Origin of the sequence: Melioribacter sp. Ez-97 (assembly GCF_051488665.1) — a bacterium.
In the GTDB taxonomy this organism is placed as follows: Bacteria; Bacteroidota; Ignavibacteria; order Ignavibacteriales; family Melioribacteraceae; genus Melioribacter.
Genome location: NZ_JBPSEG010000010.1, coordinates 57,672 through 115,342, shown reverse-complemented (window position 1 = coordinate 115,342; position 57,671 = coordinate 57,672). Strand labels below are relative to the sequence as shown.

Below are 57,671 nucleotides of genomic sequence, written 5' to 3'. Positions count from 1 at the left end.
TTGCGCAGGCGTGCGTCGACAACAATTTGATTTTTATCGGTCCCTCGCCGCAGGCAATTCGAACTATGGGAAATAAATTAAACGCGAGAAAATTAGCCGGGCGCTTAAACGTGCCGGTTCTTAAAGGAATTACAGGCGACGTTAATACTATCTTAAAAGGCGCGGATAATCTTGAATTCCCATTGATTATTAAAGCTGTGGCAGGCGGAGGCGGCAAAGGAATGCGAATTATTAATTCCAAAAACGAACTGCCCGGCGCGCTCGAAGCCGCAGGAAGGGAAGCCAAAAGCTATTTCGGTGACGGAACCGTTTACGTCGAAAAATATATAGCCAAACCGAAACATATCGAATTTCAAATCCTGGGAGATAAATTCGGCAAACTTATACACTTGAACGAACGGGAATGCACAATTCAACGCAGATATCAAAAAATTATCGAAGAATCGCCTTCGCCTTCTGTTAGTGAGGATTTAAGAGTTAAAATGGGAAACGACGCTCTTAAATTAGCCCGCGAGATAAATTATTATAACGCGGGGACTGTCGAATTTCTGTTGGATGAAAAAGGACGTTATTATTTTCTTGAAATGAATACCCGCATTCAGGTGGAGCATCCGGTTACCGAATTTGTTACTGGTATCGATTTGGTTAAGCATCAAATACTGATTGCTTCCGGCGAACGACTCGATCTCGATACAATAGACCCGAGAGGGCATGCGATTGAATGCCGGATATACGCCGAAAATCCGTTGACTAATTTCAGTCCCTCGCCGGGATTTATCAATTTCATTAAGCTTCCGTACGGCGCGGGCGTAAGGAACGATACCGGAATAATCGAGCCCTCAGTAATTCAACCGCATTACGATCCGATGATTTCAAAGTTAATTACTTACGGAGAGAGCAGAGAAGACGCTGTCGATAAAATGATTTATTCGCTTAAAAATTACATTGTACACGGTATCGACACCAACATCGAATACCTTCTGGCAATTCTGGAAAACAATAAATTCAGAAACAATCAATTCTACACCGACTTTTGCAAAACGGAGGAAGCAAATTTAAAAGAACATCTGAATAAAAAGAGAAATGCGTTAGAAGTCGAAATACCGACTGCAATTTATGCGGCAAAAAAATTAAGCGCCAAAGACGAAATAAAAAACGGAGAAGCTATTGATAACGAATTTAATGTGTGGAAGATTATCGGCAGTCTTTAAATAAGGGAGAATGAATGCAAGAAAATTTAAACATAGACGGAAAAGAACTCGCCGTTTCCGCGCGGAAATTATCCGGTAATAAAATTTTTATTAAAGCGGGACAGAAAGAAATAGAAGCGGAAATTTTATATGCCGGCGAAAACGAATTGATTTTGCTTGTCGACGGCAAAAAATATCGCTGTTTTATATCCGCATATCGAGATAAAGTATTTATCACGCTGGACGGAATAAATTATCAACTGCATAGGAATGAATCCGACGACTATTACGGTTCGGTCGACGCTAAGGGCGGAGAAGAAGAAATCAAATCTCCGATCCCCGGTAAGGTCGTAAAAGTTTGCGTCGAAAAAGGAGCGAAACTGAAAGCGTGCGATTTGTTGATAATTGTAGAGGCTATGAAAATGGAAAATAATATCTACGCTCCGTTTGATTTATACGTTGAAAATATATTTGTTCAAGAGGGCGAAAACGTCGATACGGAGAAAACATTAATTAAAACAAAACCAATTACGGCGGGGCAAGATTATGAAAAATAAACTTCGCATTGCAAATGCGGGAGGATTCTGGGGCGACGATCTAAAAGCATTCAACAGACAGATAACGCATGGCGAAATAGATTATCTGACGATGGACTTTCTTGCGGAAATTACGATGAGCATTCTTAAAAAACAGATGATGAAAAATCCCGGACTCGGCTATGTAACCGATTTTATTGATCAGATAAAAGAAAACGCCGGATTGATAGCAGAGAAGGGGATTGTCGTTATTACGAATGCCGGCGGCATCAATCCCGTTGCATGCGGCAAAAAAATTACCGAAGTTTTGAAAGATTTGAATATCGACCTGAAAGTGGCTGTTGTCTACGGCGACGATATTGTCGACAAGATTAACGAATATTATCCCGAAAAAGCTTCGTTCCGGAATATCGAAACGGGAGAAAATTTCGAATCGGTAAAAGATAAATTACAGACTGCGAATGTATATCTGGGAGCAAAACCGATTGTGGAAGCGTTGAAAAAAGGAGCGCAAATTATAATTACCGGCAGGGTTACGGATACATCGATTACTATGGCTCCGATGATTTATGAATTCGGGTGGAGTTATGACGACTGGGACAAGCTCGCTTCGGGAATTGTAGCCGGTCACATTATCGAATGCGGCGCTCAGGCTTCGGGCGGAAATTTTTCAGACTGGCATAAGATAGACAAATGGGACAATTTCGGATATCCGATTGTCGAAGTTTATCCCGACGGCGAATTCGTAGTGACAAAACACGATAATACGGGCGGCAGCGTAACAATAAATACGGTTAAAGAACAATTGCTTTACGAAATGGGAAATCCTTCCGAATATATTTCGCCCGATGTAATTGCGGATTTCAAATCGATAGAACTTGTTCAGGAAGATATCGACAGAGTGCGCGTCAAAAATATTAAAGGCAAGCCTTCTACCCCTTTTTATAAAGTGTCGATGGCATACGAAGACGGATATAAAATAGAAGGCTCGGTAATTGTAAGCGGACCCGGCGTTCTACGCAAAGCGGAGAAAATCAAAGAGATTTTCTGGAGCAGACTGGAAATCGATTTTGAAAGAACCAATACCGAATTTGTAGGGTTTAACGCGTGCCACGGTTCGCTTGCAGAGTACGATGATGCAAACGAAATATTGTTGCGCTTCAGCGCTTACGATTACGATTTGAATAAATTGAATGAATTCTCGAAACAAATAGCTCCTTTGATTCTTAGCTCGCCTCCCGGAATTGCAGTCACTGGCGGGCGTCCCAGACCTCGAAGCGTAATTACGTACTGGCCGGCTCTTATACCTAAATCCGTAGTTAAAGCTTATCTTCTTTTCTTCCCGGAGGATAAATTTGAAATCGAGACGGTTACCGGCTTTGAAAAAGAAATTGAGAACGGCGGCAGCGAGGCGCAAATTTCAGCCGGAGTTGAATCGTTTGTGCCCGGATTGCCGGAGGATGCGGATACGCCGGTAAGATTTTACGACCTTTGCCTGGCAAGGTCGGGCGATAAAGGCGATACGGCAAATATCGGAGTAATTGCAAGGAACGAAAAAATTTATCGTTTCCTTAAAGATTATCTTACCGCCGATTATATGAAATATCTTTTCAGGGATTTGTGTAAAGGCAAAGTTGTAAGGTACGAATTGCCAAACCTTAATGCGTTTAATTTTTTGCTGGAAAAATCGCTCGACGGCGGAGGCACCCGTTCTTTGAAAATCGACGCTCAGGGTAAAACTTATGCCCAGGCGTTTCTTAATCAAAAAATTTCCGTACCGGGCCGTCTTCTCAAAGATTAACAAAATAGGGAGGTTCCATGAATTTCGAATTGGGCAGCGATTATGAAATGTTGAGGAATTCGGTAAGAGATTTTGCGGAAAATGAGATTCGTCCGGTTGCAAAACAACTCGACGAAAAAGAGGAGTTCTCGCTTGAGATTACAAAAAAGATGGGGGAGATGGGATTTCTGGGCATAACGGTATCGCCCGAATTCGGCGGACAGGGACTCGATTATTTATCGTATATAATTATTGTCGAAGAGCTTGCCAGAGTAGACGCCTCGCAGGCGGCTACTGTTGCCGCTCATAATTCGCTCGGAACCGGCCCGATTTTCAGATACGGCTCTAAAGAACAGAAACTTAAATATCTTCCCAAATTAACAAGCGGAAATGCGCTTTGGGCTTTCGGTTTGACCGAACCGGATGCGGGTTCGGATTCAAACGGAACAAATACATCCGCCGGCAAAACTAAGAACGGCTGGATTTTGAACGGGCAGAAGACATTCATTACAAACGGCGACACTCCTTTGACAATCGGCGCCACAATTAAAGCTCGAACCGGAATTAAAGAGAAAGATCATAAAGAATTCAGCTGCTTTCTTCTTGAAACAGGAACGCCCGGTTTTACAACTTCCTCCTTAAAGGGCAAAATGATGTGGCGCGCCTCGAACACAGCCGAATTGTTTATGAGCGACTGCTTCGTGCCCGAAGAAAATTTATTGGGAAAAATCGGCGAGGGTTCCAAAATTATGCTTTCGACGCTCGATTCCGGAAGACTTGCAATAGCCGCTATGGGATTGGGCTGCGCTCAGGGAGCTTTCGAACTGGCTCTTAAATATTCGAAGACCAGAAAACAGTTCGGACAATTTATTGGCAATTTCGAAGTAAACTCGTTTAAGCTGGCGGATATGGCGATGAAAATCGAATTGGCAAGAACTTTCCTGTATAAAGCTTGCTGGCTGAAAGACAATAAAAAACCTTTTACCACCGAAGCGGCAATGGCAAAGTTATATTGCTCGGAAATTGCGCGCGAAATTGCCGACGAAGCTCTTCAGATTCACGGCGGCTACGGTCTGATGAAAGAATATGAAATAGAGCGTTTTTACAGAGACCAGCGGCTATTGCAGATAGGCGAAGGCACTTCGGAAATTCAAAGGATTGTAATAGCGCGCCATCTGGGGCTGAATCCGATATTTTAGCGTTCCAGCATTTTATAATCCTGAGCGCGGAACAGTTCGCCTGCCGTCGAATAGTCGTCCAGCAATGCCGGCACGAGCGCGCCCGGCAATACGGTTTCCACTTCGAACCAGGCATCTTTACCGCCCATATCCGTTTTCAGCCAGCCGGGATCGAGTAAATTTGCAAGAACGTTATCCTTTTTTAATTCTCCTGCAATGTCTTTGGTATATTTATCGATTGCAGCTTTCGATATCGAATAGGGCGCAAGCTGAGGTTGATTCTCAATTCCTGAAGTAACGTTAATTATTCTGCCCCATTTATTCTTTCTCATCATCGGCGCAAATGCCGAACATAATCTGATTACAGTCCAAACGTTTACTTCAAATATTTTTTTATACTCGTCGATGTCGATTCTGAAAAAATCTTCATTGTATTTGCTCATTATTGCCGCATTATTGTAAAGAATTTCTACCGTTCCGATTTTTTCTTTTATCTCGGATATCATTCCGTCGACTTGTTTTTCGTCGGATAGCTCGGCTTCGACCGATATAAAATTTACGCCGTATTTTTTTATCAGATTTTCCGTCGCGGTTAGATTCGATTTACTTCGGGCATGAAGAATCAAGTTACACTTTCTTTCCGCCAGTCCGATTGCAATTTGTCTTCCAACTCCCCGGCTGGCTCCGGTTACCAGAGCCCATTTGTTTTCTAAGGTTTTCATAATAAATTTCTTTTTTTAATACAAAGATAATAAAACAGGATATTTTTGTTGCATTTAGAAGAAGTTATTTTTAGTTTGACGTATCATTCAATTGAGGGAAGAGTGAAAAAGACATATCCGTTGTTAATGGGATTTATTTTGATGGTAAGCATTAAAGCTCAATCGGTATCGATTGAAGGAAAATCTGCGCTCGGTTTTACATTGGGTACGTATCTGAACTCGGAAAAAAACAGTGTTTCTGCCGCTTATAACGTTACCGCTTCTGCTACGGGATTTATGGGGAGTTTGTTTTACAGTAATTGGCTGCAGGAAAACTTATCGATACGTTTCAGCCTCGGATTTTTAAACGGTTCCGCCGATGTTAAAGTGGACGGCTGGAACACAGGGCAGAGCGCCAGCAGCGTAGTGCCGTTATTGATGGGAGTCAATTATTATTTCATTGACGAAAATCCCGGCAAAATAAGACCTTTTGCGGGATTGGCTGCGGGCGTTTATATCGGAAGCGAAGCAAAAAATTCTATTGTTCAGACGTCCGCACGGTCGGAATCGGTATTCGGAGTGAAACCTCTGGCCGGAATCGATTTTATTCTGGGTAAGCATTTCATCATGGGAGCGGAAGCAGGTTACAATCTGATGACGGATTTCAAAGATTCGGTAGGCGGAAGAAAAAATTACAGCGGCGGGGATATTGCATTCAGATTCATCTATCTGTTTTGATTCCTCAGAAGATCGTTGATTTTTTCCGAAATTTCTTCGAGTCCTTTAGTTAATTCTTTAATGCGAGCTTCGAGTTTTTGAATCCTGTAAGATTCGTTTGATTCTCTGCCTCCGAGAAGCCAGTTTAAATCGCACCCGAGCTTCAGAAATTTCATAAGTATTCTGGAGCCGGGTTCTCTTTTTCCGCTTATGTATTGTTGCAATTGCTGCGGCGAAATTTCCATCGCGTCTGCGAGCTTCTTCAAAGTGCCGAATTTCCTTCTGGCAAAAAGACGTATCCGCTCGCCCATGAACTGATGCTGTTCGTCTTCGTCGAATAAATCGAGCGTCTCTTCCTCTTGTTCGTTGAATAACCTTAATTCATACTGATAATTATCCAGAACGTCTTTAATTTGAGTATAAAGCTCGTCGTCGAGAGCCGATGAGTCGTGAAGCAGATAATTGAGCGTATGCGTTTTAAGTCCTAATTGTCCTGCCAGGTGATTAATGCTAATCCCCAGTGTTTTGATCAGGGTCAATATTTCCTGTCTTCTGTCCATTCAGACGGATTGTTTTGTACGCAAAATAGTAAAATTTTCCACAAATAGTTAATATTAAATTAATTGCATTGGAAACATAAATTATTTTTGATGTAATTCTTAATTCGATATTTTAGAAACCATGAAATTATTTTCTTTTACAGAAGATCATAAATATATACTCAAGATAGCTCTTCCGGCTATTGCGGGACTTTCCACACAGATGGTGGTTTCGATGGTCGACACCGCTATGGTAGGTCGACTTCCCGACGCGAAATACTATCTGGCAGCTATGGGAATCGGGGTTTTTGCAACGTGGGCTGTGGTGAGTTTTTTTTCGAGTCTCGCTACCGGCACTCACGTTGTAATTGCCAGACGATACGGTGAAAAAAATTACGAAGGCTGCGGCAAAGTATTGAATACGTCGCTTGCGCTTGCCACGATGATCGGACTTCTAATCAGTTCTCTCGTTATAGTTTTTGCCGATACGATAGCAAATTTTCTGGCGGTCGACGACAAAGTCGCTTTTTACGCCGGCGAATATCTCCATTACAGGTTCCTCGGCATTCCGTTTTTCCTGATGACCGTATCGTACAGAGGCTTTTATTTCGGTATCGGTAAAACTAAAATCTTTATGTTTTCGGGAATCATCGCCAATTTCTTAAATATTATCTTTAACTATATTTTCATATACGGCATGTTCGGGATTGAAGGGATGGGACTTGCAGGCGCAGGTTTGGGTTCTACATTGGCGACCGTATGCGACGCGCTTTTCTATTTCGGAGTGTCTGTTCTGCCTTCTTACAGAAGAACGTACAAATATTTCAGGAATCTCCGGTTTGTGCCCGAAATAGCTAAATCGATTATAAAAATTTCGCTGCCAGTTTCGATCCAGAATGTTTTTATTCTGGTTGGTTTTCTTAGCTTTATTTCGATTACAGGATTGATCGGCACTCTGGAACAGGCTGCAAGCAACGTAGTGTTTACTGCTCTCTTGATTTCTCTGATGCCGTGTTTCGGATTCGGGATAGCCGTTCAAACTCTGGTGGGAAATAATCTCGGAAGAGGCGATACCGAACGCGCCCGGCATTACGGATTCGAAACCAGCAAATTGGCGGCTTTATATACTTTGCTGGTCGGCATTATTTTCCTTGCGGCGCCGAGAATTGTTTTGATTCTTACGACGAACGACGCCAATGTAATCGATACCGCCGCGCCAGCATTGAGGATTGCCGGGTTCGGACAAATTTTCTATTCTTTCGGAGTAGTGCTTGCAAACGGTCTTCAAGCCGCGGGCAAAACGTTTTTTGTGATGGTGGCCGAGGTAATTTCGAACTGGCTTGTTTTTGTGCCCATCGCATATCTGCTCGGAGTAGTCTTTAAACTCGGTTTGATCGGCGCCTGGCTGGCTCTGCCTTTCTATGTCATTCTTTATGCGGGAATCATTTACATTAAATTCAAATACGGCAACTGGCAGACTTACAAAAAAGTATAGCAAATAAATACTTGACAATCTTAATATCTTCCGATATATTTGACAAGGAAATATGAAAACAAAACTGACCATATTGACTTTATTGATTTCCGCAACTCTTCTTTATGCGCCTACAACCATTCTCGAGTTCAAAGCGGAAAGTCAGGATAACAACGTTCTAATTACCTGGAAAACTTCGAGCGAAGTTAATCTTAGTCATTTCGAAATCGAACGCAGAACGGTTACAGGTCAGTTTATGTTTCTCGCCAGAGTAGAACCTGAACCAGACAAAAGCTACGAATACGTCGATCAAACGGCATTCAAATCGACCGACGCGGTTTATGCGTATCGTCTTAAAATCGTAGACAAAGACGGACAGACAGCTTACAGCGCTCCGTATAACGTTGTGCACAGAGTATCGAGCGTTAAACGCACGTGGGGCAGTATCAAAGCTTTGTTCCGCTGATTTTCTTTATGATCGACAAAACAATCCCAATTTATCTTGCTTCGAAATCTCCCCGCAGACGAAAACTGCTTAAATTGATGAACCTAAATTTCAAAGCGTTTTCCGTCGACGTTAATGAAGATATTCAAGACGGCGAGCATCCGGCTAAAACCGTCAAGCGTCTGGCGCTGGATAAATTCAACGCCGCTTCTAAAAAAGTGAAAGAGGGAATTCTAATCACCGCCGACACTATCGTAGTTTTTAAAAAAGAAATACTGGGAAAACCCCGGTCAAAAAAAGAAGCCTTTGAAATGCTATCGAAACTGAGCGGGAATACTCACACGGTTTATACCGGATTTGTGGTTGCAAATTTATCGAACGGCAAAAAAATAGTTGATTACGAAAAAACAAAAGTTACTTTCAGAAAATTAGAGCGCAAGGAAATTCTGAATTATATCGCAAGCGGCAGTCCGATGGATAAAGCCGGCTCTTACGGAATTCAGGACGACTATGGCGCGCTCTTCATTTCAAAAATTGACGGCTGCTATTATAACGTTGTAGGTTTGCCAATTGCAAAAGTATATAAAGCCATTCTGGATATTACGCGATAATTTTTTCAAATCCTGGCAATAGTATAGTTATTTTGTCGATTATTCACTCCGATTTTCGTTCAAACCTTGATTTTAGAAAAGGCGGTTATTATTTTACAACACTTAAAAACAGACAAAGGAGGATTCTATGCATAACGATGAAACAAGAGGAGTAGGAAAAGGTATTTTGATCGGTTTTTTTGCCGGCGCAGCTATCGGTTCGCTGCTCGGAATGTTATTTGCACCCAAAAGCGGTAAAGAATTGAGAGAAGACATCCGCATTAAATCTAAAGACGTGATGGACGACGCCGAATCGTATCTGGCTGTGGCAAAAGACAAAGCTAATCAATTGATAAATGAAGGCAAGAAGAAATCCGAAAAGCTCGTAGCCGAAACTAAAGAAAAAGTCGACGCGCTTTTGGACGAAGCGGAAAAAGTATTGGCAGACGCTAAAGTCAAAGCTTCGGACGCGGTTAAAACAGGCAAAGAAAAAGTTGAAAAAGAAAGCGACAAGTTGAAAGCCGCAGTTAAAGCCGGCGTCGACGCTTATCGTTCTGAAAAAGAATCTTAATTATTTATTATGACTTTAATCGATATCTTACTGGTTGTATTAATTTTAGCGGCAATATCTTTGTGCGTTTTTTTAATTGTCTACCTGAAAAAAATTACGGACGATATTCAAGCCCTTCGTAAAGATATTGATATGCTAATCGACAAGACAATCCCGGCTGTCGACAATCTGAATGAAACCGTCGACAAAGCCAGGAGGATTGTTTCCGACATCGAAGATTACTGGACGGAAATCGATTCGTCCATTAAAAGATTTAAAGAAAAAGTGAATTCTTTCAAAAAGGGAAAAATATTGAAGGAGGAAGAAAAAGCCGCTAATTTCATATCGAATTTACGAGCCGTCGCCAAAGGTCTGCGGGCTTTTTGGTCTACAATGGCGCGAAAATAAATTTTCTCGATCGATAAATATTATAAGGAGACTACATCTTGAAAGAGTATAATCCAGACGCAATCCGAAATATTACATTAATTGGACACGGCGGAAGCGGTAAAACTTCCATCTCCGAATTACTCCTTTTTACATCCGGCGCTATTAACAGAATCGGTAAAATTGAAGAAGGAAATACTGTATCCGACTTTAACCAGAATGAAATTGAAAAACAAATCTCTATCTATGCCACTCCTCTTCATTTGGAGTGGAACAATAAAAAAATTAACTTGCTCGACACTCCCGGTTTTCCCGATTTTATCGGACAGGTAATTTCGAGCCTCTATGTATCCGACGTAGCGGTTTCGGTTATCAAAAGCGCCGAAGGGATTGAAGTCGGCACCGAACTGACGTGGGAATATGCAAGAAAATACAATATCCCTTCAGCGGTAATTGTTAATAAAGTCGATAACGAACACTCCAAATTCTTTGATACTATTGAAGTTGCAAAAAACAGACTTTCGCCCGATGTAAGCGTGGTCGCTTTCCCTGCGAGCGAAGGTCTCAATTTCAACGGCGTTGTGGATTTGATTAAAATGAAACTTGTTACTTACGGCGACGCAGGTTCGAAAAAGGTTACGGTTGAAGATATACCGGCTAATCTCAAAGAACAGGCTGATAAACTGCGCGAGGAATTGATCGAAAAAGTAGCCGAGTCCGACGAAGATTTGATGAATAAATTTTTTGAAGAAGGCACTCTATCCGAAGACGATCTGGTAAAAGGAATAAAAAAAGCTATTGTCGACGGTGCGCTTGTACCTGCGTTCCCGATGGCAGCCACAAAAGGCGTAGGCGCAAACACATTCCTCGATTTCGTCGAAAAATATTTCCCGTCGCCGGCGGACAGAAAACCGCTCGAAGCAAAAATGAAAGACGGCGGCACGCCCGTCGAAATCAAATGCGACCCGAACGGCGAAACAGTTCTCTTCATATTTAAGTCTCTTTCCGAACAGCACGTCGGCGAACTTTCGATATTCAAGGTCTATTCGGGAACCGTTACTCAGGGTATCGACCTTGTAAATACTCACAAAGATAAAACGGAAAGAATCGGTCAGCTCTTTATTCTAAACGGTCATAACAGAACTGAAGTAAGCAGTCTGAAAGCAGGCGATATCGGAGCCGTGGTTAAACTGAAAGACAGTCACACCGGCGACACTCTTTGTTCCAAAAACTTCTTGGTAGTATTGCCGGAAATCGAATATCCCGAACCGGTTATCAGAATGGCAGTTCAGCCGAAGGCAAAGGGCGACGAAGACAAAATATCCGCAGCTTTGCATACGGCGCACGAAGAAGAACCGACTTTGATTTCGAAATACGACCCTGAAATTTCTCAGACAATAATTGCAGGGCAGGGCGAACTTCAATTGAACCTTGCCATCAAATTGTTGAAAGACAGATACGGCGTAGAAGTCGATCTTGTCGAGCCGAGAATTCCTTACCGCGAAACTATTAAAGGCGTTTGCAACGACGCGGAATATAAACACAAAAAGCAATCAGGCGGCAGGGGACAGTACGGACACGTTCATCTTAAATTGGAACCGCTTCCGAGAGGAGGAGGATTCGAATTTGTCGACGCTATCGTAGGCGGCGTGGTTCCCGGCAGATTTGTGCCCGCTGTTGAAAAAGGCTTGAAGGAAATTATGTCGAAAGGAATTCTTACCGGCAGCCAGGTCGTCGACGTCAAAGTTACTTTGTTCGACGGAACATACCACTCGGTCGACTCCGACGAAGTTTCTTTCAAAATTGCCGCATCGCAAGCTTTCAAAAAAGGATTTATGGAAGCAAAGCCCGTTATCCTCGAACCGATTTACGATGTCGAAGTTAAAATTCCCGAAGAATACATGGGCGACGTGATGGGCGATATTTCGAGCCGCAGAGGCAAAATTCTCGGTATGGAATCGGAATCTCCCTTCCAGATTATAAAAGCGAAAGTTCCTCTTGCAGAGCTCCATAAATATTCGACTCAATTGCGCAGCTTGACTTCGGGCAGAGGTATGTTCAAAATGAGCTTCTCGCACTACGAAGAAGTGCCGAAAGAAGTGGAAGCCAAAATTATAGAAGAATATCAGAAACAAAAACAAGAAGCCGCAGAATAATTATTGCGCGGCGCTGATTTTAAACGACCCGTCAATTCGTTTACGGTTGACGGGTCGGTTATTTTTTTCCCTCGATATTTAATTTACAGGAGTGTTATGGAACGTTTGTGGTCGCCTTGGCGTTCGCAATATATTGAGTCATTTAAGGATAAGAAGCAGGACGAAACGTGTATTTTTTGCAAAGCCGTCAATGAAAAAATCGACGACGAAAAATCGCTCAAAGTTTACAGCTCCGACTTATGTTTTGTTATGCTCAATCTTTATCCTTACAACAGCGGACACATAATGGTTATTCCAAACAGACATTTGTCGTCTTTTGAGGATTTGACTCAAGAGGAAATGAATCGCATTATGCAGGTAACCAAGTTGAGTATGAAAGCCCTCGATCTGGTAATGAAGCCGCACGGCTTTAATTTCGGCGCAAATCTCGGTAAAGCTGCCGGAGCCGGTATCGACGAACATATTCACTTCCATATAGTGCCGAGATGGAACGGGGATACTAATTTCTTTCCGGTTCTCGGAGACGTAAAAGTAATATCGCAGGACTTACTTCAAACAAAGTCGAACTTAATCGAAGCTTATTCAAAACTAACCGCTAACTCTAAATAAAAAATAATATGAAAAAAAATATTCTCGTCGCTCCAAATTCGTTCAAAGAATGCGCTAATTCTGTTGAAATCGCATCGCTTTTTCAGGCGGCTTTCGACAAACTGATTCCTGACGATCTTAAAAAGGTTGTTGAATTCCATTATAAACCGATCAGCGACGGAGGCGACGGATTTCTGGAAACGGCTAAAAATTATTTCAGCCTGGAATTGCTTCATTTCGAAATTTCATATCCGCATTCGGATGAAAAATTCTTGTGTCCGGTCGGCTATTCAATGCAAGATAAAAAAGTTTATGTCGAATCCGCTCTGGCGTTAGGACTCAATCTGGTGCCTCACGAAAAAAGGAATCCGATGTTGCTTAATTCGGTCGGAATGGGCGAATTGATACAACAGTTAATCGAAAGCAAAGAGAACGGATTTCTTGAAATAGAAGAACTGATTATCGGTATCGGCGGGACTGCCACAAATGATTTGGGTCTCGGAATGATGAGTCGTTTGGGGCTTGAATTGTACGATAATGACAACAAGAAGCTCGACGCGTTGCCTGTTAATTTTATAAAAACCGAAAAAGTTAATTACAGCAAGAAGAAATTACCGTTCGGCATTACTGTAGTTCACGACGTTAACAATCCTTTGCTCGGTAAAGAAGGCGCTACGATGGTCTATGCCGCTCAAAAAGGCGCAAGCGATAAAGACCTGGAGGTTCTCGAAAAGGGATTCGAAAAAATTCTCGGCTTAGCCGGATGCGACAACAAAACCATACAGTCGCTCAACGGCGCCGGCGGCGGATTAACGGCGGCATTTCAACTTTTCTTCGACGCTAAATTAAAATCGGCGGAGGAATTTATTTTCGAAGATCTTGGACTTGCAGACGAAAAATATGATTTGGTTTTAACGGGAGAAGGCAAATTCGATTTCCAGAGTAAATACGAAAAAGGAGCTTACCTGATAATCAAAAAATATGCGCCGGAAGGGGTGCCCGTCTACGTAGTATGCGGCGAAGCCGAAGGCGATTTGCCCGAAGAAGAAAATATCCGTATTATCGAATTGGCGGAGTATTTCGAGTCGCCGGAAGAATCGATCGAAAAGATTGACGAAGGAATTTTAACCGCCGCTAAGATTATTGCCAGAGAAATTTTACATCAGTTTACAATAAAAAATTAAAGCCGGAATCTAGATGGAAAATAAAGACGAAATTCTGGAACGAGTTTCGGTCAAAGAACTCGATTCAATTTTAGGAAAGAAATTTAAAGTTCTGGACGACGGTTTTGTTCGCGTCGTCGATTATATGGGCTCGGACGAATCGATTGTTCAGGCTGCCCGCGTTTCTTACGGAAAAGGAACGAAAAAAGTGAGCGAAGACCGCGGGCTTATTCGTTATCTTTTAAGAAATCAACATACGACTCCGTTTGAAATGTGCGAAATTAAATTTCATGTGCGCGTGCCGATGGATACTTGGCGTCAGTGGATTCGTCACAGAACAGCGAACGTCAACGAGTATTCGACTCGTTATTCGATTGCAATCGACGCTTCTCAAAAAACAGACCCGGATAAATGGAGATACCAGGCAAAAGACAATAAACAGGGGAGCGAAGGTTTCCTGAGCGCAGAAGTCGGCAAAATTTTGTCCGAAAAAGAAATAAAGTTTCAAAATTATGCGCGTGAAATTTATAAAGAAAGAATCGAAGCTGGAGTAGCAAGGGAACAAGCCCGTAAAGATTTGCCGCTTTCTACTTATACGGAAGCTTACTGGAAAATCGACCTTCATAATTTGTTGCGATTCATTTCGTTGAGAATGGACTCCCACGCTCAGTACGAAATTCGTCAATACGCCGAAGTTATCGGCAAGGAGATTGTCGCCAGATGGTGCCCGATTACATGGGAAGCTTTTATGGATTATATTTATAACGGCGTTAAATTCTCAGCGCTCGAACTGAATGTTTTGAAAGCCATTAATTCGGGAGATAAAGAAGAAGCTCTCCGGTTGGCTGATAGTTACGGCTGGTTAAAAAAAATAAACGACCGCCTTGCAAAGAACAGAGAAAGAATCGAATTCGAAGAGAAACTGAACCTGCTTGGTATCAAAATACCGTGGGCATGAATTTGTAATTTCATGAAAATTATTATCATCGCCGCTAAAGCGAAAAATAATGTGATTGGTTATAAAGGCAAGTTGCCGTGGCATTCTCCCGAGGAGTTACAACATTTTAAATCGACGACCACAGGATTTCCCGTTGTAATGGGACGCAAAACCCGCGAGTCGCTCAAAAGACCGCTCGATAACAGGCTCAATATTATTTTAACCCGGAATAAGGAATATAAAACAAACGAGTCCGACTCCGTAGTTTTATTCAGCGTTGACCAAGTTTTGAAGCATTGCAAAGATTACGAAAAAATTTTTATAATCGGAGGCAGACAGGTTTTCGGGGCTTTTATCGGCATAGCCGACGAAATGCTTATTTCCGAGATGAAATTCGACGCCGAGGGGGATACTTTCTTTCCGGAATTCAACCAGGAAGATTGGACTGCAACTAAAAAAGAATTTAACGATTTCGTTCTTTATCATTATATTAGAATTACTTAAAGTGAATTTAAGATGGAAAATAAATCAAAAAAAATAAAAATACTGCCGGAGAATATTGCCAATAAAATAGCAGCCGGCGAAGTTGTTAACAGACCCGAATCGGTAGTAAAGGAACTGCTCGAAAATTCGATTGACGCAGGCGCTACCGAAATCGAAGTTATAATTAAAAATGCCGGCAAGTCGCTCATTCAGGTTATCGACAACGGCGAAGGCATGAGTCAGGACGACGCTCTCCTATGCGTTCAGCGACATGCAACCAGCAAGATAAATTCCGTTGACGATCTCGAAAGCATAATTACATACGGTTTCAGAGGCGAAGCTCTGGCTTCAATCGCCGCTGTCAGCCAGCTCGAAATTAAAACCAGAAGGGAAGAAGACCAGCTTGCCGCTTATATCCGGTTTTCGGATTCGAATGAGTTAGTAGCCGAAAAAGTTGCTTTTCAAAAAGGAACTTCGGTTACGGTTAAAAATCTTTTTTATAATGTGCCTGCGCGCAGAAATTTTCTGAAATCGAATACTACGGAACTGAAACATATTATAGAAACATTCAAACGCGCCGCTTTAAGTCATCCGGAAATCTACTTTAAATTTTATAACGACGACGATCTTCTTTTCGATTATGAACCGGGTTCGTTGCTCGACAGAATGAAAGCCGTATTTGCCGATAATATCGACGAGGCGCTGCTCGATGTCGAAGAAATTACTGATTACATAACTCTTACCGGTTACGTTACAAAACCGAATTATCTCCGGAAAAGCAAAGGCGATCAATACTTTTTCCTCAACAAACGCTATGTTATAAATAAGACAATTAATCACGCGGTCTTTTCGGCGTTTGAAAACATACTCGAAAAAGGCGATTATCCATTCTTCGTACTCTTTATGGAAGTTGATCCGAAAAAAGTCGACGTCAACGTTCACCCGTCCAAACTGGAAGTTAAATTCGACGACGAAAGAGAGATTTACGCGTTTGTTAATGCCGTAATAAGAAAGACAATCGGCAGTTACGACCTCGTTCCACAGGTTACTCTCGACGACAACGGAAATTCCGAACAGAGATTAAGACCTCAGAATTTCAGAAATATAGATAAATACGACTTTTCCGACCGACCTGCGGTAGAACGTGAAACGAAAAAATACAACGAAGAAGATTTAAAAAGACTCTTCCATCTGGACGACGAGATTAAAGCCGCAGCGGCTCCCGAATCGGCTCCTCATCCGTTCGAAAGCAGACCTCAGCAAAAAGAAGTTACGCACAGATTCGAATCGACGCAGGAGAAAGAAAGCGAGACTCCGTTTATTGTATTGCTTCATAACAAATATATTCTTTCCCAGATTAAAAGCGGTCTGATGATTATCGACGCTCATGTGGCGCACGAAAGAATTCTTTACGAGCAGGCGTTGAATTCGTTTAATGCCAACATTCCCTTTTCGCAACACCTTCTGTTTCCTCAAGTAGTCGATATGGACCCGGCGGATTACGAACTGACTAAGGAACTCGAGCCGTATCTGACAAATCTCGGATTCACGCTCAAATTCAAGCCTAAATACCGCGTTGAAATAATCGGCATTCCTTCCGACCTGAAAACCGAACACGAAGTCGATACGCTGCTCGACATACTTCACGAATACAGAAAGAATCAGCAGGAAAAAATACTCGACGTCAAAGACAACCTTGCAAAATCGTATTCCTGCAAAGCGGCAATCAAAGCCGGAGACAAGCTCGACGAAAAAGAGATGCGCATTCTGGTCGACAAACTTTTTGCCACTTCGATGCCGTATGTCTGTCCGCACGGCAGACCGATAATTATCAAAATACCGATCGAAGAGTTCGACAAACGTTTCGGCAGAACCTAAAAAACAATAGAAAGGATTTCGATGGAATCCGAATACAAAAAAGCAAAAGTAAGATATCTTGACCGGTTATCCGAATCGGTAACCGCGCCTCGAAGATATTCGACCGTATCCGACCTTCCCATAAAGGAATGCTACTTTCCCGACGATATCGAAGGGAAAGATTATTTGTCGGATATCGGTTTTCCGGGGGAGTATCCTTTTACCCGCGGAATTCATACTACAGGCTACAGGGGTAAGATATGGACAATGCGGCAGTTCGCCGGCTTCGGCACGCCCGAAGATACAAACCGGCGTTTTAAATATCTTCTTGCCAAAGGGCAAACCGGACTGTCGGTTGCATTCGACCTGCCAACTTTGATGGGCTGGGATGCAGACGCGGAAATGAGCAGGGGCGAAGTGGGCATCTGCGGCGTTTCGGTCTCTTCGTTGCTCGATATGGAAATTCTTTTTAAAGATATTCCGCTCGATAAAGTTTCGACGTCGATGACGATTAATTCCCCGGCGGCAATGATCTTTGCTTTTTATCTGGCGGTGGCGAAGAAACAAGGTTTGAATCTCGCTTCGCTCAGCGGCACGCTTCAAAACGATATATTGAAAGAATATATAGCTCAAAAAGAATTTATATTTCCGCCGCGCCCATCGATGAGAATAATCGTCGATATGATAGAATATTGCAAAAACGAAACTCCGAAATGGAATCCGATTTCGATAAGCGGATACCACATCAGAGAGGCGGGTTCGACCGCAGTTCAGGAACTCGCATTTACTCTGGCTGACGGCTTTGCATATATTGAAGCGTGTCTGGAACGCGGTATGGATATCGATTCGTTCGCGCCGCGGCTTTCGTTTTTCTTTAATTCGCACCTCGATTTCTTCGAAGAGATCGCGAAATTCAGAGCGGCTCGACGCATTTATGCGCGTCGAATGAAAGAAGTCTATAAAGCAAAAAATCCGAGATCGTGGTGGCTGCGATTTCATTCCCAAACCGCAGGCTGCACTCTTACGGCGCAACAGCCGGAAAACAATATCGTAAGAACGGCGTATCAGGCGCTTGCGGCTGTTTTGGGAGGGACTCAATCGCTCCATACAAATTCGATGGACGAAACGCTCGCGCTGCCTTCGGAAAAAGCCGTTAAAATTGCGCTTCGAACGCAGCAGATGCTGGCTTTCGAAACGGGCGTTATCAATACAGTCGATCCGCTCGGGGGCAGTTATTTTATCGAAAAACTTACCGACGAAATGGAAGCCGGAGCCGAAAAAATCTTTGCGGAAATTGACGCTCTCGGAGGCGTTATCCCGGCTATCGAAGCGGGATATTTCCAAAAGGAAATTGCAAATTCCGCATACCGTTATCAGCTTCAGCTCGAAAGCAAAGAAAAGATTATAGTCGGCGTTAACGAATACGTGGACCCGGACGAAAGTATCGACATTCCGATACTCAGAATTCCTCCCGAAGTCGAAACAGAGCAAAGAAAACGCCTGGCTGAACTGAGAAACGGCAGAAATCGAGAAGATGTAAATAAAGCGCTCGAAAATATTGCTGTTGCTGCCAGAGACGGAAAAAATCTGATGCCGCCTTTGATTGAAGCAGCGGAAAAATATGTTACACTCGGAGAAATGGTAGCCGAACTTAAAAAATATTTCGGCACATATACCGATGTGCCGGTATTTTAATTATGGATAAATTAGGACAATATTTAAGATTAATCCGCATAAAAAGCTGGATTAAAAATCTTTTTGTGTTTGTCCCTTTGGTCTTTTCGAAGAACTTATTCGAGCCTGCAAGTTTGACAGGCTCGATTATGGCGTTTCTCGCTTTTTCTTTGGCTTCCGCATTAGTTTACGTAATTAATGACTACTTCGACGTCGAGTACGATCGTTTGCATCCCGTTAAAAAGCACAGACCGATTGCCTCCGGAAAAGTATCGGGAAAAGAAGCGATAACAATTGCCATTGTACTAGCGCTCCTTTTGACAGTGATATTATACGGAACAGGCGCTCAATTCAAGTACATTATTGCAGCTTACATTGTAATAAACTTTTTTTATTCTCTTTACCTTAAAAATTTGGTAATACTTGACGTAATGATTATTGCCTTCGGATTCCTGTTGAGGGTCGCAGGCGGCGCTGTCGTCATTAATGTGGAATTATCCGGCTGGCTTATACTTGCGACAATTTTCATTGCCCTTTTTATGGCGGTGATTAAACGAAGTGTGGAATATGCCTCCTATGAGGATAATGCGAAGAAAAGAAAAGTTCTGCTCGACTATTCATCGGAGCTTTTAAACATAATTACTGCCGTCAGCGCCGGAGGTATTATTATTTCGTACTCCCTCTACTCGATTTCGGAACATACTGTTCAAGAATTCGGCACGGGAAATCTCGTATATACGATATTATTTGTTATCTACGGAGTTTTGAGATATCTCTACCTTGCAATTAAACAAAAACGGGGCGAGGATGCCGCAGAGCTCGTACTGTCGGACATTCCCACTATTTTGAATGCAATTTTGTATATTTTATCTGTATTATTGATAATTTACGGTTAATCTATGGTCAACGATTTTCTGATTTTAATAATATTGTTATTTGCGAGCGCATTTTTTTCGTCTGCCGAAATTGCATATGTCGTCGCAAATAAAATCAAACTAGAACTCCGGGCGAGGAAAGGAAATTTCTACGCAAAGACGGCATTCTATTTTGTTCGGAAACCGGAAGCGTTCTTTTCTACAATCTTAATCTCGAATAATATTATTAATATTTCGTTCGCTTCGATTTCTTCTTATTTCTTGCTTCACTATTTCGGTTACAACGAATTCGAAATATTATTAGTATCCACAATGCTTCTGTTGCTCTTCGGGGAATTGATTCCCAAATATATCGGCAGGGAAGTTGCAGATTTCCTGGCGCTTATGTCGGCTGTGCCCGTTAGAATTTTATCCGTATTGTTTTATCCTTTCGTTGCCGTTACTTCAAAAATTTCTTCAATTGTGGAAAGAATTGACGAGAGAGAAGAAGAGGGGGTTGTAAACGAAATCGACCGTGACGATATCCAGAATCTGATTGAGGAGAGCAGCCAGGCTCAAAAAATTGACGAAGAACAATCCGATATCATAAACAAGATAATCGAAATTCGCGATCAGAAAGTTTACGAAGCCATGACTCCCCGGACTGACATTGTGGGAGTCGATATTAATTCCACGCCGGACGAAGTGCTCGAAAAATTCATTGAATCCGGCTATTCCAAATTAATTGTATACGAGGAAAATCTTGACAATATAAAAGGGATGGCGCTGGTTAAAGATTTTTTGAAAATGCCAAAAGAACTGAAATCAGTATTGCGCGATGTTGTTTTTGTTCCCGAATCGAAAAGAAGCCTCGAAATGCTGAATGAATTTTTGAGCAAACAGTTTTCACTTGCGGTAGTCGTCGACGAATTCGGGGGCACGGCGGGCATAATAACGGTTGAAGATCTGATTGAAGAACTGTTCGGCGAAATTAGGGACGAATACGACGTCGACGAAATTATTGCCAGAAAAATCGGGGAGCACACATATATACTCAGCGGTAAAGTCGAAATCGATTACCTCAACGACGAATTCAATTTGAATATCGAAGAGGGCGATTACGAAACTCTGGCAGGCTATATTACCACAAAACTCGGCCGTATACCTCGTAAAGGGGAATCGTTCAATATCGACAATTTTTCGATACAAATTCTTAAGTCGGATAAGAAAAAAGTCGATCTGGTGAAACTTTACGTAAAAGAATCTAACTGAAATTATAATAAAAACTTAGGCGATTTGAATAAAGTAATTATACTGCTCCTTTTCTTTGCTGATTTTATCTTTCCCCAAAATTGCATCAATTTCGGGGCTTTCCATCAGCCTGTAGACGTAAAGCATGATTATCTTAATTTCGTTTTCAGATCGGTTACAGATACAACCTCTTTACGCGCCATTCTTGAGGACAGTAAACGGTACGGTTATACGATATGTCTGAATTTAACGGGAGCACGGCATAACTTTCAGAATGAAGACGGTAATTTTAGCATCGACAAATTTGCGGAGCAATTGAATAAGTATTCCGGATTCGATTTCGAAGAATATAAAGAGATTATTTTTTGCCATTTGATGTTCGATGAACCGCACGATCCGAATAACTGGAACGGAAATAAAGTCGACGGAAAACTAATCGATTCGGCGGCGGCGCTGAGTAAAAAACTTGTCGATTTTGTTGCCGCTGCAGTAGGCGCTCCGGCAGATTACCTGTCTAATTTCGGAAGATACAGATACCTCGATTATGCCAAACCTCAATATTCTTCTAAATTCGGCAATATTCATGATTTTATCGATACCAATTCGAAAGCCGCAATTGAGTCGGGATTGAGAAACATTTACAGTATTAACGTCCTTTCCGGCGGAATTAATCAGAACCAAATGACGAAGGATGAAATTGTAAATTATTCGCTGGCTCTACTCAGAGATTCCACGTGCGACGGACTGCTTTACTGGAAATGGGATGAAAATTATTTTTCGAACATAACTGATGCCTTCGAAGAAATTTATAATGAAATATGCAATATTACGAATGTTAGTCAAAGTGATGTAACGTCAGAAAATGTAATAACATATCCCAATCCTTTTAGAGATCATTTGAAGATTGCCGGTGTCCGCGGGAATACGCATATATCGCTTTACAATATAGCAGGCGAAGTGGTCTATTCCGGAGTATTAAACAGGGAGGGAATAATTAAACTCGATTATCTCCCGGCAGGATTCTATATTCTGGTATTGAGGGATAAAATGGAGACAAAAGTTACAAAATTGCTAAAAATCAGGTAGAAATATTCATATATTTCGGTTCCGAATTATGTGAGAATTATGGAATTCAAGTTAGAAAAAAGAGATATACATTCAAAAGCCCGGGCAGGCAGAATTATTACGGAGCACGGCGAAATCGAAACGCCTATTTTTATGCCGGTGGGAACGCAGGGAACTGTTAAAGCCGTTTCCCAAAGAATTTTAAAGGACGAAATTAAAGCGCAAATAATTTTGTCGAATACGTATCATTTGTATTTGCGTCCCGGCACGGATATTCTGGAGCAAGCCGGCGGTTTGCATAAATTTATGTCGTGGGACCTGCCGATACTAACCGACAGCGGAGGTTTCCAGGTCTACAGCCTTACCGAGTTGAGAAAACTGAAAAGCGACGGCGTCGAGTTCAGATCTCATCTCGACGGCTCGAAACACTATTTTACGCCGCAAAAAGTTATCGAAATCCAGAGAAGTATCGGTTCGGATATTATTATGCCGCTCGATGAATGCACGCCTTACCCGTGCGAATACGATTATGCAAAAAAATCGACCGAATTGACGAGCAGCTGGGCTCTACTCAATAAAGAGGCTTTTGAATCGACAAAACCTCTCTACGGTCATTCGCAGGCTCTTTTCGGAATTATTCAGGGCAGCGTCTATAAAGAATTGAGAGAAATTTCGGCTAAAGATCTGCTGAAACTCGATTTCGACGGTTATGCAATCGGAGGGCTTGCGGTTGGCGAGCCGCCGGAAGTAATGTACGACCTTGTAAATTTCACTACCGATTTTATGCCGGAGAACAAACCGAGATACTTGATGGGCGTGGGGCGTCCGGAAAATATTCTCGAGGCTATTGAGCGCGGGGTGGATATGTTCGACTGCGTAATGCCGACCCGCAATGCCAGAAATGCGTATCTTTTTACGTCGCGCGGTATTGTTTCGATGCGCAACGCAGCATACAAAGACGACTTTTCGCCGCTCGACCCCGATTGCGATTGTTACACGTGCAGAAATTTCAGCAAGTCGTATCTCAGGCATTTATTTAATGCAAAAGAAATATTAGCTTTGGAATTGTCTTCTATTCATAATTTGACTTTTTATCTGAACCTGGTTAAAACTGCCAGAAAAAAGATACTCGACGGAAGCTTTATTGAATGGAAAAACGAAATTGTAGAAATTTTATCAACCAATGTACAATTAAATAAGGAGTATTAAATGGATTTATTATTAGCAATGGCTCCGCCTCCGAACGGACAGGGCGGTTCAGGCGGATTGATCAGCACTTTGATTATGTTCGGCGCAATTTTTGCCATCTTCTATTTTATGATTATTCGTCCACAGCAAAAAAGAGCCAAGGAACGCGAAAAATTGCTCTCTTCGGTTCAAAAAGGCGACAAAGTGATTCTCAGCAGCGGACTTTACGGCACTGTCGCAGGACTCGACGAAAAAACCGTTCTTATCGACGTGGGCAATAATGTAAAAATGAAATTCGAACGGTCGGCTATAGCCACTATTTTGAGAGACGACAAATAATTATCAAATGCTCACAAGCCCCGTTCAGGGGAACGGGGCTTTTATTATTTCTATCCGGAGGAAGTATGAAAGTTTTGGGAATCAAAAAAAATTTTCTTGCCATCGAAAAAGAGTATTCCAATTACGAAGAATCCGAAATAGTTATTATTTCGGCTCCTTTCGAAAGAACCGTTAGTTACGGAAAAGGAACTGCAACAGGCCCCGATGAAATTCTGAAAGCCTCTCATTATGTCGAATTTTATGACGAGGAAATGAACCGCGAACTATGTTTTGAAAAAGGGATAGCTACTCTCGAGCCGTTGGATTTTAAGAATTTGTCGATCGAAAAATCACTCAGGAAAATTTACAAAGAGACCGCGCGGCAAATCGACAACGGCAAGTTCGTAGTTTTGTTGGGAGGCGAGCATTCGATTTCTTCGGCTCCGGCAATGGCTTTTTCGGAACGATTTCCCAACCTTTCGATCCTTCAAATCGACGCTCATTCCGACCTGCGCGACAGTTATAACGGCAGTAAATTTTCGCATGCCTCCGTAATGGCTCGAATAGCCGAATTCAATAAAAATATTGTCCAGGTGGGAATCCGCGCTCAATGCAAAGAAGAAGCGGAATTTAGAAAAAAACACAACATCAAAACTTTCTACGCCAGAGAAATCAAGTCGGGTATGTACGGCGAGAACTGGCAGGAATTGGTCGTAAAGAATTTGACGGAAAACGTCTACATAACTTTTGACGTCGACGGATTCGATCCGTCGTTGTTGCCTGCGACTGGAACTCCTGAGCCGGGCGGTCTCTTCTGGGACGAAACCATGAATCTATTGAAAATTGTCGGGGCGGAAAAAAACATTGTAGGCTTCGACGTCGTGGAACTGGCGCCTTCTAAATATCATCCTTCGTCGAATTTTGTAGCGGCAAAACTCGTTTATAAAATGCTCAATTACGCTTTTACCGGCAGATAGGTGTTGAATTAGTCGTTCAATTTGGTTATTTAAGAGTAACATAAATTTGAGCGAGAGGGTAAATTGAAAAAAATACTGCTGCTGGTTTTAATCTTTCTGTCGAGCGTATCGGCGCAAAAAGTTTATTACGGCGATATCGAAGGCGATATCGATCTGGGATTGGCGCCTTACGTAAAAAGAATTGTCGACGAAGCGGAGCAGAATACGGCAGATGCAATTATCTTCCGAATTAATACTTTCGGAGGAAGAGTCGACGCAGCCACTCAAATTAAAGATGCAATACTCAACAGTAAAGTAAGAACCATCGCATTTATCGACAAGCGCGCAATTTCCGCCGGCGCATTGATAGCTCTTTCATGCGAAAAAATTGTTATGACTCCGGGCGCTTCAATGGGCGCTACAACTGTAGTCGATCAATCCGGTCAAAAACAATCCGAAAAATATCAATCCTACATGCGCTCGGAAATGAGAGCGACAGCCGAAAAAAACGGCAGGAGAACAGATATTGCCCAGGGAATGGTAGATGAAACTATAGTTGTGCCCGACCTGCAGGACGACAGCACAAAACTGATTACGCTGACTGCGGAAGAAGCCCTTAAATTCGGAATGGCAGACACAATTCTATCATCTGTCGAAGAAGTTAAAGAAGCTTTCGGATACAAAAATGCGAGTTTGATTACAGTCGAATCGAACTGGGCGGAAGATTTCATCAGATTTCTCAGCCATCCGATTATATCATCTCTATTGATAATGATCGGCTTGCTCGGGCTTTATACGGAAATAAAAACTCCTGGCTGGGGAATGCCCGGGACGATTGGAGTAATCAGTCTGGCGCTATTTTTCGGCAGCGGCTACATTCTTGAACTTGCTTCGGCTCTCGAAATAATCCTCTTTATTGTGGGCGTTATACTGCTCCTTATTGAAATCTTCGTTGTACCGGGTTTCGGCATATTCGGCGTTAGCGGAATAGCATTAATGATAGTCAGCCTTTTCCTGGGGCTTGTTTCCGATTTCCCATTAATCGATTGGGATATTATCTCGTTTGCTATTATACAGCTTGCGCTTACGCTCCTTTCTACGCTTGTTATTATGGCTTTAATGCTTAAATATTTGCCTAAAACAAGCGTGGTTACCAAATTGGTTCTGGATAAAAAAGTTGAACAGAAATCGGGATACGGAACTTTGCCGTCATTGAAAGATTTGATCGGCAGGGAAGGTATCGCTTATACAGATTTGAGACCTTCAGGAACAGCTTTGATAGACGGCAAAAGAGTCGACGTAATTACGGAAGGCGATTATATTCAAAGAGACAGCCCTATTACAGTAAAAGCCGTTGAAGGTTTGAAAGTTATTGTGGAAAGAAAAAAGTAAAAAAGACCTGCCCGTTAGCTAACGGGCAGGCATTTATTTACAGCAGTTCAATAATATTTTTGTTTGTCGTAATATCTTTTCGAACGGTTTTGATTTTCTGCTGCATCGAATTGAGCATTTCAAGATTGGCTTTCAATTCAACGGTAGTTCCCGTTTCCGATTTTATTAAAAGACCTCTGTCGATATCGAAAAGAATTTTTCCTTCGCCTTCGATTTTCGGATCTTCGAAACTGTATTTGATGCCGTTTTCTTCGCCGCTTTTATTTCCCGTCCAAGTTGTGTTTAAATCCGCGCTTACATTTACCGCCCGGTTGCCGTCATATTCGACAAACCCGTCTACTTTGTAAGTAACGTTGTTGTTTATGTTGAATACGCTTAGCTGGGAAGGATAGGTCTTTATCCATGTAGAATCTTGCGCCAGTTGTTTGTCTGGGAGTTCTCTGAAAATTAATTGAGTAAGCGGTCTGATGATTGCGTCTCCGATGCTTTTGGAGAGCTGAACTTTTTGTTCTGTTGTGAGTTTCTGATTCTCCGGCTGCAGCGAGTTCATTTTATCGACCATTTTGTCGAGCCTAGAAACTTCGAGCACTTCGCCTTTTTTGCTTACCCGGGCGCGGTATGGAACATTGTGTATTGCATAATACTGGATGAATTTCTGATTCTGTTCCTGGTCGTTTTTAGCGTTTGCGTCGTACAAGAATTTTTGTCCGTTAATGTCCGCGTCGATTTTCAATGACGAAATTGTTATTGCCAACTCGGCTGTATTGTCCGGCTCCACTTCAACGACGTTAATATCGAATTGATAAATCGTGTTTTCGTTCGATTTGGATTCAATGAGCGAGTCGGCTTGAATTGTCTCGTTTGCAGCGGTTATCGTAGTCAGTTTATACTTAATGTTATCGCCTTTGGAGAATTTATAGTCGACAGTTACCGATTTGCCTTTCAGATCGATCTCTTTGAGTTCGGCGGAGTTCTGATTATTATCTTTTTCGCCCGAGCATCCTGCAATGATCGCAAAGAGAAGCAGGGCAATTAATCTGTTTTTCATTTTATTCTTCCCATCCGTTGATTTCTAATAATTCTTTTCTTGAAAAGAAATGAGCGATTTCTTTTGCCGCGTTTTCGTCCGAGTCGGAGCCGTGAACGATATTTTCCTGAATGTTTTCGGCGTACATTTTTCTGATAGTGCCTTCTTCGGCTTTTGCAGGGTCTGTGGCGCCTATCAATTTGCGGAAATCTTCAACGGCATTTTCTTTTTCGAGCACAATAGGCACGCACGGACCCGATGTCATATATGAAATCAGTTCGTGAAAAAACGGTCTTTCCTTGTGCACTTCGTAAAATCCTTTTGCGGCGTCGGGCGTAAGTTTAACCATTTTCATTGCCGCAATTTTAAATCCGGCGCTTTGAATATGACTTATTACTTTTCCGATTAATTCCTTGCGGACGCAGTCGGGTTTAAGAATAGCAAGAGTTCTGCTCAATTTATTTCTCCTTTATTTATTTCTTTTTTGATTTTTTTCCAAAGCTTTTTTCATCGTGATTCCGATTTCAGCGGGACTTTCGACGACGTGAATTCCCGCCTTTTTGAGAGCCGCCATTTTTTCAGCGGCAGTGCCTTTACCTCCCGATATGATGGCTCCGGCGTGTCCCATTCGTCTTCCCGGAGGAGCGGTACGACCTGCGATGAATCCGACTACCGGTTTTTTGACGTGCTTTTTAATATATTCGGCAGCTTCTTCTTCGGCTGTTCCGCCGATTTCGCCGATCATAACGATACCTTCGGTGCCTTCGTCTTCGTTCATCAATTTAATAATGTCGATAAAACGGGAGCCGATCACAGGGTCGCCTCCGATTCCTACGCACGTCGATTGTCCGATGCCCAGATCGGATAATTGTTTGACAGCTTCGTAAGTTAAAGTTCCGCTTCGCGAAACAATGCCAACCTTTCCTTTTTTATGGATGAAGCCGGGCATAATTCCGATTTTTGCTTTTCCGGGCGATATAATGCCCGGACAGTTCGGACCGATCAAACGCACGTCTTTTCCTTTTAATGAATTATAGACACGAACCATATCCCTGGCTGGAATGCCTTCGGTAATACAGACGATTAATTTAATGCCCGCGTCGGCTGCCTCAAGAATTGCGTCGGCAGCAAAAGCCGGCGGCACAAAGATAGCCGAAGCTGTGGCTTTGGTTTCTTTTACCGCTTCTTTAACGGTATTGAAAATGGGTATGTCGGTATCTTCGAATTTCTGTCCGCCTTTGCCGGGAGTTACTCCGGCGACAACTTTAGTTCCGTATTCGAGCATTTGACGGGTATGGAAAGAACCTTCGCCTCCGGTTATTCCCTGAACTAAAACGCGCGTTCTTTTGTCGAGAAGGATACTCATAATTTTTCCCGTAGTTTGTTTATATTTCTTACAAAATTAAGAAAGGAATTTGAAATATACCCGAAATTTCTCGAATTAATTTATTTCAACTTCTCCAGCTGTTTGGCAAACCGGAGCAATTTAAGTTCCTCAAAATGATTGGCCATCAACTGGAGCCCGATCGGCATACCGTCCGAGTTTTTTCCGATAGGAATATTAATTCCGGGTATACCCGCCAGATTTGCCGGCGTGGTAAAAATATCGCTCAAATACATTTGGAGCGGGTCGGCTGATTTTTCGCCGATCTTGAATGCTACCGTAGGCGTTGTGGGAGTCAATATTAAATCTGCCTGCTCGAATGCTTTATCGAAATCTTCTTTTAGAAGGCGTCTTACTTTTTGAGCTTTTCTGTAGTAAGCGTCGTAATAGCCTGCGGAGAGAACGTAAGTTCCCAGCATAATTCTGCGCTTAACTTCTTTGCCGAATCCTTCTGTTCTCGATTCGGTGTACATATCGAATAAATTATTCGCTTTGTCCGACCGGTAACCGTAATGCGCTCCGTCGTAACGCGATAAATTCGAAGAGGCTTCGGCTGTCGTCAATATATAATATGTTGCAATTGAGTATTCCGTGTGGGGCAGCGATATCTCCTTAACTTCGTATCCGTTTTTCTTTAATATATTAATTTGATTCTCTACGGCTTCTTTAATTTCCGGGTCGAGTCCGCCTTCGCTCGAAGGATTGAGGTATTCTTTCGGTATACCCACGGTGAATTTTTCCGGTCCGTTTCCGGTTAAATCGAAATCGGGAACTTCAATCTCCCGGCTTGTCGAATCTCTCGGATCTTTACCGGCTAGAACGCTTAAAATCAGGGCAATATCGTCGACCGAATTTGCAAAAGGACCGACAGTATCGAAAGACGATGCAAATGCGGTCAAACCGTATCTTGAAACTCTTCCGTAAGTTGGTTTGAGACCGTAGACGCCGCAAAAAGCCGCAGGTTGACGAATCGATCCTCCGGTGTCGGTGCCTATGGAAGCGTCGCACAATCCTGCCGCGACAGAAACTGCCGAGCCGCCGCTTGAGCCTCCGGGCACGCGTTCTTTATCGTGCGGATTTCGAACTATGCCGAATGCGGAATTCTCGTTCGACGAACCCATCGCAAATTCGTCGCAGTTGGTCTTTCCGATTATTATGGCGTCCTCGTCGATTAATTTTTGAACCGCCGTAGCGGTATAGACGGCTTCGTAGTTTGCCAATATTTTCGACGAGCAGGTCATCGGACGGTTTTTTATTGAGAGGACGTCTTTGACAGAAATTACCATTCCAGCCAATTTGCCGGCTTTGCCGCTTTTGATTTTTTCTTCAATCTTATCGGCTTCCGATAACGCATCGTCAAAAACAAAATTAAAAGCGTTGAGCTCTTTATTGTCTTCGATTTTACGAAGGAATTCTTCAACGTTTTTTCTTAACGAAAGTTTTCCCGATTTAATTAATTCCGTTTTTTCCGAGTGGTTTCTGTATTGAGCCAATTAAATCACCGTGATTAATTTGAAGTTTCGGATTTATCCTTTTCGGTTTCTTTTTTCGAGTCGACTTTGTCGATCGATTTAATGTCTTCTTCCACTTCCCGGATTGCCTTTTTGAATTCTTTCATACCTTTACCGATGCCTTGAGCTACTTCCGGAATTTTCTTCGCGCCGAAAAGAATCAAAATTGCAAGCACAATAAGAATAATCTCAGATGCGCCTAAGTTTCCAAACATAATTCATCCTCCTTATTTATAAAAACTTTCAGCAATCGACTTAAAAATTAAAGCTCCGTCCGTTCTGGACAATGCCGTATCGCACGCCCTTTCGGGGTGGGGCATCATCCCGAGAACATTGCCTTCTTTGTTTATTATTCCCGCTATGTTGTTGAGCGAACCGTTGGGATTTGCTTCCGGAGTTACGTTTCCATTGATGTCCGAATAACGGAATACTACCTGATTGTTTTTTTCGAGTTCGTGCAATGTTTTTTCGTCCGTATAATAATTTCCTTCGCCGTGGGCAATCGGGATTTTAATTACGTCTTTATCTACAAGTTTTGTAAAGATTGTATTTTTATTTTCCACTTTCAGGTAGACGTCTTTGCAAATGAATTTCAAATTAATGTTCTTTTGCATTACTCCGGGGAGAAGACCGGTTTCCAGGAGTATTTGAAATCCGTTGCAAATGCCGATTACAATGCCTCCTCCGTTGGCAAATTTAATTACTTCGTCCATGATGGGGGAAAAGCGGGCAATTGCGCCAGTTCTCAGATAGTCGCCGTACGAAAAACCTCCCGGCAGCAATATTACATTCGAGCCTTTCAGGTCGGAATCTTTGTGCCACAAGAATTCGGTATCGTAACCGAGTATTTTTTTAAGAGCGTAATAAGCGTCGTGGTCGCAATTAGCGCCGGGAAAAACTACAACACCAAATTTTATCTTCATTTTAATTTTTCTGTTTTACTTGTTCCAAATGATATTCAAAATCTTCCATTATCGGATTGGAGAGGAGCTTTTCGCTGTATTCTTTGAGTTCTTTTTCGGCGGCTTCTCTGTCGTCTGTGTCGATAAAAAACTCGATATATTTTCCGATGCGAGTGTTTTTAACGTTGTTAAAGCCGAGTAATTTGGCTCCCTGCTCAACTGCTTTCCCCTGCGGGTCTAAAATTGTAGGTCTTCTTTTAACGATTACTGTTGCTTTGAACAATTTACTTCTCCTGCGTCGTTTCTAAAATCTGATTTTTTGAAAAAAAGAAAAAATAAAGATGTCTAAATATACCAAAGAGCACTATTGATAGAAAAATGAAAAACAAAATTCTTCCGTTTGTAGCGAAAGCGAGAAACAAAGCGATAATCAACGTTACAAATAAAACGATTTTTTCTTTAATTTTTTTGTCCTTCAATTTCGGAAGCGCATTGTAGCGCACTTTGCTTACCATCAGGAAAGAGAGCAATAGTATCAGGGGTATTATAAAAATGTCGAACGGCTGCGTCATTCCGTTATCGGTGGAATATGAAAAGACGAGAGTGGAAATCGTCAAAGCCGAAAGCGGTATCGGCAGTCCGGTAAAATCTCCTTTCGTGTTCAGGTCTTCGACCATAATGTTGAAGCGAGCCAACCGGAACGATCCGAAGATAAGTATGAGCGAGCCGATTATAATTCCCGGCAGACCGAATTGATAAGTGTATGCTTTATAAATCAGAAATGAGGGCGCGGCGCCGAAACTTACTACGTCCGAAAGCGAATCGAGTTCGACTCCGAACCGGCTCGATGTGCTCAAAAGCCGCGCAATAATTCCGTCGAGCGTATCGAAGATTGCGGCCATTATAATAAAAATAGCGGCAAGCTTGTAATTCCCGTGCGACGTATAAACAATCGACAGGAATCCGCAAAATAGATTAAGCGATGTTACAAAATTGGCAACAAACGATTTTGAATTAGTCATTTTTGTACTCGAATAAAATTGATTCGCCGGCTTTAACTTTGTCTCCCGGTTTGACAGCGGGAGTCCATTTTTTCGGAGCTATGATATCCGAACGGCTGCCGAATTTGATCATTCCGAAACGATCGCCCATTTTAACCGTGTCGCCCTCTTTGAGTTCGTATACGATTCTTCTTGCTATAAAACCCGCCACTTGCGTAAAAAGGACTTTCCCGTATCTGGATCGGATTCCGATTTCGCTTCGTTCGTTTCTTAAATCCGATTTATCGTAAAACGCCATCAGGTAATCGCCTTCGACATAATTCAGATATTCGACTTTGCCGTCTATCGGAATTCGATTTACGTGCACGTTCAAAGGCGACATGAAAACCGACACCTGAATGGCTTCGTCGTCGATGAATCTTTTTTCGTAGACTTCTTTGACGAACAGAACTTCGCCGTCCGCCGGGGATACAACTACATCGTTCCTGTCGGGAGGAATCCTCTCAGGATCCCGGAAAAAATTCAAATTAAATATCAAAAAAAGAAGACCGATAATAATCAGCCCGTATTTAATCCATCCGTTGTTTACGAAAATTCCGGCAAGAATGAGCAGCGCGGAAATTGCCGCCATTAAAATGAATGTATTTAAACCGTATTTTGCTATCATATTTTTCAGAAGATTTTTATAAACCATACTAATCTAATATTTTATTTACTTAATTTCTTGTGTTAATTTTTTTTGATAATTTTGCGGTACGAATATTATAAACCGGAGGAAAGATGAATTTCAATATGCAAAATATGCTCAAACAAATTCAGAAGATGCAGGCGGAAATGGCAAAAGTCCAGGAAGAATTGGGCAGCAAAACTGTAACCGAAGAAAGCGGCGGCGGTATGGTTAAAGTGACCGCCAACGGCAAAAAGGAAATTGTATCGATCGATATAGACGACGAAATTATTAAAAGCAACGATAAGGAAATGATCGAAGACCTTATCATCGCGGCGGTCAACAAAGCGTTGGAATCCGCCTCCAAAATGGCGGAAGAAGAAATGGCTTCGGTTACAAAAGGCATGATTCCGCCGGGAATGAACATACCGGGGTTCTAAATTGCTTATTGCCGAACCTTTACAGAGAGCTATAGACGAGTTGAGCAAACTTCCTTCGATCGGAAAGAAAACGGCTCAACGGTTGGCGCTGCATCTTTTAAAGAGCGACAAGGAAACGGTCGAGTCGCTCGTCGATGCAATCGGCGCATTAAAAAACGAACTCCGTTTTTGCGAAATCTGTTTCAATTTATCCGTCGAAGAAAAATGCGACATTTGCAAAAGTCCGAAACGCGACCATTCGGTAGTATGCGTTGTTGAAGAAATCAGCGACGTGATTGCTATCGAAAAGACAAATGAATACAACGGAGCGTATCACGTTCTGGGCGGCGTATTGAATCCGCTTGCGGATATTACGCCCGACAAACTCCACATAGGCGAATTGATTAAAAGAATTGAATCAGGCGGAGTCAACGAAATTATTCTGGCATTAAATCCCGACGCCGAAGGCGACGCTACTTCGCTCTATTTGACGAAAATATTAAAAGAATATCCGGTTAAAGTAAGTCGAATTGCAAGAGGACTGCCAATAGGAGGCGACCTCGAATTTGCCGACCCCGCAACAATCGGACGCGCTTTCAGCGGAAGAATTCAATTGTGATGGATAATTGGTATAAAGACTGGTTCTCATCGGAAGAATATTTTAATGTTTACAACCACCGCGATTTAAATGACGCCCGTCTGCTGGGCGAATTAATCTTACGCGAAACCCGACCGCGAGAAAAAGCTTTGATACTCGACGCCGCATGCGGATTCGGAAGGCACGCTTTATTTTTTGCTTCGAAAGGATACGATGTCGTTGGATTCGACCTCAGCAAATTATTCCTCGACAGAGCCCGCGCCGAAGCCTGCGGATCGAATCTGAATCTTAAATTGATTCGAGCCGATATAAGACGGGTTTGTTTTAAAACCCGTTTCGACATTATCCTTAACCTGTTTACAAGTTTCGGTTATTTTGAAAGCGACGAGGAAAATTTTTCTTTTCCGGAAAGAGCTTACGGTTTTCTTAAAACAGGCGGATGGTACGTTTTCGATTATCTGAATAAAACGTATGTGGAAAATAACCTTGAAGAAGAAACGGTAAGAAAAGTAAACGGAGCGTTGATTACTGAAAAACGTACGATACGGAAAGAACGGGTAATTAAAGAAATAATTATTGATTACGGCGGAAATCGGAAAACATTTTACGAATCCGTAAAGCTTTACGATTCGGAAACGCTTCAAAAGAAATTTGAGCAAATTGGGTATAAATTGGTTAATTTATACGGCGATTATAACGGAAATTCGTATGCGGAAAATACTCCACGGTTAATTATGTTTATGAAAAAATGAAATACGCGGCTTACATATCGATATTAATTATTATAATTGCCGCTTGCGATTTGATAACGACGCGCGAGGCTGAAGAGCCGATTAAACCGAGTTCGAATTTTATAGCCGCTACCTCGCCGGAAATTTTGCTTCGGAATTTCGAATCTTCGATCGAGGAAAAGATTACGGAAAATTACCTGGCTTGTTTTGTCGACAAAAATTTTCTCGACAAGGAATACAAATTTATTCCCGCGGGCGAAGCCCTGGCTACCAATCCCGCTTTGAGCAATTGGGATTTGAATTCCGAGCGGCTATTCCTTGAAAATTTGAAAGCAAATTTGCCCGAAGGTAAAAATATAAATTTATCGCTGGACAATCTGAACGAAAACAGATTCAGCGACAGCGTTATTTACGTTTTCGATTATTCGCTCGTAATAAATTCGACTAATAAAGCGCTCGACGGCGAATACAAAGGCTCTTCTCAAATGAGCGTTTATAAAGACTCGCGGGAACAGTGGGTTATTGTGGAATGGCGCGATTATAAAAGCGAGTCTTCTCAATGCTGGAGCGATCTGAAAGGGAGAATTTCAAATTAACAAACCGATAGCTTACATATTGTTGTTTGTTTTGGCGGGGTGCGTTAATCCGTTTGCGCCAAAATTGGACGAATCGATCGGCGGCAGCGACAGACTGATTAGCAATCAGAGCGACATCGAAGGCGTCTTTAAAAATTTTCAATACGCCTATACATTTAAAGATACTTTGATTTACAGCCAGCTTCTTCATCCCGACTTTATATTTACATACCGCGATTACGATAAAGGTTACGACGTTAGCTGGGGCAGGGACGAGGAGATGAAAACCACTTACGGACTTTTTCAAAATACTCAACGTCTCGATTTGATCTGGAACAATATAATAATAATGAGCGGCGATTCGACGCATATTATAAGAAGCTTTAATTTGACCGTGGCTTTTTCGCCGGTCGATATCGAGTATATCGACGGCAAGGTTAATCTCGAACTCGTTAAAAACAACAACAAATGGCAGATTTACCGCTGGATCGACGAATCGAATTATTAGGGAACAGTCATGATATCGTTTTATTTTAAGGAAGCCTTTAAGATTTTCAAACGTTCGCCGTTTGCCACAATTGTAATAGTTTCCATCACTACAATTGCCGTATTGATGTGCGGATTTTCTGCCGGCATGATCTATTTCTCTTCTAAGCTGACCGATAAAATCAAACGGAATATCGAAGTGTCTGTTTTCGTCGATGATTATTTAAATGACGGTCAACTAAAAGAAATCGAGTCGCTTTTGAACGAAATGTCGTCGATTTCAAAGACGCGTTTTATCGACAAAGACGAAGCCGCCGAGGAGTTTATTAGGGAGACAGGGGAAGATTTCAGAGAAATTTTGAGCGAAAATCCTCTGCCTCGCTCGTTTGTCGTTAAATTCAATCCGGAGAAAATTAATCCGCGCAATTTCGAAAGGGAAATCGATCGGATCAGGAAAATTTCAGGCGTTACCGATGTGGTTTACGATTATGATTTCATATTGAAGTTATTTAATTATCTCGGTTCGTTGCAAATATTGATCTATCTTTTTTCCGCTGCGCTTGTCATTTTATCGGTCTATCTTGTATATACAAACAGCCGGCTCCAGATCGAAGCCAATGCTCAATTGTACCGGACGATGAAACTTGTAGGCGCAAAATTAATAACGCTGAAAATTCCGATTATTCTTTACGGCATACTCGTCGGCATTCTTTCTTCTTTGGCGGCTCTGGCGGTCGTTTATTTGTCGAAATTGCTGTTGACTGAAATTTTAAATAATATTAACTTTGTCAAGTTTATTAATGTAATTTATTTGTTTATATTGTTGCTCGGAATTTCTCTGGGACTAATGGGCAGCTTAATTTCATCCAGAAGGTTGTCGCTTCAAACTGATTAGAAAGGAAAGTGAGGGTCATGAAAAAATTCTTTGCTCTCTTTACAATGCTTTTCATTGTAACCAATGTTTACGGTCAAATTAAAGATTACGAGCTGGGTTCGTCTCTTTTGCAAAGATACAACCAGCAAACGGGCTATTTCGATTTATCCGATCCCGAGTCGGTAAATATCAAAGTTGCCGTCTGGGGTTTTGTCCGGTATCCGGGAAAATATGTTGTGCCGATTTATACGACGGTTTTGGACCTTTTGTCGTATGCCGGAGGACCTACGGACGCGGCTCATCTGGACGATTTGAGAATTTATCGTATTAATCCTGATTCTACCCAGAGTCTTATAAAAGTTAATTACAACGATATAATGTACGAAACGGAACTCGATTCAAGGTCCGTGAAATTTCCTCATCTGGAAGCCGGCGATGTTTTGGTTGTGCCGGGCGCTCCCAGATTATATACTCGCGAAACTGTCAGCATTATTGTGTCTGTGCTCAGCGCTTTGATATCGTTGACTATTCTCATACTAAATATTACACGCAATTAGAGAGGGTAAAGTGAATAACAACGATAATAATTTTTATCAGGAAAATTCGCTGAAAGATTATATCAACCTGATTCGTTTAAATATCGGGAGCATAATCGTAATTAGTATTACTGCTCTCATTGTGGCTGTGGTCTATGCGTTAAACGCTCCTAATATTTATAAATCGACTACGACGCTGAAAATAACAAAACCGCAGGGCAGCATTCTGGATGCGCCTTTAATTCCCGAATTTCAGGACTTCGGAAGCGATCGTTTTATAGCTAACGAAATCGAAGTATTAAAAAGTTATTCTCTGCGAAACCAGGTGGCGGAAACTTTAATCGATTCATTTAAGCTCTCGCGCAATAAAGATAAATTTGAATTGATCGTTGAAAGGGAAGACCGAAACAGCAAACCCGTTCTATTGCCTGTCGAAGATATTATTGAACTTTTGGAATCGGAGGTCGATATTTCTCAGAAGAGAGGACTCGACATTGTCGAAATTACTGTTGAATCGCGTTCGCCATACGAAGCTTCTCTCATTGCAAATTGTTATGCGGAAGCGTATAAAAAACTCAATTTGACTTACAATCGTCAGCAATTGACAGCCGTCAAAGAGTTTCTGGCTCAACAACGCGAGGAAAAACTGGCCGAATTGTCTGCGGTCGAAGAAGCGTTGAGAACTTATCAGGAACAAAAAGGAATCGTGGAACTGCCCGAACAGGCTAAAGCCCTTATCGAACAAACGACCGATTTCGAATCGAAAATGAACGCGACCAAAATCGACCTGACTATCGCCGAAAATACTCTTAAACAGTATAAAGCCGAACTCGCCAAGCAGGACCCGAACATAAGCGATTATATTGAAAGTTTTGCCACCGAACCTTATATTAAAAATCTTCAGTTGCAAATAGCCGACCTGCAGACTCAAAAGGACAGAGCTTTGTCGTCTTATAAGGATTCGCCGAGACGTTCGGAAATTATTCGGGAGTTCGACGCCAAGATTAACGACTTGAAAGAAAAACTTAATAATCAATTAACGGTATACAGAGCGGGAATACTCGCTTCGAGCCCAGAAGAGATTAAAGAACTTACCCGAAAAGTTCTGGAAGAAGAAGTAAAATACCAGGCTTTGAAAGCTTCGTACGATAAACTGAGCGAGATTGTCGCGGATTACGACAAAAGACTGAATAAACTTCCCACGAGCTCAATTGATCTTGCAAGACTTACGAGAGAAAAACAAGCATACGAAAAATTATATCTTCAGGTGGAAGAGAAATACCAGGAAGCAATCATAAACGAACAATCCGTTCCGGGAAATGTATTGATAATCGACCCGGCGATTGTGCCTACTCTGCCGTCCAAACCTAACAGGCTTCTTATTGTTTTTGCGGGACTGGTTATTGGAGTAGGACTGGGACTGGGTTTTGCATTCCTGCGCCACAATTTTGACAACACAATTAAAACTCCTGAAGATATACAAAACAGGAATATTAACATACTCGCATGGATACCGCATATCGAAGGAATTGAAACAAATCCCGAACTCGAATTCATTGTCTCGAAAAAACCCGACGCCAGCGCAAGCGAAGCTTACCGAGCCTTGAGAACCCGTATTAAATTCTCCAAGATCGACAAGGATTCATTAAGAACAATATTGGTTACATCGCCTCGTTCCCAGGAAGGGAAAACCACAACCGCCGTCAACCTGGCGGGCAGTCTGGCTTACGCAAATAATAAAACTGTTATCATAGACGCCGACCTCAGAAAGCCTCGTCTGCATAACGTATTCGGTCATAAACGCTATCCTGGTTTTACCGACTATTTCTTCGGACAGGTCGGTTATGAAGAAATTATCAGAACAACCGACGTTAATAATCTGAGTTATATTAGCGCCGGCACAATTCCGCCTAATCCTTCTGAAATCCTGGGTTCCGATCAGATGATTAATTTTATTAAGAAACTAAAAGAAGAATACGATTATGTCGTAATCGATTCGCCGCCTTTGATTGCGGTTACCGATTCCGAAATTCTTGCTCAGCTTGTGGACGCCACTATATTAGTCGTTTCGGCAAACTTTACCGAAGTCGACTTACTCGAAAAATCGGTTGAAATGCTGCGCCGCGATAATTCCACGTTTATCGGAACCGTACTGAACAATTTCAGCTACAGAAGCGGATACAGCTCTTATTATAAATATTATTACTATTATTCCAGTCCGACTAACGGTTCCAAGAAAAACAGAGTGAAAGCAAATTGAAAGCAAAAAAAACTGCGGTTATTACGGGCGGCGCGGGATTCCTCGGTTCGCATCTCTGCGACAGGCTGATTTCCGAAGGCATGAAAGTTATTTGTCTAGACAATCTTCTTACGGGAAGAATTGAAAATATCGAACACCTTTTCGGAAATGAAAATTTTCAATTCATTAAACTCGACGTTACCAATTACATTCATGTGCCGCATAGCGTCGACTACGTACTCCATTTTGCTTCGCCCGCAAGTCCTATCGATTACCTTAAACTTCCGATTCAAACGCTTAAAGTCGGTTCGCTCGGAACTCATAAAGCGCTGGGACTGGCGAAAGAAAAAAATGCGATCTTTCTTTTGGCTTCGACTTCGGAAGTATACGGAGACCCATTGGTTCATCCGCAAAGCGAAGAATACTGGGGCAACGTAAATCCCGTAGGACCGCGAGGCGTTTACGACGAAGCCAAACGATTTGCCGAAGCTATGACGATGGCTTATCACAGATATCACGGACTCGGCACCAGAATTGTAAGAATCTTCAATACGTACGGTCCCAGAATGAGAGTCGACGACGGCAGAGCGCTTCCAACATTTTTTATGCAGGCTCTCAAAGGCGAAGATCTGACCGTATTCGGCGACGGCTCGCAAACACGCAGTTTCTGTTATGTGGACGATCTCGTGGAGGGAATCTTCAGATTGTTGATGTCGAACGAAGTTTATCCGGTCAATATCGGCAATCCGGACGAAGTATCGCTGAAAAAATTTGCCGAAGAAGTTATTGAATTATGCGGTTCGAAGAGCAAAATCGTTTATAAAGAATTGCCGCAGGACGACCCTAAAGTAAGAAGACCCGATATCACAAAGGCTCGGGAAATTCTCGAGTGGGAGCCTAAAATTTCGAGGCAAGAGGGTCTGAAGCGAACTCTCGAATATTTTAAAGAAGCTATAAACCGTAATTAAACCCGCTGCAGCGCTGCGTTTCTTTCGAAACCTGTTACCCATTTTGCTTGTTGAACGAAAGGTTTTCTGCACAAACCGAATTTTAGTACATTTGTAAAGATAAAAACGGTTTTTATATGAATTATCTTTTAAGTTTTTTAATCGGGGCGATTTTAGGCTCGACGCCCACGGCATATCTGCTTCTGAAGAAATCGAAGAAAATAGACGTTACAAAAGCGGGCTCCGGAAATGTCGGCGCAATGAATTCGTACGAAGTAACAAATTCGAAATTAATCGGGCTGATTGTTTTTGCAATCGACGCTTTGAAAGGACTTCTGAGCGTCTGGCTCGCCGAAATTCTTTTCGGACATAAATTCGAATTCATGATGATTGCATTAATCGGAGCTGTGTTGGGGCATTGTTATTCATTCTGGATTAATTTCAAAGGCGGCAGAGGATTGGCGACGGCTGCGGGAGGGGCGCTGATTATATCGATTCCCGTTCTCGGCATCTGGGTAGCTCTATGGCTTGTTGCGTATCTTTTCAGGCGCCACATCCATTTTGCAAATTTTACCGCCACATTGTTAACCGGATTGCTCTCGTTTACTTCCGGCGACATTCTAAACAAATACGCTTCTCCCTCCGCAGTCGACACGATGAATTTCAGCATACTGGTTTCTTTAATGCTCCTGATTATTTTGTCAAAACATATCATACCGATTAAAGAATATTTTTCGGGTCTTGCAAAAAGTAAAAAGGGCGACTGACATGAAAAATTTAAAATTGGCACTCCTTTCTTCCGCAGTTACTGCGTCGGTATTGGTCTTGTTTTATGCTTTTGTACTGGCAAAACCGGAAACGAATAATTTTAATAATATCATAGGTTCTTCCCAAGCCCGGATAAAACCGGTAAATACGGTACAGGTTAATAACAGCATATCGAATTCGCGCAGTACTATTATAACAGAGACTGTCAAGAAAGTAAATTCCGCAGTTGTAGGCATCAACGTTACGGAAATAAGACAGTACAGAGATATATTTTCGCTCGATCCGTTCTTCAGACAATTCTTCGGAGACCGAGTTTACAACCAGCAGGTGCGAAGCCTGGGGTCGGGAACGATTATATCTCCCGACGGTTATATCTTAACCAACGATCACGTGGCGGGCAATGCAGTCGAAGCTATTGTTACATTGACGGACGGTTCGCAATACGAAGCCGAGATCGTCGGTTCCGACCCGGTATCGGATATTTGCCTTTTGAAAATTGACGCTGAAAACCTGCCTTATATTGAATTCGGTGATTCCGACAGCATTTTAATAGGCGAGTGGGTAATCGCTCTCGGCAATCCGTTCGGACTCTTCGACATTAACGACCAACCGACTGTTACGGTCGGAGTCATAAGCGCCAAGGGAATGAATTTAGGCGCGGCAAACAACCGTTATTATGTGGATATGCTTCAAACCGACGCGGCAATCAATTCGGGCAACAGCGGCGGTCCTCTTGTTAATGCCTTCGGTCAGTTGATCGGAATGAATACTTTAATCTATACGGCTCAGGGTTCCTCCGGCAACGTAGGCGTAGGTTTCGCTATCCCTTCGAATAAAATTAAAAAGGTAATAAAAGAATTAAAGGAAAACGGCAAAATCGACCGGGATTTCTGGACGGGACTCAGCATTCAAACTATCGACCCTTCGATCGCAAAAGCATACGATTTAAAAAGTTCTCACGGCGTTATAATTACCAATGTTGTTAAAAATTCGCCTGCAGATAAAGCCGGTTTGAAAGTTTACGACATCATTCTCGGCATTAATCATTTCAAAGTTAATAACGAAAATACTTTGATAGGCATATTGCAGGAATTCAGACCCGGCGATGTAATCGACGTAAAAATTCTGAGAGACAACAAAAGACTTATCAAAAAAATGAAATTGGAGAGAAAATAATGATACCTCGTTATACCCGTCCCGAGATGGGGCGTATCTGGAGCGATCAATTCAAATTCGAAACCTGGCTGAAAGTTGAAATTCTGGCATGCGAAGCGCGTCATAAAATGGGCGAAATTCCGGACGAGGACATTAAACAAATAAAGGAAAAAGCTAATTTCGATTTGAAGAGAATTCTTGAAATCGAAGAAACAACAAAACACGACGTTATTGCCTTTCTTACTAATGTTGCTGAATATGTCGGACCCGCATCGCGACATATTCATTACGGAATGACATCGTCGGACGTTCTCGATACTTCGCTTGCTTATCAAATAAAAACGGCGGGGGAACTGTTATTAAAAGATTTGTACGAATTGAAAAAAGTTTTAAAGAAAAGAGCGATTGAACATAAACGAACGATTTGCGTGGGACGAAGCCACGGTATTCATGCCGAACCGTATTCGATGGGATTGAAATTCGCTCTCTGGTACGAAGAAACTAAAAGAAATATAGCCCGTCTCGAACGAGCAATCGAAAATGTAAGCGTAGGGAAAATTTCCGGCGCCGTCGGAACTTTCGACCATTTGACTCCACAAGTCGAAGAATACGTTTGCGAAAAACTCGGTCTGAAACCTGAGCCCGTGGCGACTCAGGTGGTTCAACGCGACAGGCATGCGGAATTCCTTACGACGCTTGCAATTATCGGTACGACGCTCGATAAAATTGCAATTGAAATAAGACATTTGCAGCGCACGGAAGTCCTCGAAGCCGAAGAGTATTTTTCAAAAGGACAAAAAGGATCTTCTGCAATGCCCCATAAAAGAAATCCGATTATCAGCGAAAGGCTGAGCGGACTCGCGCGTATTTTGAGGGCGAATTCGATTGCCGCTTTGGAAAATGTACCCCTCTGGCACGAAAGAGATATTTCTCATTCTTCCGCCGAACGCGTAATTTTGCCCGACAGTTGTATTGCTCTCGACTATATGCTCAATCTTGCCGTAAAATTAATCGATAATCTGATAATCTATCCCGACAATATGCTCGAAAATCTTAATAAGACGCGGGGACTCATTTTTTCTCAAAAAATTCTGCTCAAATTGGTTGAAAAGGGGATTACGCGCGAGGATGCATATAAAATTGTGCAGGAATGTTCCATGAAGGTATGGCGGGATAAATCGACAAATTTGAAAGAGGAACTCCTCAAATCGACCGAAGCGTTGAAGTATCTTTCCAAAGAAGAAATCGAGGAAGTATTTAATCCCGACAAAATGCTCGCTAACCTCGATTATATCTTCGCCAGGAGCGTTGAGTCGGATTAATAAGATGACATATCCTGTCTAAAAACGACGATTTTCAACTAAAATCAAAGAAAATACTTGACAAAATAATAGAATAAATTTATATTAGCACTCGCTTAAAAAGAGTGCTAATATAATTAAAATTAAAAGGAGGTTGAAATATGGCAGACTTCAAGATTAAACCTTTGGCTGACAGAGTAATTGTAAAACCGAAAGAAGCCGAAGAAACAACCAAAGGCGGAATTATTTTGCCCGATACCGCCAAAGAAAAACCGATTGAAGGTACCGTTGTTGCAGTGGGCGAGGGCAGAGTTACTGAAGACGGAAAATTAATTAATATGCACGTTAAAGTCGGCGATACGGTATTGTACGGAAAATATTCCGGCACCGAAGTTAAAATTGACGGCGAAGAATATTTAATTATGCGCGAAAGCGATATCTACGGAATTGTTCAAAAATAAAGTTTGATAAAAAAGGAGGATTATTATGGCAGCAAAAATAATTGAATTCAGCACCGACGCAAGAAGCGCTCTTAAAGTGGGCGTAGATAAACTTGCCAATGCCGTTAAAGTTACTCTCGGTCCGAAAGGACGCAATGTGGTTATCGATAAAAAATTCGGAGCTCCTACTGTTACTAAAGACGGCGTTACTGTAGCAAAAGAAATCGAATTGGAAGACCCGATTGAAAATATGGGCGCTCAAATGGTTCGCGAAGTCGCTTCGAAAACAAGCGACGTTGCCGGCGACGGTACTACAACAGCTACCGTTTTGGCTCAGGCAATCTTCCGCGAAGGATTGAAAAACGTTACAGCAGGCGCCAATCCGATGGACCTCAAACGAGGCATTGACCTCGCCGTAAGCAAAGTTATCGACTATTTGAAATCAATCAGCAAAGAAGTCGGCGGCCGCGACGAAATTGCCCAGGTCGGCGCAATTTCCGCAAATAACGACAAGGCTATCGGCGATTTGATTGCCGACGCTATGGAAAAAGTTGGCAAAGACGGCGTTATTACGGTAGAAGAAAGCAAATCGGCAGAAACCACTCTCGAAGTCGTTGAAGGTATGCAATTCGACCGCGGTTACATTTCGCCTTATTTCGTAACAAATTCCGAAACTATGGAAGCAGTCCTCGAAGACGCATACATTCTGATTCACGACAAGAAAATTTCGGCAATGAAAGACCTACTGCCGATTCTCGAAAAGATTGCTCAATCCGGCAGGAATCTCTTAATCATTGCCGAAGACCTCGAAGGCGAAGCTCTGGCTACTCTGGTTGTCAACAAATTGCGCGGCACGCTCAAAGTATGCGCCGTAAAAGCTCCCGGATTTGGCGACAGACGTAAAGCTATGCTCGAAGACATTGCAATCCTCACAAACGGTACGGTTATTTCCGAAGAAAGAGGCTTCAAACTCGAAAACGCTACTATCGAATATCTCGGTAGAGCTAAAAGAATTACAGTCGACAAAGACAATACCACAATTGTCGAAGGCGCAGGCAAACCCGAAGAAATCAAGAAGAGAATCAACGAAATCAAAGCTCAGATCGAAAAAACCACTTCGGATTACGACAGAGAAAAATTACAGGAACGTCTGGCTAAACTGTCCGGCGGCGTTGCAGTTCTGAAAATCGGAGCCGCTACCGAAGTAGAAATGAAAGAAAAGAAAGCCCGCGTTGAGGACGCGCTCCATGCTACAAGAGCAGCCGTTGAAGAAGGCATTATTCCCGGCGGCGGAGTTGCTCTGGTTCGCGCTATCAAATCGCTCGACAAAGTCAAAGGCGAAAACGACGACCAGACAACCGGCGTTCGTATCGTTCAAAAAGCTCTTGAAGAACCTCTCAAACAAATTGCTGCTAATGCAGGTCTGGAAGGAGCTGTTGTTCTCAATAAAGTGCTCGAAGGCAAAGACGATTACGGATTCAACGCTCAGACCGAAACTTATGAAAATCTGATGAAAGCCGGCGTTATCGATCCTACTAAAGTTACACGTACGGCTCTCGAAAATGCGGCTTCCGTCGCTTCGTTGTTGATTACTACCGAAGCGGTTGTTTACGAAAAGAAAGAGGAAGAAAAAGCTGCTCCGGCAATGCCGCACGGTATGGGCGACATGTATTAATAAATTTCTTCATTCCGTTAATTCAAAGTCCCGCTCTCATGCGGGACTTTTTTTGTCCCGTTTATAAATCCGGAACGTTAAATACATTAAAATGTCATTCTACGGAATCCCGGCGTATACGGGACGGCTAAGAATCTGAGTGATACTTGATTTACTTAACTGACCAGATATACTTCGTCAGACTCCGACTGATTTATCAGTCCCTTGACTGATCAGTATGACAAATGGCGGATTGTATAGGTCTTTGTGAACGAGTGGTATGGGGGAAGCAATATCTAAACAAAACTTTGTCTTTGCGAGGAGTGAGCAATGCAAACGACGAAGCAAACTCAAACAAATACCGGTGAGATACTTCCCCGGCTAAAGCGGGACTCAGTATGACAGTACACTAATCCCTAACCCCCAGTCCCTAACCCCTAATCCCTGACCCCTACACTATAACGAGATCCGACAGTGATGGTAACGACGAAAAATCTGTGTGTCAGAGATTCTTCAGAATCACAAAATGATTATAATTTTACTTTCACCGATACATTAAAAATAAGGAATACTGTAACTTGTCATTCTGAGGAGTCCCGACGTAGACGGGACGACGAAGAATCTGTATTTTAGAGATTCTTCACCCGTCTTCGACGGGATTCAGAATGACAGCGAGGTAAATACCTTCGCGATCTCCGCGCCCTTCGCGGTTAAATAAGTATTGAGAGTTTGCTTCCCCCGCATATTGCGGGGTCGCAAAGACGGATGCATGACAATCAGTTTCGGTTTTTTTATTACAAGATTACAAAATTACCAAGATTACAAGATTCGCAAATTACCAAGAACTAAGAACCTCAAAACTCCCAAACCCCGAAAGCACGAATGCACGAATTTACTAAAGGATGACCGACGAATAATCTGCATATGACTTTTAATTAATATTTACGAATGATTAATGATTGAGATACTTCCCCCGCCGTTGGCGGGGTCAGTATGACACTACTGTAATAATTTTACTTTCAGTATTGTATTCAGACTAAAAAAACTGTAACATGTCATTCTGAGGAATCCCGCTACAAGCGGGATGACGAAGAATCTGACGGGGTGTTTTATTAACGTGAAAATTTTTTTCTGAGATACTTCGCCCGCTAAAGCGGGACTCAGTATGACAGTTCCCTAACCCCCAGTCCCTAATACCTAACCCCTAATCCCTACACTCTGACGAGATCCGACGTGGAAGGTAACGACGAAGAATCTGTATTTTAGAGATTCTTCAGAATGACAAATAACTGTTTTTTGTCTTGTCTTTGTTAAAAAAAAATTTATTAAATTGAATATCGTTATTTATAAAAGCAAGTTAAGGGAAAAAATACATGATTAATTATATCGGCAGATTCAATGTGGTTCCTTCTTTGCCCAAGAAACTCGAACCGCTAAGAGAAATAGTTTACAATCTATTTTGGACATGGAATTACGACGCGATCGATTTGTTGAGAAGACTCGACCCGCAATTGTGGGAAGAGACATATCACAATCCGGTGTTAATGCTCGGAAAAATAAGTCAAAAAAGATTGAACGACGTAGCCGCGGACGACAGCTTCCTTGCTCATATGGACAGAGTCTATACTCAACTCAAAGTTTATAAAGAAGAAAAAACTTGGTATCAGAAAAATTATGATTACGGCAGCGAGAATGTAATTGCATATTTCTCAGCCGAATACGGATTAACGGAATCGCTGCAAATTTATTCGGGCGGACTCGGCGTTCTCTCCGGCGACCATCTCAAATCATCCAGCGATCTCGGAATTCCTCTTGTAGGGGTCGGACTATGCTACAAAGAAGGATATTTCCAGCAGTACCTTACGAACGACGGCTGGCAGCAGGAGAGATACGAAATTACGGATTTCTACAATCAACCGATGACGCTAATTACAAACAAAGATAATACGCCGCTCAAAATCGAACTCGACTTCCCGGGCAGAAAAGTTTATTTCCAAATCTGGAAAATCGAAATCGGACGAATACCGCTTTATCTGCTCGATACAAATGTGCCCGAGAACAGGGAGGAAGACAGAAAGATTACACGCACTCTCTACGGCGGAAATATCGAAACTCGAATACAACAGGAAATTGTTTTGGGTATCGGAGGCATTCGCGCTCTTCATGCAATGGAACTGCGCCCGTTAGTCTGCCATATGAACGAAGGGCACTCTGCTTTTCTGGCGCTTGAAAGAATTCGACTCCTCATAAAATTATACGGATTATCGTTCAACGAAGCAAAAGACATAAATTTCCATTCCAATATTTTTACAACGCACACTCCCGTTCCCGCAGGAATCGATATCTTTCCGAACGACTTGATGGAAAAATATTTCGGCTCTTATTACAGAAACGAACTGCAGATCGACGACAAAACTTTTTATAAACTCGGAACGATTGTAAAAGACAAACCGCCTGCAAATTTCAACATGGCGCATCTTGCTATGAATATGGCGGGCTTCGTAAACGGTGTAAGTAAATTGCACGGACAAGTATCCAAAAAAATGTGGCAGAGCGGATTCCCGGATATCCCGTTCGACGAAATTCCGATTGAACACGTTACAAACGGCGTTCATATTCATTCGCACCTGTCGAACGATATGCACGAACTGCTCTATCGTTATCTGGGAGAAAAATTCAACCGCGACCCTTCCGATTCGGAAGTGTGGAAAAGAATCGACGAAATACCTGACGAAGAATTGTGGCGCACTCACGAAAGAAGACGAGAACGACTCGTGGCATTTGCGCGCAACCGTTTGAAAAAACAGATTATGCAGCGAGGCGGTTCCGCTTCCGAAATTAACGCTGCAAAGGAAGTTCTCGACGCTCAGGCTTTGACAATCGGTTTTGCCCGCAGGTTTGCCACTTATAAAAGAGCCAATCTGATTTTCAGGGATATTGAACGTCTCGAAAGCATTTTATGCAATCCCGATTATCCCGTTCAATTGATCTTTGCAGGCAAAGCTCACCCTAAAGACGAGGAAGGCAAAAAACTTATTCAGGAAGTAATTGCAATGACAAAAGAACCGTCATTGCGCAAGAAGATCGTTTTTATTGAAAATTACGATATGAATGTGGCGCGTTATATGGTGGAAGGCTGCGACGTCTGGTTAAATAATCCGCGCAGACCTCTCGAAGCCAGCGGCACTTCCGGCATGAAAGTAATTGCTAACGGCGGACTGAACCTGAGCGTGCTCGACGGCTGGTGGGACGAAGCTTACAATCATGAAGTCGGCTGGAAAATCGGCAACGGCGAAGAATATGAAAACCTCGACTACCAGGACGAAGTCGAATCGCGTCTCATCTATGAAATGATCGAAAAGGAAATTATTCCTCTTTTTTATAACAGAGGCGAAGACAAACTTCCGCGCGGATGGATTGCAATGATGAAAAATTCAATGCGAACTCTCGGACCGTTTTTTAATACTCACCGCATGGTACGCGAATATTCGGAACGCTTTTATTTCAAAGCCTACGAAAAACGCCTCTTTCTGATGAATAATAAATGGAAAAAAGCCAAAGAGTTTTCAGCGTGGAAACAAAAAGTATATCAGAACTGGAGCAAAGTTAAATTCATCAGTATTGCCGAAGAATTAAAAGGCGTTGAATTGAAAGTCGGAAATAAATATCCGATAACCGCGGAAGTGGAACTCGGCGAACTTACCCCTAAAGATATCGACGTTCAGATTTATTACGGTAAAATCGATAACGGTGAAAAAGATAAAAATTTCGTGACTATGACTTACGTTCCGAAAAAATCGAAAGACAAAAGATATACTTATCGCGGCGAAATTGAATGCATGAACACGGGACAGTTCGGTTTTACGCTTCGAATTCTTCCGAAACACGAATTGCTAATCAACCAGTTCGAACTCGGTTTAATCAGATGGGCTTAGAAAATTATGTATCTGGAAACGCTCGACGTTCGGGGAAAAGACATCCTGATTTATTCGCAGAATCGGTTCGACAGAGAAGATAATTTCAGGATTATCTATAAACAGGAACCGGTTAAACAACCCAAACCGATAAGTTACGCCGATGTATGCAATATTGTAAAAGAGCCTGTAGCCAAGAATCTCATAGTCTACAGGCTTTTGACCAACGACCCTCAACTCGACGCTTATTCGACTAAGTACGGTTTTTTCCTCGAGATAGACGGCGCGGTCGAATTGATTTATTTCGACCCGGTATATGCAATTAAAGATCTACCGCATCTTAAATTCAGCAAGCCGGTCGATCAATTCAGATTTAAGATTCAACAGGTTGGACTTACCAATATCGGCAGAGGAAGCAATTATACCGAAATTTACAGTTTCGATATGCGCGCCTCCGAAGCGAAAAATCAAAACGATAAAATCTTTGCGCTGGCGGTTTTTGCTCTCGATCCGACTTTTAAAGACGAAGAATCCGCCGCTCATGATACCGAAAACGAACTTGGTAATCTAAGAGAAGTAAATCGAACCGCCGATGTTATGAATAAACCGTCGATCGATAAAAATAAGATCGACTTCAAATCGGAACCCGGAGTTGAAAAAGAGACTTTTAAAATAGAAAAAGACAGTCTGAGCGTTTTTGATTTGTTCAAATCTACTTATAATTCCGAAGCGCTCGAAAAAAGAAAAAAAGAAAATATAATATTGAAACTCGGCGATTGACTGAAAAAATTATTGAATACTGCGCGTTGTTTGACTCTTATTTAATATAATTGTTTTCATATTGTTTGTATAGAAATAAAATCTTAAATTTGCATTAATACTTAGTTAGGGCTGATTATACTGAAAGGGCAATATATACACTCGTTAAAGGCAAGATTCCGATACGTTAATAAAAAGTTTATGTTGACCGTTTGATCGGAACAATACTGTTAATTTGACTTCGGTTAAACGGTTATTTTTATGTAATTTTACAGAGCCATGTGACTCACGTGGCGGAGCTGTGTTGTTTAGGGATTAGGGACTGGGGATTAGGGATTAGTGAACTGTCATACTGAGTCCCGCTTTAGCGGGCGAAGTATCTCAGACATACAGATTCGTCGATACAGCCTCTGTCGGATTCCTCAGAGTTAGGGATCGGGGATTAGGGGTCAGGGATTAGTGATCTGTCATACTGACCCCGCCAACGGCGGGGGAAGTATCTCCTGGTCAGTTAAGTAAATCAAATATCACTTAGATTCTTCGTCGTCCCGCTTGCAGCAGGATTCCTCAGAATGACATAATGCTGTATTTCGTGTCAATAATACAACGGTGAAAATAAAATTATATTCATGTTGTTATACTGAAGAATTTCAGAAATAATGAAAAGTTATTATGTTTACATAATGACAAACAAAAGTAAAACTCTCTATACAGGCGTTACAAATAATTTGATAAGAAGAGTCTATGAACATAAAAATAAATTAATATCGGGATTCACGAGTAAATACAACATTACAAAGTTAATTTATTACGAAGAATTTAATGATGTCAAAAAAGCCATTAAAAGAGAAAAACAAATTAAAGGATGGTTAAGAAAAAAGAAAATAGAATTAATTGAAAAGGAAAATCCTGAATGGGAGGATCTTAGTAAAGAATGGTATTAGATTCTTCGTCGTCCCGTCTACGTCGGGACTCCTCAGAGTTGGGGACTAGGGGCTGGGGATTAGGGATGAGTGACTGTCATACTGACCCCGCCAACGGCGGGGGAAGTATCTCCTGGTCAGTTAAGTAAATTAAATAGTCACTCAGATTCTTCGTCATCCCGCTTGTAGCGGGATTCCTCAGAATGACATAATGTTGCATTTCGTGTCCATCATACAACGTTTAATGTACAAAAATTATCATGTTGTCATTCTGAATCCCGTCGTAGACGGGTGAAGAATCTCTGACATAAATATTTTTCGTCGTCCCGTCTTTTGGGTTCGTGCTTTCGGGGTTTGGGAGTTTTGAGGTTCTTAGTTCTTGGTAATTTGCCAATCTTGGTAATCTTGTAATCTTGGTAATCTTGTAATCATGGTAATTTGTAATCTTGGTAATAAAAAAATAACTCCGCGCGCCTAAACAATCGACGATAAGTTAATGACCATTAACAATAAACTAACGAGGGATAAATGAATTTCAAAAAAGAACTTCTTGAAAAAATTGAAAACGGAAAAGCGGTAGTCGGCATTATCGGTATGGGGTACGTAGGACTGCCTCTTACTCTTGCATTTGCCAATAACGGATTCGAAGTTATCGGTTTCGACGTCGATGAAAACAAGATACCTTTATTGAACGAAGGAAAAAGTTATATCAAACATATCGATTCGAAATTGATTAAAGATATTATCAAGAAAAAGAAATTCAAAGCGACTTCGGATTTTTCAAAATTGAAAGAATGCGACGCGATTATTATATGCGTTCCAACTCCTCTGGATGAACATCGCGAACCGGATATGAAATACGTTAGAGCGACTGCCGAAACAATCCGAAAACATCTGCGAAAAGGGCAGTTAATAACGCTCGAAAGCACTACCTATCCCGGTACGACCGAAGAAATTTTATTGCCGTTATTCGAAACTGCGCCGCAAGTTCAAAATACACTCACCCCTAATCCCCAATCCCCGGTTCCTGATTCTTACGCCGTCGGCAAGGACTTCTTCCTGGCGTTCAGTCCCGAAAGGGAAGACCCCGGCAATAAAGATTTTACAACGAGCACAATACCGAAAATTGTAGGAGGCGTTACGGACAGCTGCCGCGAACTTGCCGTAGCGCTTTACGGAAAGGTAGTTAAAACTACGGTGCCAGTATCATCTCCGCGAGTGGCGGAGGCGGCAAAACTTCTCGAAAATATTTATCGTTCCGTCAATATCGCTCTCGTTAACGAGTTGAAAGTTGTATTCGAAAGAATGAATATCGATATATGGGAAGTTATTGACGCGGCTAAAACGAAACCATTCGGATTTCAGGCGTTCTATCCCGGTCCCGGTCTCGGCGGTCATTGTATCCCTATCGATCCGTTTTATTTGACATGGAAAGCGCGCGAATACGAAGTCAATACAAAATTCATCGAACTGGCGGGAGAAGTAAATACGTTTCAACCTTACTACGTCGTTGAAAGAGCCGTGGAAGTTCTGAATCAGGCTCACAAAGCGGTAAAGGGAAGTAAAATTCTGATACTCGGAGTCGCTTATAAAAAGAATGTTGACGATATGAGAGAATCGCCTTCTTTAAAATTAATCGAACTGCTGCGTGAACGGGGCGCGGAAATCGACTATAACGACCCGTACGTTCCCAAACTGCCTCCGACGAGAAAGTATCAATTCGATATGCATTCCGTTGAACTGACTAAAGACGTATTGAGATTATACAACCTTGTATTGCTGGCAACCGACCACGACAACTACGACTACAATTTTATACGTAAACATGCCCGCTTAATTCTCGACACCCGCAATGCATTTAAAATAAAGGGACTGCACGAAGGGAATGTGTTTAAGGCGTAGTTCAGCGCTGGAGTTCAAAGTTCTGAGGTTAAGAGGTTCATATGAAAATAAATGATTTTACCGATATTGATTCATGGAAAGAAGCCAGATTGTTAGTAAGTGAAATATACAATCTAACTTCAGGCGAAAAATTCAAAAAAGACTACGGACTTAAAGACCAAATTCAAAGAGCGGCGGTCTCTATAATGAGTAATATTGCAGAAGGATTCGACAGCGGATCCACTAAATCATTTATTAATTTTCTCCGGTATTCTTATCGATCTTCTTCCGAAGTAGAGTCTTTATTATATTTGGCATTAGATCTTAAATACATAAAGGAAGATGAATTTACTCCAATTCTGGAGCGTATTAAAAAAATAAAAAGCTTATTGGGAGGATTTATTAGGTATTTAAAAAGTATCGAATAAACTCAACTCCCCTGACAAAGAACCAAGAACCCCAAAACCAAGAACGAAAAATGAACTTTGCAATTACAGGAGTAGCGGGCTATATAGCCCCAAGACATTTGAAAGCCATAAAAGAAACCGGACATAATCTCGTAGCCGCATTGGATCCTCACGATTCTGTGGGACTGTTGGATAGCTATTTCCCCGACGCAAGTTTTTTTGTTGAATTCGAACGGTTCGAACGTCACCTCGATTTACTGCACAGAAAATCCGAGTCCGAGCGCGTCCACTTTCTGTCGATTTGCTCGCCGAATTTTTTGCACGATTCTCATATACGTCTGGCGTTAAGAATTGGAGCTGATGCAATATGTGAAAAACCTCTAGTTCTAAATCCGTGGAATCTCGACGCGCTTGAAACTGTCGAAAAGGAAACGGGAAGAAAAGTTTATACAGTATTGCAACTGAGAACGCATCCGTCGATTATTGAACTTAAAAGAAAAGCGGAAGCGGTTATTAAATCTCAACCGGGTAAAAAATTCGATATCAGTCTCGATTATATAACATCGCGCGGATTGTGGTACGACTTTTCGTGGAAAGGCAGCGTTGAAAAATCGGGCGGCGTGGCGACTAATATCGGCATTCACTTTTTCGATATGTTGATCTGGATTTTCGGCAGCCCCGTTCATTCGCGAATTTTAGACAATAGTAAACGGTCAATGAAGGGTGAATTGGAATTAGAAAATGCTTTCGTCAAATGGAACCTTTCGATTAATTACGATGACCTGCCGGAAAGCGTTAAATCCGCCGGAAAAAGAACTTACCGTTCTATAAAAATTGACGGGGAAGAACTCGAATTTACGGAAGGATTTACGGAACTGCATACTGTTGTTTATCGCGATATATTGAACGGTAAAGGGTACGGCATAAACGACGCTCGTCCTTCGATTCAATTGGCATATCAAATAAGGAACGGGATTGAGTTTTAGAGAAAGTCGGTTTTGGGGTTCTTGGTTTCGGGGTTGGGGAGTTTTGAGGTTCTTAGTTCTTGGTAATTTGCCAATCTTGTAATCTTGGTAATTTTGGCAATCTTGTAATCTTGGTAATCTTGTAATAAAAAAACGAAATTGATTGTCGCGCATCCGTCTTTGCGACCCTGCGGTATGCGGGGGAAGCAAATCTGAATAAAACCCCGTCTTTGCGAGGAGCGAGCTGAGCGAGCGACGAAGCAAACTCTCAAAAATTATTAACCACAACGAGCGCAAAGAACGCTAAGGTATTGTAGCATAGTGTCATACTGAGTCCCGCTTTAGCGGGCGAAGTATCTCTTGGTCAAGTAAGTAAAGTAAAAAGTCATCAGCAGATTCTTCGTCGTCCCGTCTTTGTCGGGACTCCTCAGAGTTAGGGATCAGGGATTAGTGAACTGTCATACTAACCCCGCCAACGGCGGGCGAAGTATCTCTTGGTCAGTTTAGTAAATTAAATAGTAACTCAGATTCTTCGTCATCCCGCTTGCAGCGGGATTCCTCAGAATGACAAGTTACTTTTTTTTAGTTCTTAATACTATAATGAAAGTAAATTATTAGAGCAGTGTCATACTGATCAGTCGGAGTCTGATGAAGTATCTCAGAAAAAAAATTTCACGTTAATAAAACACTACCTGTAAACAATAAAATTAAAAGCCTATGAACTATTACATCAACGAATATGCGGTTGTCGACGACAATGTCGAAATCGGAGAAGGCACTAAAATATGGCATTTCAGTCATATCCAGTCGGGCGCCAAAATCGGAAAACATTGCGTTCTGGGTCAAAACGTAAACGTAGGCAATAACGTTACAATCGGCAATTATGTGAAAATTCAAAACAACGTCTCTGTTTACGAAGGAGTTACGCTCGAAGACTATGTTTTTTGCGGACCATCGATGGTCTTTACAAATATTAAAGATCCGCGCAGTAAATATCCGCAGGTGGGAAGTCAATATTATATTAAAACTTTAGTTAAAGAAGGAGCGAGTCTGGGAGCCAATTGTACGATTGTATGCGGAATTACAATCGGGAAATATGCGTTTGTGGGCGCGGGAGCGGTTGTAACCAAAGACGTTCCGGATTACGGATTGGTAGTCGGAAACCCCGCCAGATTAATCGGATGGGTATCCGAAGCGGGAATAAAACTGAAATTCGATCCCGACGGTTTTGCCGTCTGCCCGAAAAGCGGTAAAAAGTATAAATTGGAAAACGGGAAAGTGGTTGAGAAGGAATAGGGAGCAGGGATTAGGGACTGGGGATTAGTGAATTGTCATACTGACCCCGCCAACGGCGGGGGAAGTATCTCAATGATTCATCATTCGTAAATATCAATCAAAAGTCACATGCAGATTATTCGTCGGTCATCCTTTAGTGAATTCGTGCATTCGTGGTCTCGGGGTTTGGGAGTTTTGAGGTTCTTAGTTCTTGGTAATCTTGTAATCTTGGTAATCTTGTAATAAAAAAACGAAACTGACTGTTATGTATCTGTCTTTGCGATCCCGCAGTATGCGGGGGAAGCAAACTCTCAAATATTATTAACCGCTAAGGGCGCGCAAGAACGCTAAGCTTTTATTTCTCCGCGCTTTCTCCGCGAACTTTGCGGTTTATAAAGTAACCCCGCTGTGCACGAATAACAAATTTTATATATGTTAATAAACACTTAGCGTAATCAGTTAAAAACTAAAAAATCCTATTTGCTCAATTAATAAAAATTTATATATTTGCATACAATTTCTTGGGGCAAGAATTTATTGAAAAGGGCGGATTACGGGCAATTAATTCCACATTGAAATTCGAGTGAAAAATTAAAATATCTACCGTTAAATCGGTACTTATTATTTTTATCTCCGTACGGATTTGACGGTATTTTTTATTAAAGGAGCCATGTGACTCACGTGGCGGAGCTGTGTTGTTTAGGGGTTAGGGACTGGGGAATTGTCTTACTGATCAGTCAAAGTCTGATGAATCAGTCAAGGGACTGATGAATCAGTCAGAGTCTGATGAATCAGTCAGAGTCTGACGAGGTATCTCAAAAATTTTATATTCTTTCACTAAATCTGTTAAAAAAAATCATAAAGCAATAGTATTCTGAAAGCTGATAAACTGAACGCTGACAATCTGAACGCTAATTTCAGTAGTTGAGCGTCCAGCATTCAGATGGTCAGAGGGTGGAAAAAAATTTAAAAGTAACGAGAAATGAGCGACGAGTAACGAGTGACAAGTGACGAGAGACGGGTAACAAGTAACGAGTGACGGGGAACGAGTAAGAAATGAAAAGTCATAAAGATTTACAGGTGTGGCAAAATAGTATTCAACTTGTTAATGAGATTTATACACTGACGAAAAATTTTCCAAAAGATGAACTTTTTGGATTAGTTAGCCAAATAAGAAGAGCGGCAATTTCAATTCCATCTAATATTGCTGAAGGAAGTGCAAGAAATCATAAAAAGGAGTTTGTTCAATTTTTATATGTTTCATTAGGTTCTTGCGCAGAATTAGAGACACAAATGATTATTTCAATGAATTTGGGATTTGTAAACAAAGAAACTTTAGATGAATTATTAGAAAAAATAAAAGCAATCCGTAATATGCTTATTGGTTTGATTAAATCGTTAAGGGGAACAAGTAACGAGTGACGAGTGACGAGTAACGAGTGACGAGTAACAAGTCACTAGTCACGCGTCACATCTTATGCATCACGCGTCACTTAAAACCGCTGGGCGGGAAGCGAAGACGAAACTGAAAATGCTTGTTAACATTAAGGTAAATGGCGAATTGAAAAGAGTAAAGAAATAGGATATGAATCATAAAATTAACTGTCCACTGAACATTGACCGCTAATTCACTAATCACGCTTCGCTTTGAATAGTTGGGTTGGAAAACAAAAACAAAATTAAATTAGCTTTTTGAAAATAATGATTGAAGCAGATATTAATAAGGTTATTGAAATATTTATATTTTCGTAGTATGAAAAAAATAGTTTTTTCGCGTCATGCTGAGTATAAAATTCAAGTCCTTAGCAGACATCAAGTAAATGTTGATAAATCTTTAATTGAGAAAATAATATCTAAACCGGGAAGAGTTGAAAATGGATATAAAAATAGATTAATTGCGCAAGGTCAATTAGATGAATATCATGTATTACGAATTGTTTATGAAGAAAGCGAAGAGGAAATAAAAATAATTACAATATATCCGGGAAGGAGATCACGCTATGAAAAAGATTAATTATGATAAAGAGACTGATATTTTAATAATAGAATTTTCAGAAAAGCCCATTGAATATGCAGAAGAAGAGGGCCCAATAATAATACACTTTGCCAAAGATGATGAACCCGTATTATTGGAAATTCAGGGTGGGAAAGAATTTATATTAAATACGTTTATTTGTATGATTAATGAGAAAGAAGTAGTTTTGCCTTGAGCGTGAGGTGACAGCATTCAGAGAAACAGCGTTCTGCGTTCAGATGGTCAGAGGGTGGAAAAAAAATTAAAAGTAACGAGAAATTAGCGACGAGAGACGAGTAACAAGTCACTAGTCACACGTCACGCGTCACAAGCCACTTAAAACAGTTGA

At 41.8% G+C, this 57,671-nt stretch carries 59 protein-coding genes (1 of these 59 only partly in view); 48 read left to right on the top strand and 11 right to left on the bottom strand.

From position 1 onward, the window contains the following. The 4 genes in view from ACSSWA_RS11675 to ACSSWA_RS11660 are tightly spaced (at most 17 nt apart) and all read left to right on the top strand, a layout consistent with a single transcriptional unit that may run on beyond the window. Positions 1-1,211, top strand: the 3' portion of a protein-coding gene (locus tag ACSSWA_RS11675) for an acetyl-CoA carboxylase biotin carboxylase subunit (RefSeq protein ID WP_437356752.1). Its footprint begins 271 nt before the window's first position; only the last 1,211 of its 1,482 coding nucleotides appear in the window; its start codon lies off the left edge, out of view; it ends in the stop codon at positions 1,209-1,211. 14 nt (positions 1,212-1,225) lie between these two features. After that, positions 1,226-1,747, top strand: a complete 522-nt coding sequence (locus ACSSWA_RS11670) for a biotin/lipoyl-containing protein (RefSeq protein WP_437356751.1) — start codon at positions 1,226-1,228, stop codon at positions 1,745-1,747. Next, complete coding sequence (locus ACSSWA_RS11665) at positions 1,737-3,527, top strand: acyclic terpene utilization AtuA family protein (RefSeq protein WP_437356750.1); 1,791 nt, start codon at positions 1,737-1,739, stop codon at positions 3,525-3,527. The genes ACSSWA_RS11670 and ACSSWA_RS11665 overlap by 11 nt, the downstream gene beginning before the upstream one ends. 17 nt (positions 3,528-3,544) lie before the next feature. Continuing rightward, a complete protein-coding gene (locus ACSSWA_RS11660; RefSeq protein WP_437356749.1) occupies positions 3,545-4,705 on the top strand; it encodes an acyl-CoA dehydrogenase family protein in 1,161 nt (386 codons plus the stop codon). On the opposite strand, the gene ACSSWA_RS11655 is transcribed toward ACSSWA_RS11660, so the two are convergent. Beyond that, the gene (locus tag ACSSWA_RS11655; protein WP_437356748.1) at positions 4,702-5,406 is read right to left on the bottom strand and encodes an SDR family NAD(P)-dependent oxidoreductase; all 705 of its coding nucleotides are present in this window, start codon (positions 5,404-5,406) and stop codon (positions 4,702-4,704) included. The two genes, ACSSWA_RS11660 and ACSSWA_RS11655, sit on opposite strands and share 4 nt — an antisense overlap. A 102-nt stretch (positions 5,407-5,508) precedes the next feature. Between ACSSWA_RS11655 and ACSSWA_RS11650 the strand changes: the two genes are divergently transcribed. Beyond that, on the top strand, positions 5,509-6,123 hold the full coding sequence (locus ACSSWA_RS11650) for a hypothetical protein (protein WP_437356747.1): 615 nt from the start codon (positions 5,509-5,511) through the stop codon (positions 6,121-6,123). On the opposite strand, the gene ACSSWA_RS11645 is transcribed toward ACSSWA_RS11650, so the two are convergent. Then, complete coding sequence (locus ACSSWA_RS11645; protein ID WP_437356746.1) at positions 6,111-6,662, bottom strand: helix-turn-helix domain-containing protein; 552 nt, start codon at positions 6,660-6,662, stop codon at positions 6,111-6,113. The two genes, ACSSWA_RS11650 and ACSSWA_RS11645, sit on opposite strands and share 13 nt — an antisense overlap. 121 nt (positions 6,663-6,783) lie before the next feature. On the opposite strand from ACSSWA_RS11645, the gene ACSSWA_RS11640 reads away from it, so the two are divergent. The 19 genes from ACSSWA_RS11640 (at position 6,784) to ACSSWA_RS11550 (ending at position 25,969) form a co-directional block, all read left to right on the top strand. Further along, the gene (locus tag ACSSWA_RS11640; RefSeq protein WP_437356745.1) at positions 6,784-8,136 is read left to right on the top strand and encodes an MATE family efflux transporter; all 1,353 of its coding nucleotides are present in this window, start codon (positions 6,784-6,786) and stop codon (positions 8,134-8,136) included. Positions 8,137-8,188: 52 nt separating this feature from the next. Continuing rightward, positions 8,189-8,581: a hypothetical protein gene (locus ACSSWA_RS11635; RefSeq protein WP_437356744.1), complete on the top strand. Its 393-nt coding sequence runs from the start codon at positions 8,189-8,191 to the stop codon at positions 8,579-8,581. 8 nt (positions 8,582-8,589) lie between these two features. Then, positions 8,590-9,171, top strand: coding sequence for a Maf family protein (locus ACSSWA_RS11630; protein WP_437356743.1), 582 nt, complete (start codon positions 8,590-8,592; stop codon positions 9,169-9,171). A 127-nt stretch (positions 9,172-9,298) separates the two neighbouring features. Then, positions 9,299-9,721, top strand: a complete 423-nt coding sequence (locus tag ACSSWA_RS11625; RefSeq protein WP_437356742.1) for a YtxH domain-containing protein — start codon at positions 9,299-9,301, stop codon at positions 9,719-9,721. 9 nt (positions 9,722-9,730) lie between these two features. Then, positions 9,731-10,108, top strand: coding sequence for a DUF948 domain-containing protein (locus ACSSWA_RS11620; protein WP_437356741.1), 378 nt, complete (start codon positions 9,731-9,733; stop codon positions 10,106-10,108). Positions 10,109-10,146: 38 nt separating this feature from the next. Beyond that, positions 10,147-12,243 (top strand): elongation factor G, encoded by a 2,097-nt coding sequence (gene fusA / locus ACSSWA_RS11615; RefSeq protein ID WP_437356740.1) that lies wholly within the window; start codon positions 10,147-10,149, stop codon positions 12,241-12,243. Between the two features lie 96 nt (positions 12,244-12,339). After that, positions 12,340-12,852: an HIT family protein gene (locus ACSSWA_RS11610; RefSeq protein WP_437356739.1), complete on the top strand. Its 513-nt coding sequence runs from the start codon at positions 12,340-12,342 to the stop codon at positions 12,850-12,852. Between the two features lie 8 nt (positions 12,853-12,860). Continuing rightward, positions 12,861-14,015, top strand: coding sequence for a glycerate kinase family protein (locus ACSSWA_RS11605; RefSeq protein WP_437356738.1), 1,155 nt, complete (start codon positions 12,861-12,863; stop codon positions 14,013-14,015). Positions 14,016-14,028: 13 nt separating this feature from the next. Beyond that, positions 14,029-14,952: an FAD-dependent thymidylate synthase gene (gene thyX, locus ACSSWA_RS11600; RefSeq protein WP_437356737.1), complete on the top strand. Its 924-nt coding sequence runs from the start codon at positions 14,029-14,031 to the stop codon at positions 14,950-14,952. Positions 14,953-14,964: 12 nt separating this feature from the next. Further along, entirely contained in the window at positions 14,965-15,435 is a 471-nt protein-coding gene (locus tag ACSSWA_RS11595) for a dihydrofolate reductase (RefSeq protein ID WP_437356736.1), read from the top strand. A gap of 12 nt (positions 15,436-15,447) precedes the next feature. Then, positions 15,448-17,292 (top strand): DNA mismatch repair endonuclease MutL, encoded by a 1,845-nt coding sequence (gene mutL / locus ACSSWA_RS11590; RefSeq protein WP_437356735.1) that lies wholly within the window; start codon positions 15,448-15,450, stop codon positions 17,290-17,292. Positions 17,293-17,313: 21 nt separating this feature from the next. Continuing rightward, positions 17,314-18,966, top strand: coding sequence for an acyl-CoA mutase large subunit family protein (locus ACSSWA_RS11585; RefSeq protein WP_437356734.1), 1,653 nt, complete (start codon positions 17,314-17,316; stop codon positions 18,964-18,966). Positions 18,967-18,968: 2 nt separating this feature from the next. After that, on the top strand, positions 18,969-19,841 hold the full coding sequence (locus ACSSWA_RS11580; protein ID WP_437356733.1) for a decaprenyl-phosphate phosphoribosyltransferase: 873 nt from the start codon (positions 18,969-18,971) through the stop codon (positions 19,839-19,841). Between the two features lie 3 nt (positions 19,842-19,844). Beyond that, on the top strand, positions 19,845-21,071 hold the full coding sequence (locus ACSSWA_RS11575; protein ID WP_437356732.1) for a hemolysin family protein: 1,227 nt from the start codon (positions 19,845-19,847) through the stop codon (positions 21,069-21,071). Between the two features lie 24 nt (positions 21,072-21,095). Further along, positions 21,096-22,136 carry a T9SS type A sorting domain-containing protein gene (locus ACSSWA_RS11570; RefSeq protein ID WP_437356731.1) on the top strand — a complete coding sequence of 347 codons (1,041 nt, stop codon included), beginning with the start codon at positions 21,096-21,098 and terminating at the stop codon, positions 22,134-22,136. Positions 22,137-22,175: 39 nt separating this feature from the next. Next, entirely contained in the window at positions 22,176-23,324 is a 1,149-nt protein-coding gene (gene tgt / locus ACSSWA_RS11565; protein ID WP_437356730.1) for a tRNA guanosine(34) transglycosylase Tgt, read from the top strand. Continuing rightward, positions 23,325-23,642 carry a preprotein translocase subunit YajC gene (gene yajC, locus ACSSWA_RS11560; protein WP_014857378.1) on the top strand — a complete coding sequence of 106 codons (318 nt, stop codon included), beginning with the start codon at positions 23,325-23,327 and terminating at the stop codon, positions 23,640-23,642. 65 nt (positions 23,643-23,707) lie between these two features. After that, entirely contained in the window at positions 23,708-24,598 is an 891-nt protein-coding gene (gene speB / locus ACSSWA_RS11555) for an agmatinase (RefSeq protein WP_437356729.1), read from the top strand. Positions 24,599-24,661: 63 nt separating this feature from the next. Beyond that, entirely contained in the window at positions 24,662-25,969 is a 1,308-nt protein-coding gene (locus ACSSWA_RS11550) for an NfeD family protein (RefSeq protein ID WP_437356728.1), read from the top strand. 37 nt (positions 25,970-26,006) lie between these two features. On the opposite strand, the gene ACSSWA_RS11545 is transcribed toward ACSSWA_RS11550, so the two are convergent. From ACSSWA_RS11545 to ACSSWA_RS11505, 9 genes are all read right to left on the bottom strand, one after another. Then, positions 26,007-27,017 (bottom strand): DUF6263 family protein, encoded by a 1,011-nt coding sequence (locus tag ACSSWA_RS11545; RefSeq protein ID WP_437356727.1) that lies wholly within the window; start codon positions 27,015-27,017, stop codon positions 26,007-26,009. A 1-nt stretch (position 27,018) separates the two neighbouring features. Beyond that, positions 27,019-27,453, bottom strand: coding sequence for a nucleoside-diphosphate kinase (ndk, locus tag ACSSWA_RS11540; protein ID WP_422881863.1), 435 nt, complete (start codon positions 27,451-27,453; stop codon positions 27,019-27,021). A gap of 12 nt (positions 27,454-27,465) precedes the next feature. Beyond that, positions 27,466-28,362: a succinate--CoA ligase subunit alpha gene (gene sucD, locus ACSSWA_RS11535; RefSeq protein ID WP_422881861.1), complete on the bottom strand. Its 897-nt coding sequence runs from the start codon at positions 28,360-28,362 to the stop codon at positions 27,466-27,468. Between the two features lie 80 nt (positions 28,363-28,442). After that, entirely contained in the window at positions 28,443-29,873 is a 1,431-nt protein-coding gene (gene gatA, locus ACSSWA_RS11530; protein WP_437356726.1) for an Asp-tRNA(Asn)/Glu-tRNA(Gln) amidotransferase subunit GatA, read from the bottom strand. Between the two features lie 14 nt (positions 29,874-29,887). Further along, positions 29,888-30,106 carry a Sec-independent protein translocase subunit TatA/TatB gene (locus ACSSWA_RS11525; RefSeq protein ID WP_422881859.1) on the bottom strand — a complete coding sequence of 73 codons (219 nt, stop codon included), beginning with the start codon at positions 30,104-30,106 and terminating at the stop codon, positions 29,888-29,890. Between the two features lie 12 nt (positions 30,107-30,118). Continuing rightward, positions 30,119-30,814, bottom strand: a complete 696-nt coding sequence (purQ, locus tag ACSSWA_RS11520; RefSeq protein WP_437356725.1) for a phosphoribosylformylglycinamidine synthase subunit PurQ — start codon at positions 30,812-30,814, stop codon at positions 30,119-30,121. A 1-nt stretch (position 30,815) separates the two neighbouring features. Next, positions 30,816-31,076: a phosphoribosylformylglycinamidine synthase subunit PurS gene (gene purS, locus ACSSWA_RS11515; protein WP_014857369.1), complete on the bottom strand. Its 261-nt coding sequence runs from the start codon at positions 31,074-31,076 to the stop codon at positions 30,816-30,818. A 1-nt stretch (position 31,077) separates the two neighbouring features. Next, a complete protein-coding gene (pssA, locus tag ACSSWA_RS11510; protein ID WP_437356724.1) occupies positions 31,078-31,815 on the bottom strand; it encodes a CDP-diacylglycerol--serine O-phosphatidyltransferase in 738 nt (245 codons plus the stop codon). Then, complete coding sequence (locus tag ACSSWA_RS11505) at positions 31,808-32,488, bottom strand: phosphatidylserine decarboxylase family protein (RefSeq protein WP_437356723.1); 681 nt, start codon at positions 32,486-32,488, stop codon at positions 31,808-31,810. Before ACSSWA_RS11505 ends, pssA begins: the two co-directional genes overlap by 8 nt. An 86-nt stretch (positions 32,489-32,574) precedes the next feature. Here ACSSWA_RS11505 and ACSSWA_RS11500 point away from each other — a divergent pair, with 86 nt between their 5' ends. From ACSSWA_RS11500 to ACSSWA_RS11385, 24 genes are all read left to right on the top strand, one after another. Beyond that, on the top strand, positions 32,575-32,901 hold the full coding sequence (locus ACSSWA_RS11500) for a YbaB/EbfC family nucleoid-associated protein (RefSeq protein WP_437356722.1): 327 nt from the start codon (positions 32,575-32,577) through the stop codon (positions 32,899-32,901). Between the two features lies 1 nt (position 32,902). Then, on the top strand, positions 32,903-33,499 hold the full coding sequence (gene recR / locus ACSSWA_RS11495; RefSeq protein ID WP_437356721.1) for a recombination mediator RecR: 597 nt from the start codon (positions 32,903-32,905) through the stop codon (positions 33,497-33,499). Beyond that, on the top strand, positions 33,499-34,230 hold the full coding sequence (locus ACSSWA_RS11490; protein WP_437356720.1) for a class I SAM-dependent methyltransferase: 732 nt from the start codon (positions 33,499-33,501) through the stop codon (positions 34,228-34,230). The genes recR and ACSSWA_RS11490 overlap by 1 nt, the downstream gene beginning before the upstream one ends. Beyond that, the gene (locus tag ACSSWA_RS11485; protein ID WP_437356719.1) at positions 34,227-34,805 is read left to right on the top strand and encodes a hypothetical protein; all 579 of its coding nucleotides are present in this window, start codon (positions 34,227-34,229) and stop codon (positions 34,803-34,805) included. The genes ACSSWA_RS11490 and ACSSWA_RS11485 overlap by 4 nt, the downstream gene beginning before the upstream one ends. A gap of 31 nt (positions 34,806-34,836) precedes the next feature. After that, positions 34,837-35,292 carry a hypothetical protein gene (locus ACSSWA_RS11480; protein WP_437356718.1) on the top strand — a complete coding sequence of 152 codons (456 nt, stop codon included), beginning with the start codon at positions 34,837-34,839 and terminating at the stop codon, positions 35,290-35,292. 9 nt (positions 35,293-35,301) lie between these two features. Next, on the top strand, positions 35,302-36,165 hold the full coding sequence (locus ACSSWA_RS11475) for a cell division protein FtsX (RefSeq protein WP_437356717.1): 864 nt from the start codon (positions 35,302-35,304) through the stop codon (positions 36,163-36,165). A gap of 17 nt (positions 36,166-36,182) precedes the next feature. Next, positions 36,183-36,701: an SLBB domain-containing protein gene (locus ACSSWA_RS11470; RefSeq protein ID WP_437356716.1), complete on the top strand. Its 519-nt coding sequence runs from the start codon at positions 36,183-36,185 to the stop codon at positions 36,699-36,701. A 10-nt stretch (positions 36,702-36,711) separates the two neighbouring features. Then, on the top strand, positions 36,712-38,940 hold the full coding sequence (locus tag ACSSWA_RS11465; protein ID WP_437356715.1) for a GumC family protein: 2,229 nt from the start codon (positions 36,712-36,714) through the stop codon (positions 38,938-38,940). Further along, entirely contained in the window at positions 38,937-39,887 is a 951-nt protein-coding gene (locus ACSSWA_RS11460; RefSeq protein WP_437356714.1) for a UDP-glucuronic acid decarboxylase family protein, read from the top strand. The genes ACSSWA_RS11465 and ACSSWA_RS11460 overlap by 4 nt, the downstream gene beginning before the upstream one ends. A gap of 116 nt (positions 39,888-40,003) precedes the next feature. Further along, complete coding sequence (locus tag ACSSWA_RS11455; RefSeq protein WP_437356713.1) at positions 40,004-40,633, top strand: glycerol-3-phosphate acyltransferase; 630 nt, start codon at positions 40,004-40,006, stop codon at positions 40,631-40,633. A gap of 1 nt (position 40,634) precedes the next feature. Beyond that, on the top strand, positions 40,635-41,810 hold the full coding sequence (locus tag ACSSWA_RS11450) for a S1C family serine protease (RefSeq protein ID WP_437356712.1): 1,176 nt from the start codon (positions 40,635-40,637) through the stop codon (positions 41,808-41,810). Continuing rightward, on the top strand, positions 41,810-43,111 hold the full coding sequence (gene purB, locus ACSSWA_RS11445) for an adenylosuccinate lyase (RefSeq protein WP_437356711.1): 1,302 nt from the start codon (positions 41,810-41,812) through the stop codon (positions 43,109-43,111). The genes ACSSWA_RS11450 and purB overlap by 1 nt, the downstream gene beginning before the upstream one ends. A gap of 140 nt (positions 43,112-43,251) precedes the next feature. Next, positions 43,252-43,551 (top strand): co-chaperone GroES, encoded by a 300-nt coding sequence (gene groES, locus ACSSWA_RS11440; protein ID WP_437356710.1) that lies wholly within the window; start codon positions 43,252-43,254, stop codon positions 43,549-43,551. Positions 43,552-43,576: 25 nt separating this feature from the next. Then, positions 43,577-45,205 carry a chaperonin GroEL gene (gene groL, locus ACSSWA_RS11435; RefSeq protein ID WP_437356709.1) on the top strand — a complete coding sequence of 543 codons (1,629 nt, stop codon included), beginning with the start codon at positions 43,577-43,579 and terminating at the stop codon, positions 45,203-45,205. A 1,352-nt stretch (positions 45,206-46,557) separates the two neighbouring features. Next, the gene (gene glgP, locus ACSSWA_RS11430) at positions 46,558-49,119 is read left to right on the top strand and encodes an alpha-glucan family phosphorylase (protein WP_437356708.1); all 2,562 of its coding nucleotides are present in this window, start codon (positions 46,558-46,560) and stop codon (positions 49,117-49,119) included. A gap of 6 nt (positions 49,120-49,125) precedes the next feature. Beyond that, positions 49,126-49,878, top strand: a complete 753-nt coding sequence (locus ACSSWA_RS11425) for a hypothetical protein (protein ID WP_437356707.1) — start codon at positions 49,126-49,128, stop codon at positions 49,876-49,878. Between the two features lie 638 nt (positions 49,879-50,516). After that, positions 50,517-50,801, top strand: coding sequence for a GIY-YIG nuclease family protein (locus tag ACSSWA_RS11420; RefSeq protein WP_437356706.1), 285 nt, complete (start codon positions 50,517-50,519; stop codon positions 50,799-50,801). A 507-nt stretch (positions 50,802-51,308) separates the two neighbouring features. After that, positions 51,309-52,682 carry a nucleotide sugar dehydrogenase gene (locus ACSSWA_RS11415; RefSeq protein ID WP_437356705.1) on the top strand — a complete coding sequence of 458 codons (1,374 nt, stop codon included), beginning with the start codon at positions 51,309-51,311 and terminating at the stop codon, positions 52,680-52,682. A 41-nt stretch (positions 52,683-52,723) separates the two neighbouring features. Further along, on the top strand, positions 52,724-53,089 hold the full coding sequence (locus ACSSWA_RS11410; protein ID WP_437356704.1) for a four helix bundle protein: 366 nt from the start codon (positions 52,724-52,726) through the stop codon (positions 53,087-53,089). 50 nt (positions 53,090-53,139) lie between these two features. After that, positions 53,140-54,054, top strand: coding sequence for a Gfo/Idh/MocA family protein (locus tag ACSSWA_RS11405; RefSeq protein ID WP_437356703.1), 915 nt, complete (start codon positions 53,140-53,142; stop codon positions 54,052-54,054). A 696-nt stretch (positions 54,055-54,750) separates the two neighbouring features. Next, complete coding sequence (locus ACSSWA_RS11400) at positions 54,751-55,329, top strand: acyltransferase (protein WP_437356702.1); 579 nt, start codon at positions 54,751-54,753, stop codon at positions 55,327-55,329. A 1,035-nt stretch (positions 55,330-56,364) separates the two neighbouring features. Next, positions 56,365-56,730 (top strand): four helix bundle protein, encoded by a 366-nt coding sequence (locus ACSSWA_RS11395; protein WP_437356701.1) that lies wholly within the window; start codon positions 56,365-56,367, stop codon positions 56,728-56,730. Positions 56,731-57,061: 331 nt separating this feature from the next. Then, positions 57,062-57,322, top strand: coding sequence for a DUF4258 domain-containing protein (locus ACSSWA_RS11390; RefSeq protein ID WP_437356700.1), 261 nt, complete (start codon positions 57,062-57,064; stop codon positions 57,320-57,322). Next, positions 57,309-57,518 carry a DUF2283 domain-containing protein gene (locus ACSSWA_RS11385; RefSeq protein WP_437356699.1) on the top strand — a complete coding sequence of 70 codons (210 nt, stop codon included), beginning with the start codon at positions 57,309-57,311 and terminating at the stop codon, positions 57,516-57,518. Before ACSSWA_RS11390 ends, ACSSWA_RS11385 begins: the two co-directional genes overlap by 14 nt. Positions 57,519-57,671: the final 153 nt, after the last annotated feature.

What these genes read in the sequence shown, in the direction of transcription:
- ACSSWA_RS11640 (WP_437356745.1), top strand. Translation starts at nt 6,784, where the DNA reads ATGAAATTATTTTCTTTTACAGAAGATCATAAATATATACTCAAGATA.
- mutL (WP_437356735.1), top strand. Translation starts at nt 15,448, where the DNA reads ATGGAAAATAAATCAAAAAAAATAAAAATACTGCCGGAGAATATTGCC.
- ACSSWA_RS11390 (WP_437356700.1), top strand. Translation starts at nt 57,062, where the DNA reads ATGAAAAAAATAGTTTTTTCGCGTCATGCTGAGTATAAAATTCAAGTC.
- ACSSWA_RS11575 (WP_437356732.1), top strand. Translation starts at nt 19,845, where the DNA reads ATGGTCAACGATTTTCTGATTTTAATAATATTGTTATTTGCGAGCGCA.
- ACSSWA_RS11655 (WP_437356748.1), bottom strand. Translation starts at nt 5,406, where the DNA reads ATGAAAACCTTAGAAAACAAATGGGCTCTGGTAACCGGAGCCAGCCGG.
- ACSSWA_RS11490 (WP_437356720.1), top strand. Translation starts at nt 33,499, where the DNA reads ATGGATAATTGGTATAAAGACTGGTTCTCATCGGAAGAATATTTTAAT.
- ACSSWA_RS11625 (WP_437356742.1), top strand. Translation starts at nt 9,299, where the DNA reads ATGCATAACGATGAAACAAGAGGAGTAGGAAAAGGTATTTTGATCGGT.
- groL (WP_437356709.1), top strand. Translation starts at nt 43,577, where the DNA reads ATGGCAGCAAAAATAATTGAATTCAGCACCGACGCAAGAAGCGCTCTT.
- ACSSWA_RS11450 (WP_437356712.1), top strand. Translation starts at nt 40,635, where the DNA reads ATGAAAAATTTAAAATTGGCACTCCTTTCTTCCGCAGTTACTGCGTCG.
- ACSSWA_RS11585 (WP_437356734.1), top strand. Translation starts at nt 17,314, where the DNA reads ATGGAATCCGAATACAAAAAAGCAAAAGTAAGATATCTTGACCGGTTA.
- ACSSWA_RS11580 (WP_437356733.1), top strand. Translation starts at nt 18,969, where the DNA reads ATGGATAAATTAGGACAATATTTAAGATTAATCCGCATAAAAAGCTGG.
- ACSSWA_RS11485 (WP_437356719.1), top strand. Translation starts at nt 34,227, where the DNA reads ATGAAATACGCGGCTTACATATCGATATTAATTATTATAATTGCCGCT.
- ACSSWA_RS11455 (WP_437356713.1), top strand. Translation starts at nt 40,004, where the DNA reads ATGAATTATCTTTTAAGTTTTTTAATCGGGGCGATTTTAGGCTCGACG.
- ACSSWA_RS11635 (WP_437356744.1), top strand. Translation starts at nt 8,189, where the DNA reads ATGAAAACAAAACTGACCATATTGACTTTATTGATTTCCGCAACTCTT.
- ACSSWA_RS11525 (WP_422881859.1), bottom strand. Translation starts at nt 30,106, where the DNA reads ATGTTTGGAAACTTAGGCGCATCTGAGATTATTCTTATTGTGCTTGCA.
- ACSSWA_RS11420 (WP_437356706.1), top strand. Translation starts at nt 50,517, where the DNA reads ATGAAAAGTTATTATGTTTACATAATGACAAACAAAAGTAAAACTCTC.
- thyX (WP_437356737.1), top strand. Translation starts at nt 14,029, where the DNA reads ATGGAAAATAAAGACGAAATTCTGGAACGAGTTTCGGTCAAAGAACTC.
- purQ (WP_437356725.1), bottom strand. Translation starts at nt 30,814, where the DNA reads ATGAAGATAAAATTTGGTGTTGTAGTTTTTCCCGGCGCTAATTGCGAC.
- ACSSWA_RS11505 (WP_437356723.1), bottom strand. Translation starts at nt 32,488, where the DNA reads ATGGTTTATAAAAATCTTCTGAAAAATATGATAGCAAAATACGGTTTA.
- glgP (WP_437356708.1), top strand. Translation starts at nt 46,558, where the DNA reads ATGATTAATTATATCGGCAGATTCAATGTGGTTCCTTCTTTGCCCAAG.
- speB (WP_437356729.1), top strand. Translation starts at nt 23,708, where the DNA reads ATGAAAGTTTTGGGAATCAAAAAAAATTTTCTTGCCATCGAAAAAGAG.
- ACSSWA_RS11470 (WP_437356716.1), top strand. Translation starts at nt 36,183, where the DNA reads ATGAAAAAATTCTTTGCTCTCTTTACAATGCTTTTCATTGTAACCAAT.
- sucD (WP_422881861.1), bottom strand. Translation starts at nt 28,362, where the DNA reads ATGAGTATCCTTCTCGACAAAAGAACGCGCGTTTTAGTTCAGGGAATA.
- ACSSWA_RS11665 (WP_437356750.1), top strand. Translation starts at nt 1,737, where the DNA reads ATGAAAAATAAACTTCGCATTGCAAATGCGGGAGGATTCTGGGGCGAC.
- ACSSWA_RS11660 (WP_437356749.1), top strand. Translation starts at nt 3,545, where the DNA reads ATGAATTTCGAATTGGGCAGCGATTATGAAATGTTGAGGAATTCGGTA.
- ACSSWA_RS11545 (WP_437356727.1), bottom strand. Translation starts at nt 27,017, where the DNA reads ATGAAAAACAGATTAATTGCCCTGCTTCTCTTTGCGATCATTGCAGGA.
- ACSSWA_RS11395 (WP_437356701.1), top strand. Translation starts at nt 56,365, where the DNA reads ATGAAAAGTCATAAAGATTTACAGGTGTGGCAAAATAGTATTCAACTT.
- ACSSWA_RS11595 (WP_437356736.1), top strand. Translation starts at nt 14,965, where the DNA reads ATGAAAATTATTATCATCGCCGCTAAAGCGAAAAATAATGTGATTGGT.
- ACSSWA_RS11415 (WP_437356705.1), top strand. Translation starts at nt 51,309, where the DNA reads ATGAATTTCAAAAAAGAACTTCTTGAAAAAATTGAAAACGGAAAAGCG.
- tgt (WP_437356730.1), top strand. Translation starts at nt 22,176, where the DNA reads ATGGAATTCAAGTTAGAAAAAAGAGATATACATTCAAAAGCCCGGGCA.
- ACSSWA_RS11500 (WP_437356722.1), top strand. Translation starts at nt 32,575, where the DNA reads ATGAATTTCAATATGCAAAATATGCTCAAACAAATTCAGAAGATGCAG.
- pssA (WP_437356724.1), bottom strand. Translation starts at nt 31,815, where the DNA reads ATGACTAATTCAAAATCGTTTGTTGCCAATTTTGTAACATCGCTTAAT.
- ACSSWA_RS11475 (WP_437356717.1), top strand. Translation starts at nt 35,302, where the DNA reads ATGATATCGTTTTATTTTAAGGAAGCCTTTAAGATTTTCAAACGTTCG.
- ACSSWA_RS11385 (WP_437356699.1), top strand. Translation starts at nt 57,309, where the DNA reads ATGAAAAAGATTAATTATGATAAAGAGACTGATATTTTAATAATAGAA.
- ACSSWA_RS11620 (WP_437356741.1), top strand. Translation starts at nt 9,731, where the DNA reads ATGACTTTAATCGATATCTTACTGGTTGTATTAATTTTAGCGGCAATA.
- ACSSWA_RS11670 (WP_437356751.1), top strand. Translation starts at nt 1,226, where the DNA reads ATGCAAGAAAATTTAAACATAGACGGAAAAGAACTCGCCGTTTCCGCG.
- purB (WP_437356711.1), top strand. Translation starts at nt 41,810, where the DNA reads ATGATACCTCGTTATACCCGTCCCGAGATGGGGCGTATCTGGAGCGAT.
- ACSSWA_RS11610 (WP_437356739.1), top strand. Translation starts at nt 12,340, where the DNA reads ATGGAACGTTTGTGGTCGCCTTGGCGTTCGCAATATATTGAGTCATTT.
- ACSSWA_RS11405 (WP_437356703.1), top strand. Translation starts at nt 53,140, where the DNA reads ATGAACTTTGCAATTACAGGAGTAGCGGGCTATATAGCCCCAAGACAT.
- ACSSWA_RS11410 (WP_437356704.1), top strand. Translation starts at nt 52,724, where the DNA reads ATGAAAATAAATGATTTTACCGATATTGATTCATGGAAAGAAGCCAGA.
- groES (WP_437356710.1), top strand. Translation starts at nt 43,252, where the DNA reads ATGGCAGACTTCAAGATTAAACCTTTGGCTGACAGAGTAATTGTAAAA.
- ACSSWA_RS11605 (WP_437356738.1), top strand. Translation starts at nt 12,861, where the DNA reads ATGAAAAAAAATATTCTCGTCGCTCCAAATTCGTTCAAAGAATGCGCT.
- ACSSWA_RS11400 (WP_437356702.1), top strand. Translation starts at nt 54,751, where the DNA reads ATGAACTATTACATCAACGAATATGCGGTTGTCGACGACAATGTCGAA.
- yajC (WP_014857378.1), top strand. Translation starts at nt 23,325, where the DNA reads ATGGATTTATTATTAGCAATGGCTCCGCCTCCGAACGGACAGGGCGGT.
- ACSSWA_RS11645 (WP_437356746.1), bottom strand. Translation starts at nt 6,662, where the DNA reads ATGGACAGAAGACAGGAAATATTGACCCTGATCAAAACACTGGGGATT.
- ACSSWA_RS11630 (WP_437356743.1), top strand. Translation starts at nt 8,590, where the DNA reads ATGATCGACAAAACAATCCCAATTTATCTTGCTTCGAAATCTCCCCGC.
- ACSSWA_RS11425 (WP_437356707.1), top strand. Translation starts at nt 49,126, where the DNA reads ATGTATCTGGAAACGCTCGACGTTCGGGGAAAAGACATCCTGATTTAT.